Genomic DNA, 57,671 nt, shown 5'->3' with positions numbered 1-57,671 from the left:
CGAGTTACCGGGGAGTGACGGTGCACGCCGACGAGGTCGACATGTTCGAGGGCATGGCGACCGCGGACAAGGACCCGAGGAAGTCGCTGCACCTGGACGAGGTGCCCGTACCCGAGCTGGGCCCCGGTGAGGCCCTCGTGGCGGTGATGGCCAGCTCGATCAACTACAACACGGTCTGGTCCTCGATCTTCGAACCGCTGCCCACGTTCAATTTCCTGCGGCGCTACGGCCGCACCTCACCGCTGGCGGCCCGCCACGACCAGCCCTACCACGTGCTCGGTTCCGACCTCTCCGGCGTCGTCCTGCGCACGGGGCCGGGCGTCAACAACTGGAAGCCCGGCGACAAGGTCGTCGCGCACTGCCTCGACGTAGCGCTGGAGCACCCCGACGGGCACAGCGACACCATGCTCGACCCGGCGCAGCGCATCTGGGGTTTCGAGACGAACTTCGGCGGCCTCGCCGAACTGGCCTTGGTGAAGACCAATCAGCTGATGCCGAAGCCCGCCCATCTCACCTGGGAGGAGGCCGCCGCATCGGGGCTGGTCAACTCGACGGCCTACCGTCAGCTCGTGTCACGCAACGGCGCCGGCATGAAGCAGGGCGACGTGGTGTTGATCTGGGGTGCCACCGGCGGTCTCGGGTCCTACGCCACCCAGCTCGCACTCAACGGCGGAGCCACCCCGGTGTGTGTGGTGTCGAGCCCTGCGAAGGCCGAGCTCTGCCGTCGCATGGGCGCGGAGCTGGTGATCGACCGCAAGGCCGAGGGGTACCGGTTCTGGTCCGACGAGCACACGCAGGACCCGCGCGAGTGGAAGCGCTTCGGCGCCCGGATTCGCGAACTGACCGGTGGTGACGACCCCGACATCGTGTTCGAGCATCCCGGACGCGAGACGTTCGGGGCGAGCGTCTTCGTCGCCAAACGCGGCGGCAGCATCGTCACCTGCGCCTCCACCAGCGGCTACCAGCACACCTACGACAACCGCTACCTCTGGATGAACCTCAAGAACATCATCGGCACGCACTTCGCGAACTACCGCGAGGCGTGGGAGGCCAACCGGCTGATCACGAAGGGCCGCATCCACCCCACCTTGTCCACTGTGTACCCACTCGATCAGGCGGGGCAGGCGACGAGCGACGTCCACGGCAACGTCCATCAGGGCAAGGTCGGCGTGCTCTGCCTCGCGCCGGGGGAAGGCCTCGGGGTGAGCGACCCCGAGCGACGTGAGCGCTTCCTTCCCGAGATCAACCGCTTCCGGGTCGACCCGCAGTGAGCAGCCGTTCCGCGCGAGACGAAGGACGATCGATGACAACACGGACCGCACCCCCCAGAGCCGGCCTGACCTCCCGCATCGTGTCCGTCGGCCACTACGTTCCCTCCCGCGCCGTGACCAACGACGAGCTCGCCGCTCGCGTCGACACGTCCGACGAGTGGATCCGCAGCCGCGTCGGCGTCGCCACCCGGCACATCGCCGCGCCCACCGAGTCGGTGGCCGACATGGCCGTGGCCGCCGCCGGGAAGACCCTCGTCAGGTCGGGACTCGACGCGACCGACATCGACCTCGTCGTCGTGGCGACCGCGACCGCGGTCGACCGGATGCCGAACGTCGCGGCGAGAGTGGCCAGGGCGCTGGACGTCCCGTCGGCGGCAACGTTCGACGTGAACGTCGCGTGTTCCGGCTTCTGCTACGCGCTCGCCACCGCCGACCACGCCATCCGCAACGGCACCAGCCGCAACGCGCTCGTCGTCGGCGTCGACAAGATGTCCGACTTCATCGACTGGGAGGACCGGACCACCTGCGTGATCTTCGGTGACGGCGCGGGTGCCGTCGTGGTCTCCGGCACCGACGCGCCGGGCCCCGCCGGTGTCGGTCCCGTGGTCTGGGGGTCGGAACCACAGAGCGGAGACCGCATCACGATCGAGACCACAGGGCCCACCGGCCCGCCCGCGTTGTTCCGGCAGGACGGGCAGGCGGTGTTCCGCTGGACGACGACCACCCTGGCCCCGGTCGCCCGGGAGGCGTGCGCGCGGGCAGGTGTCGACCCGGCCGACCTGGCCGGGATCGTGACCCACCAGGCGAATCTGCGCATCATCGAACCGATCGCCCGCAAGATCGGAGCGCGCGACGCGATCGTGGCACGCGACGTGGTCGACTCGGGGAACACCTCGGCGGCCAGCGTCCCGCTGGCGCTGTCGAAACTCGTCGAACGGGGCGAGCTGCCCAGTGGAGCTCCGGTGCTGCTGTTGGGTTTCGGCGCGGGACTCGCCTACGCGAGCCAGGTGATCCGCTGCCCGTGACGCCGGAGACGCCCGGCCGGGTCAGTCCTCGGCCGGGCGACGGACCAGGCTGATCGGGACCAACGCGCACAGAGTCGCGCCCACGGCCACCCCCGCGAGCACGGCACTCATCGCGACGTGTTCGAAGAGCACGCCCGCCAACGCGTACGAGAGCGGACTCGCCACGAAGACCGCCGCCCCGAAGAGCGGCACCACGTGCGGACGGATGTGCTCCGGTGGCCGGGTGGTCAGCAACGCCACCGCGGGCGCGGTGACAGCGGGCAGGAACATGCAGCTCATCGCCACGGCCAGCGCCTCGGTGAGGAACGGCTGGTCCCACGGCACGAACCACAACGCCAGGGCGGCGCCCACGCTGCCGGCCGCGGCCAGCTTGATCGGCGGAATCCGCCGGGCGAGCCACGCGACAATCAGCGTGCCCACCGCGGTTCCCCCACCCCAGGCGGCCAACAACCATCCGGCCACCTGCGGATTCGCCTCGTAACGGTCACGGGCCATCACGGGCAACGCGATCATGACGACGGGCATCAGCGCGCCGTAACCGAACGCCGCGAGCGACATGCGCCGCAGCACCTGGTCACGCCACAGGTAGCGGACACCTTCCAGCATCCTGCCCGAGGACGAGGACTCCTGCCGCGGGGCCGCGGTGTCGCGCGGCACCCCCAGCAGGAGCAGGGCCGACACCACGAACGTGCCCGTGTCGATCCACAACACGTTCGTGGCGCCGACCCATCCGACGAGGAACCCCGCGACGGCGGGGCCGATCAGCCTCGCCGTCGAGGTCGCCGTCTCGAACAACGCGTTGCCCGCGGTGACTGCGCCCTCGTCGGACCCGATGACCTCCGACAAGAGCATGCGCTGGGCGGGGAAGTACGTCGAGTTGACCGCACCGATACCCGCGACGATCGTCAACAACACGCCGAACGGCAGCATGTCCAGCAGATACAGCGTGGGCACGGACGCGAGCAGCACGGCGTTGACGAGGTCGCCGACGATCGAGACCCGGCGCGCACCCCACCGGGCCACGAGCAAGCCCGCCGGCATGCTCAACAGCGGCACCGGCAGGATCTCGGCGACGAACACCAGCCCCATCTGTGACGGCGAGCCGCTCGTCATCAGGACGAACCACGGCAGCGCCAACAGCGTCATCTGGGTGCCGATCGCGGAGACGAACTCCGCCGCTATGACTCTGCCGAACCGCCACGTCCGCAAGGGCGAACGCTCCGCCAGCGCGCCAGTCACCACTTCAGTCCCTCTCGTCCGGCCGGTTCACCAGGTGACCGGCAGGCTGTGTACTCCGTAGACCGCCATGTTCGACCGCATCGGCACCTCCTCCGGGTCCACCGCGAGCCGCAGGTCGGGGAAGTACTTCAGCAGGGTGCCGAAGCCGATACGCAGCTCCTGCCGGGCGAGCTGCTGCCCGAGGCACTGGTGGATGCCGTGGCTGAACGTCAGGTGGCCCAGTCCACCGTTGTCGATGTCGAACCGGTCGGGGTCCGGGAACCGCGAGGGGTCCCGGTTGACGCTCGGCAGGTGGACGAGGACGGCCTCGCCGGGGCGCATCGTGACCCCGTCGATCTCGACCTCCTCGGTGGGGCTGCGCTGCACCCCGATGTGCACCACCGTGAGGTAGCGCAGCAGTTCCTCCACCGTGTTCTCGATGAGCGACTCGTCGGCACGCAGCTTGGCGAGCTGGTCGGGATGCTGCAGCAGCGCGAACGTCCCGAGCGCCAACGTGTTCGCCGTCGTCACGTGGCCCGCGACGAGCAGCATGAGGGTGGCCCCGAGGATCTCCGCCTCGGCGATGTCGTCGGCGGTCACCAGCACGCTGAACACGTCGTCGGCGGGTTCGGCCCGCTTGCGCTTGAGGATGTCGTCGACGAGGCCGGTGATGTCGGTCAACGCCGCCCGCGCCTCGTCGGGTTCGATCTCCAGTCGCAGCAGCTTCTCCGAGTCGCTCTCGAACCTGTCACGCAGCGAGAACGGTACACCGAGCAGCTCGCAGATCACCTTCGACGACACCGGAAGGGCGAAGTCGTCCACGAGGTCCGCGGGCGGTCCCTTGCGGACCATCGCCTCCGCGTAGTCGGTGGCGATCTGCTCGATCCTCGGCACGAGCTGGCGCATTCGACGCACCGTGAACTGCCCCATCAGCCGCCGTCGGATGCGCGTGTGCTCCGGCGGGTCCATGTGTTCCATCAGACCGGGAACACCGGCCTCCAGGTCGGCAGGACGATCGGTGGGGAACGCCATGTGCTTGACCGCGATGTCCGAGGAGAATCGTTGGTCGGCGAGGATCTCCCTGGCCTGCTGGTACCCCGTCACCAGCCAGCCGTTGTGCCCGTCGGGGAAGGTCATGCGACAGATCGGCCGATCCGCCTGCAGACTGCGCACCGCGTCCGGCGGGTCGAAGCGACGTTCACGGTGGGTCGGCAGTCCATTAGTGATCGGGCACGAGCTCTGGGTCATCTCGGTCTTCTCACCTTCCGTCATTCGCCTGGGAACGACTGGTCGACGCCCCAGGTCCGAAAAGAATCAGCACCGGGGCGTCGACTGCTACCCCGACAAGGTCGTCACCAGCTCGAACGTCGCGTCGCTCGCCTCACCACCTCACCGGAAGCCGGTGCACTCCGTACACCGCCATGTTCGTTCGCATCGGAGGCTCTTCCGCCTCGGCCAGGCTCAGGTCCGGGAAGCGCTTCAGCAGGGTGCCGAAGCCGATGCGCAGCTCCTGCCGGGCGAGCTGCTGCCCGAGGCACTGGTGGATGCCGTGGCTGAACGTCAGGTGGTGACCCACTCCGCCGCCCGTGACGTCGAGCCGGTCGGGGTCGTCGAACTGCTCGGGGTCGCGGTTGACACTCGGCAGGTGCACGAGCACGGTCTCCCCCGCCCGCACGGGAACGCCCGCGATCTCGACGTCCTCGGTGGGACTGCGCTGCACCCCGACATGCACGACCGTGAGGTAACGCAGCAGTTCCTCGACCGCGCCCTCCAGCAGCGACTCGTCGGCACGCAGCTTGGCGAGCTGGTCCGGGTGCCGCAACAGCGCGTATGTGCCGAGCGAGAGCATGTTGGACGTCGTCTCGTGCCCGGCGACGAGCAGCAGCAGCGTCGCGCCGATGGCCTCGGGCTCGCTGATGTCGTCACCGGCCACCAGGACGCTCAGCACGTCGTCCTCGGGCTCGGCCTTCTTGCGCTGCAACAACTCGCTGACGAGCGCGGTGAGGTCCGCCAGCCCCGCCGACGCCTCCTCCGGCGTGATGTCGAGCCGCAGCAGCTTCTCCGAGTCGCCCTCGAACCGGTCGCGGTCGGCGAGCGGCACCCCGAGCAGTTCACAGATCACCTGCGACGAGAGCGGCACCGAGTAGTCCGTCACGAGGTCCGCGGGCGGTCCCTTGTGGAGCATCGCCTCGGAGCGCTCGGCGGCGATCGCCTCGATCCTCGGCACGAGCTGCCGCATCCGGCGCACCGTGAACTGCCCCATCAACCGCCGCCGGAACCGGGTGTGGTCCGGTGGGTCCATGTGCTCGAACAGCCCGGGGATCCCGGCCTCCATGTCCGAGGGCCGGTCGGACGGGAACGCCAGGTGTTTGTGCGAGGCGGCCGACGAGAATCGCTTGTCGGCGAGGATCTCCCTGGCCTGCTGGTACCCCGTCACCAGCCAACCGCTGTGCCCGTCGGGGAAGGTCATACGGCAGATCGGCCCCTCGGCCCTGGCACTCGCCAGAGCCGAGGGCGGGTCGAACGGGTTCTCCCGCTCCGTCGGCAGCCCGTTGGTGATGGGGCAGCCCGGGCCGGCGTCGGTATCGGTCTTCGACATGGTCTCCTACATTCCGCCGTCGATCTGGAACACGGCTCCGCTGATGTACGCCGCGCGGTCGGAAACCAGGAACGAGATCAGGTCGGCGACCTCGTCCGGGGTGCCGAGCCGACGCAGCGGGATTCGCTGTTTGGCTCGGTCGAGGACCTCGACCGGAAGTGTGCGGACGGGATCGGTGTCGATGAAGCCCGGCGCCACCACGTTCGCCCGGATGCCGTAGCGGCCGACCTCCTTGGCCACCGACTTGGTGAAGGCGACGATGCCCGCCTTCGCCGCCGCGTAGTTGGCCTGCCCCGGATTGCCGTGCAGGCCCGCGATCGACGACAGATTGACGATCACGCCGCCGCGGCGCTTCATCATGCCCTCGACGACGGTACGACAGACGTGGTAGACGCCGTCGAGGTTCGGCCGCAGCACGGCGTTCCAGTCGGCGTCCTCCATCATCGCCAGAGGCATGTCACGCACGACCCCTGCCGAGTTGACCACGGCGGTCAGGGGGCCGAGCGCGTCCTCGGCCCCCTCGACCAGCGCGGCGACCGAGGTCGCGTCCGACACGTCCGTGCGCCGCGCGTACACCCCCGCACCGAGGTCGAGCAGCTCCTTCTCCAACGACCGCGCGGCGTCGGAGTCGGAGACGTAGCAGAAGGCGACGTCGTAGCCGTCCTCGGCGAGCCGGAGCGCGGTGGCGCGACCGATCCCGCGCGATCCTCCGGTGACCAGAGCCACCGGCCTGCGTCCGCCGTTCATCGCGTCCTCCCTTGCGTGCCGTGGAACGTCACCGTCCCGCCTCCGTGTCGTCGACCTCCCGGATGCGGTCACGCAGCTGCGAGACCGTCAGGTGCGGGTTGTGGGCGACGAGGTCGAGCAGCGCGGGCCAGTACCGCACCAGCGCACCCATCACCTCGGGCTCCAGGTAGTCCGGCGAGTACACCCACATGCCCCGCAACGCTCCCTCTCGCTCGCGCGCCACGAGGTAGAGGTCGAGGTTGTGCGGCTCGATCGCGGTGATCAGTTCGGGCAGCGGGCTCTCGTCGCCGACCCGCATGTTCAGCGGCTCGACGTCCAGGTTCTCCAACGTCAGCGAGCTGCCGGGCACCCCGAGCAGGTTCAGCATGAGCCGCAGCGGGAGCTGGTTGCCCTCGCCGATGACCCCGTCGTGCACCAGCGCGCGCAACGGCACGTTCTGGTGCGAGTAGGCGTCGAGTTCCGCCTGGTACACCTGCTGCACCAGCTCGCTGAACGTCGGGTCGTCCTTCATCCGCGAGCGGTTGAGGATCACGTTGATGAACGGGCCGACCATCGACCGGCTCTCCGGACGCTCCCGCCCCGCGAGCGGATGGCTCACCGCGATGTCCGACGCACCCGAGTAGCTGTGCAGGAGCACGTGGAAGGCGGCCATCAGCACCATGAAGAGGGTCACGCCCTCCTTGCGGGCGGCGTCCTTCACCGCGTTCATGACCTCGGCGTCGACCACGAAGCTGTGGCTGTAGCCGTCGACGATCGAGGCCCGCTGGTGCTCGGGCGCCTCGAACGTCAGCGTCCGTGCCGCGCCGTCCAGCTCCTTCCGCCAATGCTCGACGTGCTCGTCGAGCGCCCCCGAGGACAGCAGGTGCTGTTCCCAGGCCGCGTAGTCGAGGTGCTGGACCATCACCTCGGGCAGCGCCGGCGGCCGTTGCGTGGAGTGCGCCGCGTACAGCTCGGTCAGCTCGCTGATGATCACGCTGAAGCCCCAGTGGTCCACCAGGATGTGGTGGGCGACGAGGACGAGAGCGTGTTCGCGTTCGGAGAGTCGGACCAGGTGTCCGCGCACGAGACGACCGTCCTCGATACGCCACGGCGTCTCGGTCTCCGTCTGCAGCAACGCGTGGAGGCGTTCCTGTCGGGTGGCCTCGTCGAGGTCGCTGAAGTCGGCCTTCGCGATCGGCCACACGGGTCGGCCATCGGCGAACTGGATGGTCGCGGACCCCCGGTAGACGTACCGGGTGCGGAGGATGTCGTGGCGGACGACGAGGTCGTCCAGGCTCCGCTCCAGTGCCTCGACGTCGAGGTCGCCGCGCACCCGCCAGGCGACGATGACGCCGTGGTGGGCGTGGTTCGGTCCGACCGGCTGCAGGAGGAACTCCAGCTGGCCGAACGTCAGTCCCACCCCGCCACTGCGGTCGCCGGTGGGAATCGGCGAGTGCAGCGGGTCGTCGGCGACACCGGTCGACGTCGTCTCGGGCTCGTCCGCCTCGATCTCGACGAGCCGCTCGTCGACCGCCTGCGCGCAGCGGGTGATGGCCCGCAGTGCCTCGAACCACGCGTCGGCGAGCTCCCGCACGTCGTCCTCGGTGAGCAGCGAGCTCGCCCAGCTCCAGTTCGCGGTGAGCCGCGGACCGTCCGGGCCGTCCTGCGTGACCGCGTTGACCTCCAGCGGGTGGGTGAGCGGCCGGACGGCCGCCGCACCCGGCGCGGCACCGTCACCCGGCTCGTCCTTCGGCGGCAGCCAGGGCGTCTCCTCCTCGGTCACGGGCACACGGCCGAGGTAGTTGAACAGCACGTCGGGGGTGGGCAACTCGGCGAGTTCCGAGGCGCTCTCGGGGTCGAGATACCGCAGCACGCCGTAGCCGAGCCCCTTGTCGGGAACCTGGCGCAACCGCTTGCCCGTGCCCACGACGGCCTGGGCGAGTTCGCCGCGCGCCTCGGTCACGGCCTCCCACGACAGCGCGCCGGCGTCGAGGCTCACCGGGTAGATGCTGGTGAACCACCCCACCGTGCGGGAGAGGTCCACACCCTCGACGACCTGCTCGTGCCTGCCGTGGCTCTCCACGTCCACCACCACGGAAGCACTCTCGCCGGACCGGCGTTCCCGCCACCGCGCGACCGCGATCCCGAAGGCGGTCAGCAGCACGTCCTGGATGCCGCTGCGGAAGGTCCCCGGCACCCCGGTCACCAGCGGCGAGGTGTCCTCGACCGGCAGGCTGACGCTCAGCCTGCCCTCGGTTCCGGTCACGTCGCGCTCCGGGTCCAGCCGACCGGCCACCACCGGGGTGACGTCGTTCAGGACGCCCCGCCAGTGCGGCAACTCGGCCCGGTACGCGGCGCGCGCGGACTCGGAGGCGACCCGACCGGCCCACCCACGCAGCGACGTCCCGACCTTCGGCAACTCCGGTGTGCGGCCCTCCACGACGGCGTCCCACGCGGCGGCCAGGTCGGCGAGCAGGACGCGCCACGACACACCGTCGACCACGAAGTGGTGGACGGCCAGCAGCAACCTGCCCGGCCGGTCGCCGGTGTCGAACCACACCGCCTGCACCATCACGCCCGCCTCGGGGTCGAGCCGGAGCTTGGCCGCGGCCGACTCCTCGGCGATGCGGGCGGCCGGGTCCGACTCCTCCGCGAGCTCGACACGACGCAGGAGGTCGGAGGCTCGCACGGTGCCGGGCTCGGCCGCGTGCAGCGACCACCCGCCGTCCGCGTCCACCGCCAGGTGCGTCCGCAGGGCGTCGTGGTGGTCGAGCACGGCCTGCAACGCCGTCGTCAGCCGCTCCTCGTCGACGTCCCGGGGCAGGACGACCGTGGCCGACAGGTCGAAGCCGACGACCGAGCCGCCGAGCTGCCGCTGCCGTTCCATGACCGGCAGCAGCGGAATCTCGCCCGTACCGATGTCCTCGACCACCGGAGCGGCCTCGGCCACCGGGGTCGCCACCTCCGCGAGGCCCGCGACGGTCTGATGGGTGAAGACGTCGCGGACCGTGAACACGAAGCCCGCCTCCCGCGCACGGGCCACGAGCTGGGTCGCCTGGATGCTGTCGCCACCGAGGTCGAAGAAGCCCACCTCGGCCCCGACGTCCGGCACACCGAGCACCTCGGTGAACACCTCGCTCAGCGCGCGCTCCACCGGTGTGCTCGCCGCCCGCGACTCCGCGTCGGCGCCGAGTTCGGGGTCCGGCAGCGCTCGACGGTCGATCTTGCCGTTCGGGGTGAGGGGGAACTCGTCGAGCACCATCACCGCGACCGGAACCATGTACTGCGGCAACCGCTCGGCGACGTACGCCCGCAGTGCCGCCGGTTCGGCCTGCTCGCCGTCGGTGAGCACGACGTAGCCGACGAGGTCCTTGCCACCGGTCGGCTTCCGGCGCACCACCACGGTCGCGTTCGCCACGGCCGGGTGCGTCTCCAGCACGCTCTCGATCTCGCCGGGCTCGATCCGGAAGCCACGGATCTTCACCTGGTTGTCGGTGCGGCCCAGGTACTCCAGCTGCCCGTTCGGACGCCAGCGGACGAGGTCACCGGTGCGGTACATCCGCTCGCCCGGAGCGCCGAACCGGGACGCGACGAAGCGCTGTGCCGTCAACCCCGGCTGGCCCAGATACCCCCTGGCCAGGCCCTCACCGGCCAGGTACAGCTCGCCCGGGACCCCGACGGGCACCGGCCGCAGGCCCTCGTCGAGCACGTACGCACGGGTGTCGTCCATGGCCCGACCGATCGGTACCACTCCGTCCACGATGGACTCCAGTGGTTGGAGGACGACGAAGGTGGTCGTCTCCGTCGGACCGTAGATGTTCACCAGCCTCGTGTCCGGGCACGACTCCAGCGCCTTCGTGATGATCGCCGGGGAGTGCGCCTCACCACCGGTGAGGATCTCGCGGATGCCCGCCAGCGCCGTGGGCGCGCGTTCGACCAGCAGGTTGAACAACGCGGTCGTGAAGAAGGCGGCCGTGACGTCGTTCTCGGTGATGGTCCTGACCAACGTGTCGGGATCCAGCTCACCCGCGGGAGCCACGACGACGTGGCCACCGGAGAGCAGCGGAACCCACATCTCGTAGGTCGAGGCGTCGAAGGCCGTCGGCGAGTGCATCAACACCCGCTCGTGGCGACCGCTGCGCCACACGTGGTCGGCGGCGAGGGCCGCCACGTTGCGATGCGTCACGGTGACGCCCTTCGGCCGCCCGGTGGAGCCGGAGGTGTACATGACGTAGACCGCCTTCTCGGGCGAGACCGTCGCGACCTCCAGCGTGGCCGGGTCGCCGGCCTCGTCGTGGTCGGCGGTCACGTCGAGGACGTGGACGCCCTCGGTGTCCGGAAGGTCGTTCTCCGACCCGTCGACGAGCAACACCGTCGCGCCGGTGTCCTCCATGATCATGCGCATGCGCGACCGCGGATAGCGCGCATCGAGGGGGACGTAGACGCCACCGGCCTTGACCACGGCCAGGATCGCCACCACGAGCCGGATCGAACGCTCCATGAGCAGACACACCGCGCTGTCACCGTCGCCGGTGCCCACTCCCAGTGCCCGCAGCCGCAGGGCGAGCCGGTCGGAGGCCTCGGACAGCTCGGCGTAGGTCAACCGCTCGGAGCCGCAGCTGATCGCGACGGCGTCCGGGGTGCGGGCGACCTGCGCCCGGAACAGCTCGGGCAGTCCCTCGTCCGGCACCGTCGACGTGGTGCCGTTCCACTCCTCCAGCACCCGGTGCCGCTCGCCGGAGGTCAGCAGGTCGACCTTGCCGATCGGCTGATCCGGGTCGGCCACCATCGCGAGCAGGACCCGGCGCAGTCGCTGCACCATCGTCCGCACCGTCTCCGCGTCGAAGACGTCCGCGTTGTACTCGATACCGCCGTCGAGGCCACGCGGGCTGCCGTCGGTGTCGAGGTGTTCGTAGAGCAGGAACGACAGGTCCATCCTGGCCGTCTTCGTACCGACGACCATCGGTTCGGCCGTGACGCCCGGCAGGTCCAACGTCTCGTCGGACACGGTCTGCCACGACAGCATGACCTGGATCAGCGGGTGGTGCGCCATCGACCGGGTCGGCCGCAGGCTGTCCACCAGTGCGTCGAACGGGATGTCGCGGTGCGCCAGCGCGTCGAGGGTCCGTTCCCGGACCGCCGCGAGCAGCTCCCGGAACGTCTGCCGGTCCGACAGCCGGTGGCGCAGCACGAGGGTGTTGGTGAAGAAGCCGATGAGGTTCTCGGTGGCCTCGTCGTCGCGTCCGGCGTTCGCCACGCCGAGGGGGATGTCGTCGCCCGCGCCGAGCCGACCGAGCAGCACGGCCAGCGCGGCGTCGAGCACCATGAACATGCTGACGTCGCACTCGCGGGCCACCCGGGCCAGACCTTCGTGCAGCTTGTCGTCCCAGCGGAACGTGAGCGTGTCGCCCTCGTGGGACGCCTCGGCCGGGTAGGGCCGGTCGGTGGGCAGCTCGATGCGCTCCGGCAGTCCGGCCAGCTCGCGACGCCAGTAGTCCAGCTGCCGGGTCCACGTGCTGTCGGGCTCCTCGGCCGAACCGAGGAACTCGCGCTGCCACAACGTGTAGTCCGCGTACTGGACGGGCAGCGGCTCCCAGCCGGGCTGCTCGCCTGCGCAGCGGGCCCGGTAGGCGACGGCGAGCTCGTGCCGCAACGGCGCCAGAGACCAACCGTCGGCCGCGATGTGGTGCACGACCACGGCCAGCACGTGCGTGTCGGGTTCGACGGCGAACAGCTCCGCGTACAGCGGGATCTCCGTGGCGAGGTCGAACGTGTGACGCACCGAGGCGGCCACGGCCTCGTCGACCTCGTCCTCCCCCACCTCCGTCACGGGCAGCGAGGGACGCGCCTGCTCGGGAGCGAGCACGCGCTGGCACGGCGCCCCGGTGGTCTCCGGGAAGACCGTGCGCAGCGACTCGTGCCGGGCGACGACGTCGGCGAGCGCGGCACGGAGACCGTCCACGTCCAACTCGCCGGACAGGCGCAGCACCATCGGCAGGTTGTACGTGGGCGACGGGCCTTCCATCTGGTGGAGGAACCACAGCCGCCGCTGGGCGAAAGACAGCGGCAGTGAGTCGGGCCTCGGCATCGGCCGCAGCGCGGGGCGCGTGTCGGTGTCCTCCTCACGCAGCAGCTCGGCCAGCTCCGCCACGGTCGGCTTCTCGAACAGGCTGCGCACCGGCAGCTCGACGTCGAGCGTCGCCCGGATTCGCGACACGAGTCGCGTCGCGAGCAGCGAATGCCCGCCCAGGGCGAAGAAGCTGTCGTCGATGCCGACCTCGGGCACGCCGAGCACCTGGGAGAACAGCTCGCACAGCGTCTTCTCCTCGGCGGTGCGCGGTGCCACGTAGGTCCGCTCGCCGCCCTGCCTGCTCATCTCGGGTGCGGGCAGTGCGTTGCGGTCGGTCTTGCCGCTCGGCGTCCTCGGCAGCGCGTCCAGCAGGACGAACGCGGACGGGACCATGTAGTCGGGCAGCTTCGCCGCGAGCGCGCTGCGCAACTGCCTGCGCACCTCGTCCTCGGAGCCCGCGGCGGGGTCCGGCACGACGTAGGCGACGAGGCGCTGGTCGCCCGGGACGTCCTCGCGGACGACGACCACTGTGTCCTTCACCTGCTCCTGCCACAGCAGGACGGACTCGATCTCGCCCAGCTCGATGCGGTACCCGCGGAGCTTGACCTGGTGGTCCAGTCGACCGAGGTAGTCGATCCGGCCGTCGGCCCTGCGCCGCACGAGGTCTCCGGTGCCGTACAGCCAGTCGGTGATCTCGGAGTCGAAGGGGTTGTCGACGAAACGTTCGGCGGTCAGCTCGGGCCGGTTGAGGTAACCCCGCGCGAGCCCCGCGCCCCCGATGAACAGCTCACCGGGCACACCCGGCGGGACGGGCCGCCCCTCGGCGTCGAGAATGTGCACCTCGGTGTTGGCGATCGGGCCGCCGATGGTGATGGTGTCGTCGACGATCCGGGTGCCCAGCGAGTAGATCGTGGTCTCGGTGGGGCCGTACATGTTCCACAGGTCCACGCCCTTCGCGCGCAGTCTGCGGGCCAGGTCCGGCGGCAGCGCCTCACCGCAGATCAACCCGCGCAAGCCCGGACGGCCCTGCCAGCCTGCGTCGAGCAGCATCCGCCACGTGGACGGCGTCGCCTGCATCATCGTCGCGCCGGTCACGGCCATCTCGTCGGCCAGCAGCTTGCCGTCGGTGGCCACCTCGCGGGTGGCCAGCACCACGCGCGCCCCCTCGACGAGGGGCAGCAGCAGTTCGAGGGTGGCGATGTCGAACGACAGGGTGGTCACCGCGAGCAGACTGTCGTCGGCGTCGATGCCCGGCCATTCCTTCATCGCGTGGAAGAGGTTGTGCAGGGCGCGGTGCGGAAGCTGGACGCCCTTCGGGCGCCCCGTCGAACCCGACGTGTAGATGACATAGGCGAGGTCGTCGCCGGAGACCTCCACGGCGGGCCGCTCGGCGGACTCCTCGGCCAGCTCCGCGGCGAGCTCGTCGACGCACAGCTTGGTGGCCTTCGACTCCGGCAGGTTCGGCTTCACCGACGACTCCGTGAGCAGCACGGGCAGCTCGGAGTCCTCCAGCATGAACGCCATGCGGTCGGGCGGCAGCTTGGGGTCGAGCGGCACGTAGGCCCCGCCCGCCTTCAACACGGCCAGCACGGCGACGACCATGTCGAGCGACCGTTCGAGGCTGACGCCCACCAGCACGTCGCGCCCCACGCCGTGCCGCCGGAGACGGTGGGCCAACCGGTTCGCGGCGGTGTCGAGCTCGGCGTAGGTCAGCGTCCTGCCCTCGCAGTACACCGCCTCCTTGTCCGGCCTCGTGTCGGCCTGCCCCTCGATGCGCTCGTGGGTGAGCCGCCGGTCGGACCAGTCGCGTCGGGTGTCCTCCCGTTCCTGCCGCTGTTGCCGCTCCTCTTCCTCCGTGAGCAGCGCGATGTCGAGAATCGGCTGGTCGGGGTCGGTGAGCAGGTTGTCGATCAGCACCTTCAGGTGGGCGCCCAGCCGGTCGATGGTGGCGGCGTCGAACAGCTCGCTGTTGTACTCGAAGTAGCCGTCGAGGCCGTCGGCCCGCTCGAACACCTGGAGTTCGAGGTCGAACCGCGCGGTCGTGCTCTCCACGTCCATCAGTTCGAGCCGCAGACCACCCACGTCGAACTCCGGCACCGGGATGTTCTGGAACACGAACGAGACCTGGAAGATCGGCGAGCGGGACAGGTCCCGCTCCGGGCACAGCTCCTCCACGAGACGGTCGAACGGCACCTCCTGGTGCGCGAACCCCTGGAGGCACACCTGGCGCACGCGGCCGAGCAGCTCCGCGAACGACGGGTTGCCGGACACGTCGTTGCGCAGCGCGAGCGTGTTCACGAAGTAGCCGATGAGCGGCTCGACCTCGGCCTGACCCCGGTTCGCGACCGGCACGCCGACCACGATGTCGTCCTCCCGGCTGTACCGGTGGAGCAGCACGACGTAGGCCGCGAGCATGGTCATGAACGGGGTGACACCCATCCGCTGGCTCAGCTCGCGCACCCGGTCCATCTGCGCGGCCGACAAGTGGAACGGCCGCGACCCACCGCGGCTGGACAGCACGGCGGGCCGCGGCCTGTCTGTGGGCAGTTCGAGGATCGGCGGCGCGCCCTCGAGCGACTGCTTCCAGTAGTCCACTTCGGCCGCGAAGGCCGGTCCGGACAACTTCTTGCGCTGCCACGAGGCGTAGTCGGCGTACTGCACGGGCAGCTTCGGCAGTTCGGCCTTCGAGCCGGTGACCTCGGCCTGGTAGAGCGTCACGAGCTCCCCGAACAGCACGGAGGTCGACCACAGGTCGGCGACGATGTGGTGCATCGTCAGCAACAGGACGTGTTCGTCGTCGGCGAGCCGCAGGAACCGCATCCGCATCAACGGGCCCTTGCCCAGGTCGAAGGGCCGAGCGAACTCCTTGCGTGCCAGCTCCTTGATGCCGGCCTCGCCGTCGGGGCCGTGCAGGTGGGCACAGTCGACGACGGTCAGCTCAAGCTCGCCCGTGTCGTGCACCACCTGCACGGGCTCGCCGTCCACCTCGTCGAACGTCGTGCGCAGCGACTCGTGGCGGCGGGTGATCTCGGCGAGGCACCGCCGCCAGAGGTCGATGTCCAGCTTGCCGTGCACGCGCACGGCCGCCGACACGTTGTACGCGGAGCTGCCCGGGTCGAGCTGGTCGAGGAACCACATGCGCTGCTGCGGGAACGAGGCGGGGAACCGGCGCCTGCGCACCGGGGACTTGGTGCCGCGCTTGCGCAGCCGCTCCGCCAGCAACGCGCGCTTCTCGGCGGGTGAGAGACTGCTCAGGTCGATGTCGGTCATGCGCCGTACTCCTGGTCCTCGGTCTCCGCGCCGGCCTCGGCGGCGAGGAGTTCTTGCAGCTGGGCTTCCACTTCCGCGTCCGACAGGTCGTCCACGTCGGCCGGGTCGACGGGCTCCTCACGACGCAACGCCGGGATCCGTTCCTCGGCACCCGCACCGGCGGTGTCGGCGGACAGCAGGGTCACGGTGTTGGCCACCGTCGGCGCCTCGAAGAACCGACGGAGGTCGAGTTCGACACCGAACCGGTTCTGCACCTTCGTGCCGATCTGCACGGCGGCGAGCGAATGTCCGCCGAGAGCGAAGAAGTCGTCGTTCAGACCGACCTCGTCGATGCCCAGCACCTCCTGCCAGATGGCCGCCACGGCGCGTTCCTCCTCCGTCTCCGGGGCGACAAACGGCGTCGGCAGGTCGGGCCGGGGGTGGCTGCCGGACTTCGGGGCGAGGTCGTCGAGTTCCCGCGCGAGCAGCGCGGGCGTGATGGTGCGGGACAACGCGCGCAGGGTGTCGAAGTCGCGATGCGCGACCACGACCTGGTCGGGCACGTCCGCGGCCAGGATTCTGGCGAACGCGGCCTTGCCGTCCGCCTCGCTGATCCCGTGGGCGAGCGCCTGCAGCGTCCCGGACACACCGTCCACCGACGTGCCGGCGTCGCCATCGACCTGCGGGGCCGACACCGACCGCTCGATCTGCTCGCGGAGACCGAGGAGGTCGTTGATCCGCTTGATCGAGAAGCCGGTGATGCGGACGAGCAGCAGACCGTCCGGGTCGTAGATGTCGAGGTCGCAGGTGAGGGTCTCACCCGAGGCGTCCGCCGACTCCAGCATCCGGACCACGCAGTGCACCGTGCTCGTCATCGGGTGCAGCACCCGCAGACTGCGGTAGGTGAACGGCAGGTAGTAGGTCTCCGGAGCGTTCACCCGCGCCGTTCCGCCCGCGACGTCGAGCAGTGCCGGGTGCAGGACGTAGGAGTCGAGGTCGGCGGCGAACTCGTCGTCGAGCCGCAGGGTCGCGAAGACCCCGTTCTCCCCGACCCGGATCTCGCGCATGCATTCCCAGCGCGGACCGAAGGAGAACTCGATCGGCCCGCCCTTCTCGAAGCGGTCGAGCCGCAGGGCCTGCTTCACCTTGCGTTCGGTGTCGAGGATCTCCGTGATCGCGCAGTCGGCCAGCAGTCGGTCGAGGTCCTCGCGGACGTCGTCCTCCCGCTCCCGCAGCACCGCCGAACCGGTGGCGTGTTCCTGCCAGTTGCCGTCCTCGGCGCGGCTGCGCACCGTGAACCGCCAGGACGAGGGGTCGGCCGGGCTCCGCTCGATGGTGGTGTAGACCTCGCGGGTCTGACCGTCCGGCACGACGACCGGCATCGGGTACACGACGTCGCGAATCTCCACGTCCCGGTCGGCGTCCTCGGCACCGACGGCCGCCCGCACGAGCTCCAGGTAGGTGGTACCGGGCACGAGCCCGTGGCCCATGATCCGGTGGTCCGCCACGATCCACGTGTCCGCCGTGCTGAAGACGGTGGAGTAGGTGCGGGCGTCGGCCGACGAGCTGACGAGCCGGGCGAGCAACGGGTGCTCCGGGGCCGGTCCGTCACCGTGGCCGCCCACGTCGGACACGAGCCCGGCCGCCATCCCGACGTCGCGCCAGGTGTCCCACTCGACCGCCGTGACCGGAGCGCCGTGTTCCTGTCGCTTCCACTGCGCGAAGGCGTCGAGGAAGGCGTTGGCGGCGCAGTAGTCGCTCTGTCCCGGACCACCCAACGTGGCGGTCACCGACGAGCAGAGCAGCAGGAAGTCCAGCTCCTCGGAGTTACACACCTGGTCGAGCACCAGGGTGCCGACCGTCTTGGCGGCCATGACCTCCTCGGCCTCGGCCGGGGTCTTGCCCGCCATCATGCCGCGGGAGGGCAGCCCGGCGGTGTGGACGACGCCGTGCAACCCGCCTCCCACACGACGCAGCTCGGCGACGGCGGCCTCCGTCGCTGCCCGGTCGGTGACGTCGGCCCGCAGGACCACGGGACGTGCCCCCTGGTCGCGCAACCCGCGCAGCCGTCGAATGCGGACACTCGTCGGGTCGTTCTCCTCGTGGGCGGCCAGCCACGTGTCCCAGTCCTTCTCGCCGGGGAAGGACGAACGGGACAGCAGTCCGAGCACGGGCCGCTCCGCGTCCCGCGCGATCACCTCGGCCATCGCGAGGCCGAGCCCGCCGAGACCACCGGTGATCAGGTAGACGCCGTCGTCCCGCAGCACCGGGCCGTCGCGCCGCTCGGCCGGCTCCAGGGCGTCGAACTGCCGCGCCCACCAGTGGCGGCCGCGCAACGCGAGCTGATCCTCGTCGCTTCGCCGGGTCAGCACCGACAGCAGGGCGTCCACGGTCCGGTCGCCCGCGTCGGGGACTCCCACGTCGAGCACGCGGCACCGCGTGTCCGGGGTCTCCTGCGGCAACACCGTCGCGGGCCCGAGCACGAGGGCGTTGGCGGGGTCGAGCGTCTCCGTGCCCGTCACCCCGAACACGCCCGTGCACAGCACGTCCACCGACACCTCCACGCCGGGCCGGGCGTCCGTGACGCCCTGCGCGAGCGCGAGCACGGCATCGAAACCCGCGCGCCGGGCCGTGTCGAGGCGGGCGACGTCGAGGTCGTTCGGGGCCGCGACGTCGGCGACGGCTCCGAGGTGCACGATCCGGATCGCCGAGGGGGCGTCGTCGGCGAGCGCGGTCACCAGCCGGGCGAGGTGCTCACGGTCGGTGACGTCGAGGGTCCACGCGCCCTCGCCGCCGTCGAGGCTCGTGCCGGGCGTGACCCGCACGACCGACGCGCCTCGGTCGGCCAGGCGTCGTGCCAGTGCCTCACCGAGGTCGGTGTCGGTGCCCACGACCGCCCAGACGGCGTTCGGGTCGAGCTCGGCCGCCGCGATCGGCGGCAGTCGGCGCCAGCCGGGCGTGTAGAACGACTCGCCGGAACGCTCGACCTCGGCGGGGCGCGCCTGGCGGTTCTCCGTGGCGTCCAACCAGTAGCGCTGCCGCTGGAAGGCGTACGTGGGCAGGGAGAGCAGCCGGTGGGTGTCCGCGTCGTAGCGGGAGGACCAGTCGACGGGCACGCCCGCGCACCACGCCCCGCCGACACCGGCCAGGAAGTACTCGTGGTCGTCCTTCGGCTCGTTCGGGTGCGGCAGCGACCCCAGGACGGTGCGGCCGTCCCGCCACGCCTCGTGTCCGCGCGCGAACCCGCTCAGCGTGGTGCCGGGGCCGACCTCGACGGCGACGAGGTCCGGGTCGGCCAGCAGCTCGTCGAGCGCTGCGGCGAACCGCACGGGCTCCCGCAGGTGCCGTCCCCAGTACTCGGGGTCAGTCGCCTCGGCGTCGGTGATCAGCTCGCCGCTCACGTCCGAGAAGAACGGGATCGTGGGCGCGTTCAGCGTCACGCCTCGCGCCTCGGCCACGAACGGCGCCACCGCACCGTCCATGTCGGCCGAGTGGAACGCGTGCGAAGTGTGCAGTACGCGGCACGAGATGCCGGCGTCCTTCAACCGCCGCTGCAGCGCCTCCACCGCCTCGGTCCGTCCGGCGACGACGCTCAGCCCCGACGAGTTGACCGCGGCGAGGCTCAGTCCGTCGTCCAACCAGTCGACGACCTCACGCTCGGACAGGAACACCGAGAGCATCGACCCGCCGGGCATGGACTGCACCAGCCGTCCGCGCGCCGCGACGAGTCGTGTGGCGTCCTCCAGCGAGAACACCCCGGCCAGACAGGCGGCGACGTACTCACCGATGCTGTGGCCCGCCATGACGTCGGGCCGCACGCCCCAGCTCGCCCACAACATGGCCAGCGCGTACTCCACCGCGAACAGCGCGGGCTGCGCGAACTCCGTGCGGGTCAGCCGGACACTCGCCTCGTCGGCGTCGACGTCCGGGTAGACCAGCGTCCGCAGGTCCTCGCCGAGGTGCGGGGCGAACAGGTCCGCGCACCGGTCGAACTCCTCGCGGAACACGGGTTCGCGGCGGTACAGCGAGCGGGCCATGCCGACGTACTGGGTGCCCTGTCCGGGGAAGAGGAACGCCACCCGGGGCTTGCCCGACGACGCGACCGTCGCGACCTGGCGACCCTCGGCCAGCTCCCGCAGCGCGCGGACCGCGTCCTCGCGGTCCCGGCACACCACGGCGTGGCGCTGCTCGAAACCGAGCCTGCGGCGCGACAAGGTATAGGTCACGTCGCCGAGATCGATCTCGGCGTCACGGTCGAGGTGGTCGGCCAGTCGACCGGCGCCCTCGGCCAGCGCCTTCGGCGACTTCGCCGCCAGCGGCAACAGCCACGCGGACTCCTCCCGGCGGTTCACCGGCACCGAAGGCGCCTCGCCCGCCTCCTCCAACACCACGTGTACGTTCGTGCCGCCGATGCCGAAGGAGCTGACCCCCGCCCTGCGCGGCTCGGGCCCCGAGGGCCACGGACGAAGTTCGGTGTTGACGTAGAACGGGCTCGACTCCAACTCCAGCTCGGGGTTGGCCTCGGAGTGCATGATGCTCGGCGGGATGACACCCTCGCGCAACGCGAGCACGGTCTTGATGAACCCGGTGACGCCCGCCGCGGCGTCGAGGTGACCGACGTTGCTCTTCACCGAGCCGAGCGCGCAGATCCCCTTGTCCTGTGTGCTCTCGCGGAACACCTTGGTCAGCGCGGCGACCTCGATCGGGTCGCCGAGCGGGGTGCCCGTGCCGTGCGTCTCCAGGTAGCCCGCGGTGGCCGGGTCGGCGTCGGCCACGGCCCACGCCTCGGCGACGACCTGCGCCTGTCCCTCCACGCTCGGGGCGGTGTAGCCGGCCTTCAGCGAGCCGTCGTTGTTGACGGCCGTCGCCCGGATGACGGCGTCGACCCGGTCGCCCTCGGCCCGCGCGTCGGCCAGCCTGCGCAGCACCACCACGCCGACACCGTTGCCGGGCACGGTGCCCCCGGCGTCGGCGTCGAAGGCCCGGCAGTGTCCGTCCGGGGAGAGGATGCCGCCCTTCTCGTAACGGTAGCCGTTCTTGAGCGGGGTCGAGACCGACACGCCACCCGCGATGGCGATCTCGCACTCGCCGTTCAACAGGCTCTGCGTCGCCAGGTGGATCGCCGTCAACGACGTCGAGCACGCCGTCTGCACGGTGACGCTCGGACCGGTGAGGCCGAGCTTGTAGGAGACTCGGGTGGCGAGGAAGTCCTTGTCGTTGGCCAGCATCATCTGGTACAGGCCGCTCGACTCCACCGCCGCGTCGTTGCGGGAGGCGTTGAACAGCAGGTACGACCCCACGCCGGACCCCGCGAACAGGCCGATCCGACCCGAGTACGTGTGCGGGTCGATCCCGACCGTCTCCAGGGCCTCCCACACGCACTCCAGGAACACCCGGTGCTGCGGGTCGAGCAGCTCGGCCTCGCGGGGGCTGAAACCGAAGAAGCTCGCGTCGAAGAGGTCGGCGTCGGCGAGCACCCCCTTCGCCGGGACGAAGTCGTCGCGCTCGATCTCCTCGCGGGGAACACCCGCCTCGATCAGCTCGTCCTCGGAGAGCCGGCTGATGCCCTCCTTGCCGTCCTTGAGGTTCTGCCAGAAGGTCTCGACGTCGGGGGCACCGGGGAAACGCCCCGCCATGCCGATGACCGCGACGTGGTCGAGGTCGGCGTTCTCGGCGCCGGCCTCGGTACCGACGCTGTCCGTCCGTGTCATAGTCCTGTCCTCACGTGTCGGTCCGGAAGCTGGTACGCCGATCGGCTGTCCGTCTCCGTCGCGCGCTGCGACGGCGCCGGTCCTCCGCTCGTTGCTCGGCCGCGGCCAGCGAGTCGGTTCGTGCCGTGTCGCGTCCGGCGAGGTACTCCGCCAGCGATCGCACGGTGGGGTACTGGAAGAGCTCGACCATCGACACCGAATGGCCCAGCTCCGCCGCCAAACGGGTCCTGACCTCGGCCATCAGCAGCGAGTGGCCGCCGAGGTCGAAGAAGTTGTCCTGCACGCCGACCTGGTCGACCCCGAGGACTTCCCGCCACAGTTCGGCCAGCGCGGCCTCAAGCTGTCCCTCGGGCGCGACGAAACTGGTCCGCAGCTCGGGGCGGTCGGTCTCGGGTGCGGGCAGGGCCTTGCGGTCGACCTTCCCGCTCGGCGTGAGGGGGAAGGCGGGCAGCACGACGAACGCCGCGGGAACCATGTACTCCGGGAGCCATTCCCGCACGTGCGCCGCGAGTTCGGCCGACTCCGGCGGCTCGCCGGGCGTCGCGACGAGATAGGCCACCAGCCGGTGGTCGCCCGGCGCGTACTCGTGGGTCGCGACCACGGCCTCGCGGACGCGGTCGTGCCGCGCGAGCGCGGCCTCGATCTCGCCCAGCTCGATGCGGAACCCGCGCAACTTGATCTGGTGGTCGAGCCTGCCCAGGAACTCCACCGCACCGTCGTCACGGAACCGGGCGAGGTCTCCCGTGCGGTACAGCCTCGCGCCGGGCCGGAACGGGTGGTCGACGAACTTCTCGGCGGTCAGCTCCGGTCGGTTCAGGTACCCGCGCGCGAGGTTGCGCCCACCGATGTGCAGCTCGCCGGGCACCCCGATCGGCACCGGCCGTCCCGCCGCGTCCAACACGTAGATCTCGGTGTTCGCGATGGGGCGGCCGATGGGAACCGGGCCGTCGGCGGTGTCGGCTCGGCACGCCCACGCCGTGACGTCGATCGCCGCTTCCGTGGGCCCGTACAGGTTGTGCAACTCGGCCCGGGAACGGGAGAGGAAACGATCCTGCAGGTCCCTCGGGAGTTCCTCACCGCTGCACAGCACCCGCCGCAGGCTCGTGCACCGCTCCACCGGCTCGGCCAGGAACGCCTGCAGCATGGCCGGGACGAAGTGGAGGGTCGTGACGCCCTCGGCCTGGATCAGCTCGGCGAGGTACGCGCCGTCACGGTGACCGCCGGGCCGCGCGAGGACGAGGGTGGCGCCGGTCATCAGCGGCCAGAAGAACTCCCACACCGAGACGTCGAAGGAGATGGGGGTCTTCTGCAGCACCCGGTCGGAGCCGTCGAGCCCGTACTCGTCCTGCATCCACAACAGCCGGTTGCGGATTCCGGCGTGCACGTTCTGCACGCCCTTCGGCCTGCCCGTGGAGCCCGAGGTGTAGATGACGTAGGCGAGGTCCTCGCCGTCGACGTCGATCCCGAGGTCGTCGTCGGCCTCGTCGGCCAGGTCGCTTCCCAGCTCGTCGACGCACAGCACCTCGGCCGTGGCCTCGCGCAGGCAGTCGATCTCCTCGACGAGACGCCGCTGTGTCAGCAGCACCCGGACGTCGGAGTCGGCGAGCATGAACTCCAGGCGCGCCCTCGGGTAGTCCGGGTCGAGCGGCACGTAGGCGGCTCCGGCCTTGAGCACCGCGAGCAGGCTCACGACGAGTTCGACGGAGCGCTCCATGGCCACGCCCACGAGCACGTCGCGGCCCGCCCCGAGTGCGCGGAGTCGGCGCGCGAGCCGGTTGGCGCGGCGGTTCAGTTCGTCGTAACTGACGCTGTCGTCGAGGAACCGCACCGCGGTGGCGTCCGGGGTGTGCCTCGCCTGGGCCTCGACGCACTCGTGCACCAGCCCCCGGTCCGGCCAGCTCCGTTCGGTGGCGTTCCAGTCGACGAGCATCCGCTGTCGCTCGGCGTCGTCGAGCAGGTCCACCTCACCGATCCGCTGGTCCGGGTCGGCGACGAGTCGCCGCACGATGTTGCGGAAGTGCCCGGCCATCCGCACGATCGTCGACTCGTCGAACAACGCGCTGTCGTAGTCGAACCAGCCCGTGACCCCGGCACCGTTGTCGAAGGCCTGGAATTCGAGGTCGAATCGCGATCCCGCGCTGCGCACGGTCAGCCGCTCCAGCTCGGCGCCGCCCAGCGCGCTCTCGGGCACCGGCTCGCGGCCGTAGGAGAAGCTCACCTGGTAGACGGGCGGCCTGCTGAGGTCTCGCGTCGTGTTCAGCTCCGCGACCACGAGGTCGAACGGCACGTCCTGGTGCCGATAGGCGCCGAGACAGGCGTCGCGGACCCGCTCGACGACCTCGGTGAAGGTCGGGTCGCCGCCGAGGTCGGCGCGAATCGCCATCGTGTTGACGAAGTAGCCGATGAGCGGCTCGACCTGGACGTTGTCGCGGACCGCCACCGGCACGCCCACGACGACGTCCTCCGACCGGCTGTACCGGGAGAGCAGCACCGTGAAGGCGGCGAGCAGCACCATGTACGGCGTCGCGCCGTGGCGGTGGGCGAGCGTGCTCAGCTCGGCGGTCAGCGACTCGGACAGCTCGATCGGCACGGAGCCGCCGTCGAATCCCTGGACGGCAGGGCGCGGCCGGTCGGTCGGCAGGTCGATCGCGGCGGGAGCACCCGCGAGCCGGTCGCGCCAGTAGGCGAGGTCGTCTGCCCAGTGCTCGCCCGCCAGCCGCTGCTGCTGCCAGACGGCGAAGTCGCCGTACTGCACGGGCAGGTCCGGCAGCGGGGACGGCTCGCCCTTCGAGTACGCCTCGTACAGCGCGGACAGCTCGGTGAGCAGCACCCCGGTCGACCAGCGGTCGGAGATCAGGTGGTGCATGGCCACCACGAGGACCGACTCCTCCTCGGCGAGGCGCAGCAGCGTCAACCGCAGCAGCGGCTTGCGGGTGATGTCGAACGGGCGGGCGAGCTCCTCGGCGACGAGCTTCTCGACCTCGGCATCGGACACCTCGCGGCCACGCAGGTCCGTCTCGGGGATGTCGACGGTGACGTGCGGGTGCACGAGCTGCGCCGGCTTGCCGTCGCGCAACTCGAACGTCGTACGCAGCGCGTCGTGCCGCCGCACGATCTCGGCCACCGCCCTGCGGAGCACCTCGGTGTCCAACGGTCCCTTGATGCGTACCGCGCCGGGCACCACGTGCGCCGGGTTGTCCGGACGCACCTGTTCGAGGAACCACAGTCCACGTTGGAGCACGGCGAGCGGGTAGACGGCGGGCTGGGCCCGCTCGGCCAGCATGCGTTCGAAGAGAGCCCGCTTCTCCGGAGACAGCGCCGCGAGGCGCTCGTCGAGCGACGCCATGTCAGGACTCCCTGTCCAGCAGCGCCCGGGCCTCGTCCTCGGGCAGCTGGTCGAGCTGGGTCAGCAGTTCGGCCGCGAGGTCGTCGGTGTCGCCCGACGTGGGAGCGACGCGTTCGATGACCGGGGCGTCCTTCGCCGCGTCGGCGCCGTCGCCACCGGCCGCCTCCGCGAGGAAACGCTCGGCGAGGGAGGCCGCGACGCTCCGGATCGTGGCGTCACGCAGGAAGTCCGCCACCGACACGGTGACCCCGAGACTGCTGCGGATCTCGTTGCGCAGCTCCACAGCCATGAGCGAGTCGAGACCCAGTTCGATGAGCCGCTGGTCCGGGTCGAGCGCGGAGGACTCCGCCCCGAGCACCGACCGGACGGTGCGCACGGACCACGTGAGCAGCTCGTCCTCCAACGCCTCCCGCGACAGTGTCCGCAACTTCTCGATCTCGGGCAGACCGTTGCCACGCGTGCGCACCGGAGCGGACGTCACGACCGGCGTGCTCACCGGTTCCGGTTCGGGCTGCGACTCGGTGACGGGCGCCGACGGAGCGGCCCCTGCCGCGAAGTGCCGGAGTTCCCGCCAGCACCGGGTCGCGTCGAAGGCGTAGGTCGGCGCCTCGACCTTCGACCGGCGGTAGTCGCGGTCGAACCCGGCCCAGTCGAGGTTCACGCCCCGGGTGTAGAGGCGCGCGACCGTCGACAGCAGCACCGACCAGTCGTCGTGCTTCGGCCGCAGACTCGGCACGAGCAGGTCGTCGTCGCCCGGGGCGAGGTCGTCGCTGATCAGACCGGCCAGCGTCGGCGCGGGTCCGACCTCGAGGAAGATGCGGTACCCGGCTTCGCGCAGCGTGCGCACGCACTTGGCGAACTGCACGGGCCGCCGGGTGTGGCGAGCCCAGTACTCGGCGTCCGGCGCCGAGTCCCACGGCCACAGGTCCCCGGTCACGTTGGAGGCCAACGGAATCTTCGGGGTCGAGAACGAGATGTCGCGCACCGCGTCCTTCAGCGGGCCGAGCACCGGCTGGACGAGCGGCGAGTGACCGGAGGACGCGATGTGCAGCGGCTTGGCCCGCACTCCCCGCTCCGTGAAGGTCGCACAGATCTCCTCGACGAGTTCCCGGTCGCCGGAGATCGTGGTGTTCGCCGCGCCGTTCACCGCCGCGATCGAGATGCGGTCGGGGTAGTCGGCGATCTCGTCGAGCACCTCGGCCTCGGACGCGGACACCGCCGCCATCAGGCCGGGCTTGCCGAGGTCCTGGATGAGCCTGCCTCGACGCACCACGAACGCCAGCGCGTCGGGCAGCGTCATCACACCGGCGACGCAGGCGGCGACGCATTCCCCGAGGCTGTGCCCGAGCACGGCGGCGGGTTCCACACCCCACGACTGCCACAGCCGGGTCATCGCGTACTCGATCGCGAAGGTGGCCGGCTGGGCGTACGCCGTCTCGTTGATCAGCCCCGACTCGGGGTCGTCCGGGTAGAGCAGGTCCAGCAGCGGCACGTCCAACAGCGGGCGCAGGATCTCGGCACACTCGTCGATCGCCGCCCGGAACGTCGGCTGGGTCTCGTACAGCGTGCGCGCGGTGCCCGTGCGCTGCGCGCCCTGTCCCGTGTAGAGGAACACGACGTCCGAGCGGTCGGCGAGTCCGGTGTACAGGCCGTCGCCGAGTTCACCGCGCACGAACTCCCGCAGCAGGGAGGCGACCTCGTCCCGCGTCGAACCGGTGACGGCGAGCCGGTGCGGAAGGTGCGCACGTCCGGCGTTGGCCGTGAAGCACAGGTCCGCGAGAGCGACGTCGTCGTCCGCGGCCAACCGGTCGGCGTAGCGGCGGGCGAGCTTGGCGAGCGCGTTGTCGCTGCGTGCCGAGAGCGCGAGGACGGAGCCGGGCCTGCGGTCGTCGGCCTCCGGCACGGCCCGCTCGGGGGCCTGTTCGAGGATGAGGTGGGCGTTCGTTCCGCTCAGCCCGAAGCTGCTCACCCCGGCAACCCTCGGTCGACCGTCGGTCCGCCAGTCCGTCGTCTCGGTGGGCACGACGAACGTGGTGCCGTCGAAGGAGATCTCCGGGTTCAGCCGGGTGAAGTGGACGTTGCGCGGAACGGCGCCCCGTTGCAGGCAGAGCACGACCTTGATGAGGCCCGCGATGCCCGCCGCCGCCTCCAGGTGACCGAAGTTCGTCTTGACGGCGCCGAGGTAGACCGGCGGCCCGTCCGGCCTGCCGTAGACCTCGGCGAGGGCCTCCACCTCGATGGGGTCGCCGAGGCGGGTGCCAGTGCCGTGGGCCTCGATGTAGCCGACGTCCTCGGCGGCCACGCCGCTGGCCCGGAGTGCCCTGCGCAACACGCTGCGCTGCGCGGCGCCGTTGGGGGCGGTGATGCCGGAGCTGCGGCCGTCCTGGTTGACCGCACCGCCACGCAGCACCGCGAGGATGCGGTCGTCGTCCCGCAGCGCGTCGGACAGTCGCTTGAGGACGACGATGCCGCAGCCCTCACCGCGCACGTAGCCGTCGGCCATGTCGGAGAAGGTCTTCGCCCTCCCCTGCCGGGACACGGACCCGAACTGCGACTGCGAGATCATCAGCAGCGGCGACAGCACGACATTGACCCCGCCCGCGAGCGCGAGGTCCGACTCGCCGGTGCGCAGGCTCAAGCACGCCTGGTGGACGGCCACCAGCGACGACGAGCACGCGGTGTCGATCGTCATGTTCGGCCCGCGTAGGTCGAGCAGGTAGGAGATCCGGCCCGGGATGAAGCTCAGCGCCATGCCGGAGCTGGTGTAGGCGCTGACGTCCTCCGGGTGGTGGACCGTGGCCGAACCGCTCTCGAAGTTGCACGCGCCGAGGAACACGCCGGTCTGGCTGCCCGCCAACGAGGAGGGGTCCAGTCCCGCGTTCTCCAACGCCTCCCACGCCACCTCCAGCGTGAGGCGCTGCTGCGGGTCCATCGCCAGCGCCTCACGACGCGAGATGCCGAAGAACTCGTGGTCGAATCGGTCGATCCGGTCGAGGAACCCGCCCCACCGGGAGTCGGTCTTGCCCGGTTGCCGGGGTTCCTCGGCGTAGTACTCGTCGGCGTCCCACCGGTCGGGCGGAATCTCGCTGACCGCGTCGACCCCGCCGTCGAGCAGCTTCCAGTAGCTGTCCGCGTCGACGACCCCACCGGGGAAGCGGCAGCCGAGTCCGACCACCGCCACGGGCTCGGCGAGGTTGGGTCCGCCCGGTCGTTCCGTCTCCCGGGACACCTCGTGTGCTGCCGTCACTGTTCAACCTCCGACTCGGCTTCGAGCGCGATTCCCATGCGTTCGGCGAGGAACGGCACCAGCGCCGCCACGGTGGGGAAGCGCCACGTGATGGTGGCGGGCAGCGTCACCTGCAGCGACGTCTCCAGCCCTTTTCGCAGTTCGAGCGACAGCAGGGAGTCGAATCCCAGGCTCGACAACGGTGTGTCCGGATCGATGCGCTCCGGTTCCAGCCCGAGCACGCGGGCCGCTTCGGCCTGGCAGTGCCGGACCAGCACCGCGCGGCGCCGTCGCCCGGGTTCGACCGCGAGCAGCTCACGGCGCACCGGGTTGTCGGCGGGGTCGCCCTGCGCGGTGGCCGAGGGCGCGTCGTCGAGCACGGTGACGAGCAGTCCCTGCAGCAGGCCGCCCGCCGCGGCGGCCGACAACTTCTCGCGGTTCACCGGCAGCACGCACACCTGGGTGGCGGTGCCGCGCAGGACCCGGTCGAGCGCCGCGACCCCCTCCTCCGGACTCAGGCTCTCCACACCGCGACCGGCCAGTCGCTGGTTCGCCCCCGTCGCGAGACCCCCGCCGGACCAGGGACCCCAGTTGACGCTCGTCGCGGGGAGTCCCCGGGTGCCGCGGTGCCACGCCAGCGCGTCGAGGAACGCGTTGGCGGCGGCGTAGTTGCCCTGGCTCGCGGAACCCAGCACCGACGCGGCGGACGAGTACAGCACGAAGAAGTCGAGCGTCCGGTCGGCGCAGGCCCGGTGCAGATGCCACGCCCCGGTCGCCTTCGCCGCCCCGACCGTGCGGAAGCGCGTGGCGTCCAGATCACGCACCAGGCCGTCGTCGAGGGTTCCGGCGGCGTGGACGACACCGGCGAGCGGTGGCATCGCCTCGTCGATCTCGGCGAGTATCCGGCGCACCTCGTCGTACCGGGAGACGTCCGCCGCGACGACGGTGACCTCCGCGGTCCGGCGCAGGTCCTCCAGTTGCCGCTCCGCCTCGGCCGACGGCGCACTGCGGCCGACCAGCACCAGGTGCCGCGCGCCCTGCTCGACCAGATAGGACGCCGTGGCGAGACCGAGCGCGCCGAGACCACCGGTCACGAGGTAGGTCGCGTCGCCCCGCACCGGGTCGCCGCCGGGCCGCACCGCGGCCTCGGTCGCCTGCTGCGGGCGCACCACCAACTTCCCGATGTGCTTGGCCTGGGCCATGCACCGGAACGCGTCCTTGGCCTCGTTCTCCGGGTAGCCGGTGACGCGCAGCGGGGTGAAGTCGCCCGCCTCGTACCCGGCGACGAGCTCCCGCAGCAACTCGCCGACGAGTTCCGGTTCCTCCCGGATCGAGCGTTCGAGGTCGACCACGTGCAACGACCGGTTGTGCTTGAAGAAGCCGAGTCCGATGTGGCTGTCGGCGTAGACGTCCTGCTTGCCGATCTCGACGAACCGGCCGCCGGGCGCCAGCAGCGAGAGGCTGCGGGTCAGCGCGGCCCCGGTCAGGGAGTTCAGCACCACGTCGACGCCCCGCCCGTCGGTGGCGGCGGTGACCTCGTCGGCGAACGCCAGCGACCGGGAGTCCATGGCGAGCTCCACGCCGAGGGACCGCAACAACTCGCGCTTCTCCTCAGTGCCCGCGGTGGCGAACACCCGCGCACCGGCTCGCTTGGCGACCTGGAGTGCGGCGAGCCCGACCCCGCCGGTGGCGGAGTGGACGAGCACCGTCTCGCCCTCGCGCAGCCGCGCCAGGTGGTCGAGGGAGTACAGCGCGGTGAGGAAGGCGATCGGTGCCGCCGCGGCCTGCTCGTCGGTCAGTCCGCTCGGCCTCGGGGCCACGAGAGCCGCCGGGGTCGTGACGAACCGGGCCATGCTGTTGGGCGCCACCGCGACGACCGGGTCGCCGACGCTCAGTCCGTCGACGTCCGGGCCGACCGCGCTCACCGTGCCGGCGCACTCCGCGCCGAGCGGAACCGTGCCGGAGGCACCGGGGTAGGTGCCCATCGCCTTGAGCACGTCGCTGAAGTTCAGTCCCGCGGCGGCGACCTCGATCTCCACCTCGCCCGGTCCCGGCGGTCGGCGGTCCGCCCACGTCGGGGTCAGACTGTCGAGGCTGCCCGGGCGCTCGGCCAGCAGCTGGTGGTTGTCGTGGCGGGTGGACTCCGCCGACACCCGCGGCCACGCGGTGTCGGCCTCGGCGACCGGCCGCAGGGTCGGCACGAGCCTCGTTCCACCCCGGAGCGCGACCTGGTCGTGGTCGCGGCACAGCAGCTCGTCCAGCAGCGCCTCGGCCTCGCCGTCGGGCGCCTCGGGGTCCAGGTCCACCAGTCGCGGCTGGAGGTCACCGTGTTCGAGCGGCAGCACCCGGCCGAGTCCCCACAGCGGAGCCTGACGCGCGTTGACGCGGGTCTGGTCCGGCGTGTGTTGGGCTCCCCGCGTGAGGATCACCAGCCTGGGCGGTTCCTTCGCGTCGTCCTCGGCCGACAACTCCTGCACCAGGTGCAGCAGGCCCACGCACGGGTCGTCCTCGGCGAGCGGCCCGTCGGTGCCCGCCTCGGTGTCGTCGACGTCGGCGTCGGTGGTGTCGAGCCCCCAGCCGTAGACGACGGTGGAGGGGGCGAGTCCGTCGGCTCGCAACGCGGCCAGCAACCCGGCGACGTCCTCGCGCCGCGACGGGTCGAGCTCGTAGCGGGTGCGGCTCCGCTTCGTCAGCTTCTCGCCCGCGGTCACGGTGACACACGCACCGCCCTCGGTCACCGCGGCGGTCCGCAGCTCGGTGCAGACACCGCCCTTGTCGGCGAAGACCAGCCACCAGCTCCCGTCGAGCTCGTCGCGCGCGGTGCGCTCGGCCTCGGTCCAGGCGATCTCGTAGCGCGGGTCGCCGCCGTCGGCAGTGTCGTCGAGCGCTTCGAGCTCCAGGCCGTCCACCTCACCGACCACGACGCCCGCATCGTCGTACAGCACGATGCGGGCACCGTCGTCCGTGGCCACGGCGTGTGCCCAGCGCGGAGCGGACGCGCCCTCGGCCATCCGGAACCGGCGCACGCCGACCGGGAGGTGAATGCCCGACAACGTGCCGCCGAGAGCCGCGGCGAACACCTGCAGGCAGCTGTCCAGCAACGCCGGATGCACCACGTAGGCTCCGGGTTCGCGAGTCAGCTCCTTGCGATCGCGCAGGAGGGCCAGCGCCTCACCGGTGCCGCGCCACAGCTCGGCGATGCCTTGGAAGGCGGGCCCGTACCGCAGGCCCGCGTCGGCCAGGGCGGTGTAGTGCTCGCCCGCCGGTGAGGACTCGGTGCACCGGCCCCGAACCACGGCCAGCGGTTCGTCATCGCGTCGGCCCTCCGCCACGGCGTTGCGGTAGCGGCCGTGAGCGATCTCGGCCCAGGGCGCGCTCGCGTCGGTCCGGCTGAAGAACCGGAACGACCCGCCCTCGGCGGTCTCGGGGACGAACGCCAGTTGCAGGGTCGGCGACTCGGCGGCGTCGGGCACCACGGACATCCGGCTGAACCGCACCTCGTCGATGGCGACGTCGGCCTCGCCGAGCGTGTCCCTGGCGGCGGCCAGTGCCGCGTCCAGCATCAGGCTCGCGGGCAACACCGCGTTGCCGCCCACCTGGTGGTCGCGCAGGAAACCGAACGACTCCGTGTCCACGGTGGACACCCAGTACCGCGTCCGCGGGGCCACGGCGGTGTCGACCACCGAGTCGAGGATCGGATGACCGCCGGAGTTGCCTCGGCGCCGCTGCGGCCGGTCGTCGAGCCAGCACCGCTCCCGCTGCCAGGGATAGGTGGGCAGGCCGACCGTGGGGCCGACCTCGCCGTACACCCGCCGCCAGTCGAGGGGGAAGCCCGCGCTGTAGAGGCGGCCGAGCTCGCCCAGCAACGTCGCGCGGGACTCCTCGTCCCGCCGCAACGAGGTGACGACCGCACCGTCGTCGCCGCGCTGCGTCGCGAGCCGCTCGGAGATCGCGTCGGCGAGCATCGGGTGGGGCGAGATCTCGACGAAGACGTCGTGATCGTCCTTCACCAACGCCGCCACGGCGGTGTCGAAGAGCACGGGGTGGGTCAGGTTGTCCGCCCAGTACCCGGCGTCCAATCGGGTGCCGTCGACCGATTCGCCGGTGACGGTCGAGACCATCGGGAGCACGGCCGGGTTCGGTCGCAGCTCGGACAGCAGGTGCCGCAGCTCGGCGGCGACCGGCTCCATGAGCGGACTGTGCGAGGCGAACTCCACCGACTCCAGGACGCGGCAGAAGATGCCCTCCGCCTCCAGCTCACCGGCGAGGCGCCGCACCTGCTCGGCCTCGCCCGAGAACACCGCGGAGTTGGGGCTGTTGTTCGCCGCCACCCAGACCGCGGTCTCGCCGCGCTCGGCCAGGATGGCGCGGGCGCGCTCCAACGGCACGCCGACGAGGGCCATCCGACCGTCGCCCGCAGCCGCGTGCAGGGCCCGGCCCCGCTGCAACGCCACGTACAGGGCGTCGCGCAACGACAGCACACCCGCGACGTGCGCGGCGGCGATCTCGCCGACGCTGTGACCCGTCACGGCGTCGGGTTCGACACCCCACGACCGCCAGAGCTCCGCCAACGCCACCTGCACCGCGCACAGCGCGGGCTGTCCGACCGCGGTGTCCAGCAGCAACGACTCGCCCTTGTCGGCGGTGAGCTGGTCCAGCAACGACCAGTCGACGTGTTCGCGCAGCAGCGCGTCGGAACGTTCCAGGCTCTCGCGGAACACGGGCTCGCTGTCGAGCAGCTCCGCGGTGAGCGGCCACCATCGCGGCCCCTGGCCCGAGAACACGAACACCGTCCTCGGCCGCCTCCCGACCTTCGGGGTGCCGAAGGACAGGCCCGGAACCTCCTCGTCGCGGGCGTAGGCGGACAACGCGGCGTGGAAGTCCGACAGCGACGTCCCCACGCACGCCAGGCGGTATTCGTGGTGGGCCCTGCGCACTGCCGAAGCGAACGTCACCGTCGCCGGCGACAAGTCCTCACCCGGCTCGGCGAGCATCGCCTCGTACCGCGACGCCAGCTCCCGCAGGGCGGCGGCGCTGCGTGCGGACAGCGTGAGCACCCGCGCCACGTCCGGCTCCGCCGATGTCGCCGCGTCCTGCCGGGGCGGCTCCTCGACGATCACGTGCGCGTTGGTCCCGCCGAAGCCGAACGAACTGACGCCCGCGATCGCCGTGCCGTCCGGCCAGGGCGTCGGCTGGTCGACCACCCGCAGCGGCAACTCGTCGAACGGGATGTGCGGGTTCGGGCTCTCGTAGTGCAGGCTCCGAGGAATCTCGCGGTGCCGCACCATCAGCGCGGTCTTGATCAGCCCGCCGATCCCGGCCGCGGCCTCCATGTGCCCGATGTTGGTCTTCACCGACCCGATGAGGCAGTCGTCGCCAGGCTCACGGCCCTCGGCCAGCACCGCACCGAGCGCCTTGGCCTCGATGGGGTCGCCGAGAATCGTGCCGCTGCCGTGGGTCTCGACGTAGCCGACCTCGGAAGGCTCGACTCCGGCGTCGGCGAGCGCAGCGCGCACCACGGCCTGCTGGGCATGCGGGTTCGGTGCCATGATGCCGTTGCTGGCGCCGTCCTGGTTCACCGCGCCGCCCCGGATCACAGCGTAGATCGGGTCCTTGTCCGCCAACGCCGCGCTCAACGGCTTGAGCACCACGGCCCCGGCCCCGTCGGAACGCACGTAACCGTCGGCCCGTGCGTCGAACGACTTGCACCGGCCGTCGGGGGACATGACCCCCGCCTTGCTGAAGTTGATGGCCAACGCGGGAGACAGGACGAGGTTCACCCCGCCCGCGATCGCCGTCGTGCACTCGCCCCTGGCGAGACTGTTGCACGCCTGGATCACCGCGACGAGCGACGACGAGCACGCCGTGTCCACCGCCATGCTCGGGCCCCGCAGGTCGAGCAGGTAGGACAACCGGTTCGCGACGACGCTGAACGCGCTTCCCGTGCCGGTGTAGGCGTCGATGCCTTCGAGGTCCTGGAACTGCCGGTTGGCGTAGTCGAAGGACGAAATGCCGACGAAGATCCCGGTGCGGGAGCCCGCGAGGCGGTCCGTGGGCAGTCCCGCGTCCTCCAACGCCTCCCAAGTGACCTCGGCGAACAGGCGCTGCTGCGGGTCCATCCGGACCGCTTCCTGTTGCGAGATCCCGAAGAACCTGCGGTCGAACTTGTCCACATCGGACAAAAAGCCACCCCACCGGGTGTTGGCCCTGCCGGGAGTCGTGGGGTCGGTGTCGAAGAACTCCTCGACGTCCCACCGGTCGGCGGGCACCTCGGTGATGGCGTCGACCCCGTCCCGCAACAGCCCCCAGAACGCCTCGGGGCTGTTCGCGCCTCCGGGGAAGCGGCAGCCGATGCCGATGATCGCGATCGGCTCGGCAGTGCCGGTGGAGTCGGCCGCCTCGGCGCGGTCCTCGACCTGCGTCGTCGCCGACGTCGGGACCTGCTCGGCGCCGGGCTCCTCACCCGGCCCGGCCACCCGGCCCTCGGCGAGGGCCTCGGCGAGCTTCTCCACCGTCGGGTACGCCCACACCACGGTCGGGGAAAGCACCCGGCCGAGCCATTGCTCGAAGTCACCGATCATCGTGATGAGGTCCGCGGAGCGAAGCCCGTGCGCCGCGAACGGCAACGTCGGGTCGACCTCGGACTCGGGAATTCCGAGCAGCGTGCCCAAGTGGCCGCGGATGCGTTCCTCGATCTCGGCACGATCCCGGGACGGACGCGCGGCAGTGTCCTCGGCGTCCTCGGCGTCCTCGGCGTCCTCGGCGTCCTCGGCGGGCTTCGCCGCGCTCGGCATCCGCCACTCGGCCACCGCCTCGATCCTGCCCTCGACGTAGGCGTTCAGGCAGGCCGAGCGCTGGAGCTTGCCGCTCGACGTCTTCGGCACGATGCCCCGACGCACCAGCACGACGTCGTGCACCTGGAGACCGTGTTCCTCGGCCACCCGCGCCCGGATGGCCGAGATGATCCGGTCGGTGTCCATCTTGGCGGCGTTGCCGTTCAGCTCCTGCACGACGATCAGCCGCTCTTCGCCATCGACCTCGCGCAGACCCGCGATACCGCAGCCACGCCGCAGCTCGGGGCCGACCTCCTCGACGGTGCGCTCGATGTCCTGCGGGTAGTGGTTGCTGCCCGCGACGATGATGACGTCCTTCATGCGGCCCGTGACGTAGAGCTGGGAGCCGTCGAGGAAACCGAGGTCACCGGTGCGGAGGAACGGCCCCTCACCGGTGTCGGCGAGGTGGGCGTCGAACACCTCCCGCGTCTGCTCCGCGTTGCGCCAGTAGCCCTTCGCCACGCTCGGGCCGTCGACCCAGATTTCGCCGACCCGCCCGTCGGGCAGGGCGACGCGGGTCTGCGGATCGACGATGACGACCTTCTGTTCCTCGCCGGGCAGGTCCTCGAAGGGCAGACCACACGCGACGACGGTCCTCGCCTGATCGTCCGGCCCGGCGTCGACGATCTCGCCCGCGGCGAGCGATTCCGCCTTCACCCGACGGGCGATCGGCTCGGCCGGCGCGTCCTCCGCCGACACCATCAGCGTCGCCTCGGCCAGTCCGTACGCGGGCACGTGGGTGGTGGCGCGGAAGCCGTAGGGCTCGAAGGTGCGGGTGAACCGCTCCAACGTCTCGCGCCGCACCGGCTCGGCACCGTTGACCGCCACGACCCACGAGCTGAGGTCCAGACCTTCGCGATCCTCCTCGGTGGTCTTCTGCACGCAGAGGTCGTAGGCGAAGTTCGGGCCGCCGCTGAAGGTCGCCGAGTAGTCCGAAATGGCCCGCAACCAGCGCAGTGGCCGCTTCAGGAACGAGAACGGCGACATGAAGGTCACCGGGAACTGTGCGTACGCCGGCGTGAGCAACCCCAGGATGAGGCCCATGTCGTGGTACGGCGGCAGCCAGCTCACCGAGCAGCTCTCGCGCCCGATGCGGAAGCGCCGCATCATCCGGGTCATGTTGGCGGCGAGGTTGCCGTGGCTGACGATGACGCCCTTCGGCTGTCGCGTGGACCCGGAGGTGTACTGGAGGAAGGCGACGTCGTCGGCTTCCAGGTCGGGACGTCGCCAGTCCTGCGCGACGGCGGGATCGACGTCGTCGACAGCGAACCACGCGAGTTCGCCGAGCCCGGGCGCGTACTCGGTGAAGCGCTCGGACATGTCCACCATGGACTTCTGCGCCAACACCACCGCGGGCTGCGCGTCGTCGATGACCCCGATCAGCCGGGGCAGCGTGCGCTGCAGGAACGCGGGGTCCGGCGGATACACCGGCACCGCGATGAGACCCGCGTAGAGACAGGCGTAGAACGAGACCACGTAGTCGAGCCCGGCGGGACACACGATCAGCGCGCGCTCACCGGCGGGGAACCGCTGCCGGAGCGCTGCGGCCACCGTACGAGCCCGCAGGTCGAGTTCGGCGTTCGTCAGCGTGAACGGCTCGCCCTCACCGTCCTCGAGAAAGCGGTATATCTCGCGGTCGGGAGCATCGAGAAATGCCGCACGGTAATGGTCTACGAGCGTTTTGGACCCATTGTGGAGCAAGTGGGATCATTCCCCTCGATCGCGGTGAAACCCGTGCGAGCCTTCCTGTTCGCGACATCGCTGCCCGCGACGTCAGCTTCCAAGGGAGCGCCCGGAGAGGTCAAGCGATCGACCGTGGATCGAACAGACGTCCACATCGATTCCACGGTTTCTGGGTATTCGATCGTGAGAATTGCACGAGGGTCCGGGAAAAGCGAACGCAGGTACGACTGTTCCGTTCGACCGGAAGTTCCGCCGTACCTGCGTTCGGTGGTGTCTCGGAAGGCCTGTCAGGACACGCGACCGCGCGCCCGACGCATCGGCCGGACGATCAGCCAGATCACGGACGCGACCAGCACGACCAGGCCGCCGAGCAGCAGCGCCGTGCCGAGCAGAGTCGCCGACCCGATCTTGCCCGCCACGGACACGGTGCCGGCGAGGGCACGCGAACCGTCGGCGTTCATGGCCACCGCGACCATCTCGCCGGACTCGACGGTCCAGGTGAGCGTCTGCTCGCCCGCGCCGCTCGCCTTCGCGCTCCACACGTCGGCGTCGGCGGGCGCACCGGCGGGGCTTCCGCCCTGGTGATCGGTCTGGTCGTCCCCGTCCGGCGTGGAGTCGTGGATCACCGTGTGCTCGATGTCGTCGAGGTACTCGCGGACCTTCGACTCCTCGCCGAGGCCGATGAAGACCTCGCTCGACGGGTCGTCGGGCGTGAAGGTGATCCGCAGGTCCTCGTACAGCGCGCCGAGCCCCGCGTCGGCCTGGAAACCGTCCGTGGCCATCGCGTACGTGTCGACGCTGTGGGGGAAGCGGTCCGTGCCGAGATCCATGTAGCCGTCGTCGTTGAGTCCCATCCCGAGGACGGTGCCGCCGAGACCGGCGGCGACCAGGGCCACCAGGGCCAGCACACTGCCGCACACGACGGTCGCGATCCGCCCGCCGGTCCAGCCCGCGGTCGGCTTCCCGGTGCCCTGTCCCTCGTTCGAAGCGATGGTTGCCCTGTCAGTCACATTCCCCTCCTCGTTCGATGATGGCGAGTGTCGGCTCCCGGTGGGCTTGTGTGCTGGGGTGTGTCGCATCGACATAGTGGACGGCCACCGAACTGCCAACTTCGCTCAACGTAGTCAGCGATGAACTCATTGTCATCGGGAACATCCCCTAGGGGCTCGGGGATCGACCCTGAGATGCGGCGGCCTTGACGCTCGTCGCGCCGCAGGTCGTCGTGGGTCACCGAGCCGAGAAGCCTGCCCGTGACCGTCCGGGCTCCCGGATGCGCAACACCGAGAACCTGTTCCGAACAACGGAGTTCTCGTCACACGGATGACGACTCGGCGAGGGCCGCCCGGGCGCGTTCGGCGATGATGTCGATGATCGCGTCCCGGTGGTCGTCCAGATAGAAGTGTCCGCCCGGGAACACGTGCACGTCGCAGGCGCCGTCGGTCGCGTCGCGCCAGCCCTGCGCCTCCGCCTCGGTGACCTCGCTGTCGCTGTCGCCGTAGAGGACGGTGATCGGCGTCCGCAACCGCACCCCCGGCAAGGGCCGGTAGGTCTCGATCAGTTGGTAGTCCCGTCTGATCGTGGGAAGCAGGGCCTCCATCAGCTCGGTGTCGGCCAGCACGACGTCGCTGCTGCCGTCGAGCCGACGCAGCTCCCGCAACACGTCGTCGTTCGTGCCCAGGTGCACCTGCCCGGGCCGCGTCAGCTGCGGCGCGGGGTGGCCCGAGGCGACGAGCGCGGCCGGAGGACTGCCCACGGCCGAAAGCCACCGGGCGACCTCGTACGCCACCACGGACCCCATGCTGTGTCCGAAAAGGATCGTGGGACCGGTCGTGTCGGCGAGGGGCAGGTCGGTGACCAGGTCCTCGACGAGCCGACTCATTCTGGTCGGAGCGTCCTCGGCGTACCTCTCCTCCCTGCCGGGGTACTGCGCGATGAGCAGTTCGAGGTCCTCCGGTGCCTCGATCGCCCACCGTCGGTAGTGGCCGACACCGCCACCCGCGTGGGGAAACAGCAGCACCCTGGCTCGGGCCTGCGGACGAGGGTGCACTCGCCGGAAACGGCCGGACACGTGATCACGCTCCTTCGGTCGATCGGTGCCGTTGTCGAGCTCGCCGCACTCGACGCCCGGGGGGTTCAGGAGTTCTCGTCGGCGTCCAGCCGGTGGGTGCCGAAGCGCTCCCTGGCCGCGTACTTCGCGGTCTCCAGCGTGCTCCGAGCCAGTGCGATGGCCTCCCGCACCAGGTCGAGCCGGGAAGCCCCGGCAGCGACCTCGGCGCCCTGCGTGCGCAGCAGCGCGGCCGCACACGCCAGAGCGTCCGAGGCCGCGCTGACCTCCGCCTCGCCTCGGCGAGGCGACGAGCGGAGGTCCACGGCGAGCTTGTCGAGATACTCCACGACCTCCGCGAGTTCGGCGGCCGATCCGCACCCAACGCTGTCCACCACGCCTTCGTCCGCCTCTGCGGTGCGCCCTTGTCGCGCCTGCCGCGAGGAGGCGTGCGGCCTCGGGCTCATGCGTCCACGTCGACCTTGCTGACGAGGTAGTTGCCGAGCACGAGGTAGTCGATTTCGGTCCCGAGGAAGCACTTCAGCGCGTCCACCGGGGAACACACGATCGGCTCGCCCGCCACGTTGAAGGACGTGTTGATGAGGCACGGGACCTCGGTCAGCGCGGTGAACCGGCGCAGCAGTGCGGTCAGGCGCGGCGTGCCCTCGTCGGTGATGGTCTGGACGCGCGACGTGCCGTCGACGTGGGTGGCGCCGGGGATCACGTCGGTGTACTCGGGTCGCACGGGGAACACGAACGTCATGTACGGCGAACGGGTCTTCTTGCCCATCTCGAAAACCTTGTCGGCGTCCGACTCCAGCACCAGCGGAGCGAACGGCCGGAACGGTTCGCGGTGCTTGACCCGCGTGTTGATGACGTCCTTGATGTCCGGGAACGACGGGTTCGCCAGGATGCTGCGGTGGCCGAGCGCGCGGGGACCGTGTTCGATGCGTCCCTCGAACCAGCCGATGACCACCTTCTCCGTGAGCAGCTTCGACACCTGGTCGACGACCTCGTCGTCGGTCAGCCGCGTGTAGCTCACCCGGTCGTCGAACTCGCGCAGCGCCTGCTCGACGGCCGACTCGTCGTACTCCGGCCCGAGGTACGGGGTGACGGCTGGCCGTTCCTTCACCTTGGCGACGTTGTCGCCGTCCTCACCACCGTGGTTGGCCCACGCGTACACGGCCGCGCCGATGACCACGCCGGTGTCGCTGGCACCGAAGCTGACGTCCATGTCGGTGAAGCGGGAGCCTTCGAGCAGCTTGGTGTTGTTCACGCAGTTCAGCGCGAGCCCGCCCTCGAACACGAGGTGGTTCAGGTCGGTGCGGCTCTCCAGCGTGCGGAGCTGGTGGCTCGTGACGACCGTGACCATCTCCTGCACGGCCGCGGCCACCTTGGCCTTGTACTCCAGCGTGTCCTCGACCGGGCCGAAGTGCTCCTCGAACAACGGCTCGAAGCAGCGCGGGTGCTCCAGGTCGTGCGGTCGGCAGAGCGAGTACCGTCCGCCCTCCTCCAGCCGGACGAAGTGTTCGAGGAACGGGTTGGGCGACGGCGGCTCGGCGAAGCCGGAGAGCCCCATCACCTTGTACTCGTCGTTGTTGGGCACGAAGCCCAGGTAGCGCGTCACGGAGGCGTAGAGGTTGGCGATCGAGTCGTTCGCGCTGATCACCGAGTCCTCGAAGACCGTCACCCGCCCGTTGCGGATCTCACCGGTGAGCGACGAGAACAGCTCGGCGCGACCGTCGCTGATAAGGAACGCGGCGTTCTCCACACCGGCCAGGTAGTAACCGGTCATCGCGTGCGCGATGTGGTGCGGAACGAACACGACCTTGTCCGGGTCGGGGGTGAACCCGGTCCGCGCGGCGAAGTCGGCGAGAATCGCGTCCCGGCCGAGGACGTCGGCGAAGAGCTTGCCGATGTGGCTCAGTCGGTTCAGCTTCTCCAGCGGATGCATCTTCGTGTCGACGAGATCGCGCAACGTCTCGTCGAACACCGTGGCGTCGAAGTTCCACGGAACGGCGATCAGGTCGACGTCGGAGAACTGCAGCCCCGCCTTGTCCAGGCAGTACTGCACCGCGTTGACGGGGAAGTCCGAGGTCTTCTTCTCGCGGTTGAGGCGCTCCTCCTCGACCGCGGCGACCAGTTCGCCGTCCACGAGCAGCGCGGCACCCGCGTCGTGCCCGAGAACGTAGTGCTTCTCGGTGCCGACCGCGCCGTAGACCTCGGCGAACGTCTCAGCACCGCGGCTGAACCCGTTGCACCCCAAGACAATCATGGAAACGTCCTTCCCTGTCGTGCTGCGGCGCGGGTACCGCGGAGTCGGTGACCACGACGCCGCGAGTCACCGGACGGTCTTCGCCGTGGGCATGAGCCGTGACCGATCCGCTCGGATTCGTGACACGAAAGCCGCCGGAATGCGCACGCTCTCCGTTCCGTACGTTTTCGAGTTTCCCGACCTCGCGCATCACGCTACCGGGACCCGGACTTTTGCGGCAATATGCGGAAAACATCGCCGAATACTGCGTTTTTCACGGTTTCCGACGGGCGATCAGCGGAAAACGTTACCCCTTCCGGTCCACTGCGAACATGAAACTGTCGTCGTCCGCGGAAACATCGGTGCACACTGGCGGACGAAAAGTCGCGGGGCGCCGCGATCGGGTCGAGCGAAGGAGCGGCGATGCCGTTGGACCGCATACTCCGGAACCTGCTCCGGTGGCGATCGGTGGACGGGCCGCAGGTGCCCCTTCGGGACCTGACCGTCGAGGAGTCGCGTCGACGCTACCGGGCGGCGGCCATCCGGCCCCGCACGGCGGAACGCGACGGAACCGACCGCGTCACCGTCGCCGACGAGAAGATCGACGCCGACGACTCCACGCCGTTGCGTTGCCGCGTCTACACCCCGGAGACCGATCGGGGCCGGGTGGTCACCTACCTGCACGGCGGCGGGTGGGTGCTCGGCGATCTGGACACGCACGACCGGGCCTGCCGCCTCGTCGCGGAACGGCTCGGCGCGGTCGTCGTGTCGGTCGACTACCGGCGTGCCCCGGAACACCCCCACCCCGTGCCGCTGCGCGACTCGATCGCGGGGGCGCGATGGACGAGCCGGGTGTTCCGCGACCGGGTCCACGTGCTCGCCGGCGACAGTGCGGGAGCCGCCCTGGCCCTGGGTGTGGCACTCCACGCCCGCGACCACGACGACGTGCCGATCGCCGCGCAACTGCTGCTGTACCCACCCGTCGACCCGAGCCTGCACCTCGCGTCCGCCGGCCCACACGCGGAGGGCTACCTGCTCAGCGTGGACGACATGGCCTGGCACTACGACCTCTACGTCCCCGACCACGACCAGCGGCGCGACCCCGCCGTGGACCTGCTGAACGCGGACCTCTCCGGACTTCCCCCCGCCGTGGTCGCCACCGCAGAGTTCGACCCGCTCTGCGCCGAGGGGGACGCGCTGGCGGCGAAGCTGCGCGAGCAGGGCGTGTCCGTGCGTCACGTGCCCGGACCGGGCCTGGTCCACGGCTACTTCCTCATGCACGACCTCGTGCCCGCCGCCGCGGCGCGGGGCGAGCTGGTGCTCGCCGAACTGGACTCGATGCTCGACCACATCTGACCACGCGGCCGCGAGCATGGCCTCCGTGCGTCAGATCCACTGCGCGTCGCGGGCGATGCGCAACGCGTCGATGCGGTTGCGTGCCTTCAGCTTCGCCACGACCGAGGAGAGGTAGTTGCGCACGGTGCCCTCGGAGAGGTGCAGTCGCCTCGCGATCTCCACGACCGTGTCACCCCGCGAGATGTGTTCCAGTACCGAGAGCTCGCGCAGCGTCAGCGGGCAGCCGCCGTTGCCCAGCGCGGCGACGGTCAACTCGGCGTCGAAGACCCGCTCCCCCTCGTGCACCCTGCGGATCGCCTCGAAGAACTGGCGCGGGGGATCGCTGCGCTGCACCATCCCGTTGATGCCGCTGGTGAACGCCTGCCGCACGACCGAACGCGGGAACGTGGTGCCGAGCAACAGGCTCCGACTGTCGGGGAGGCCCGCGATCTTTTCGGCCAACGCGAGTCGGTCACTGTCCTTGCCCTCGACGGTGACGACGACGACGTCCGGCCGGTGTCGTGCCACGAGCTCCAGCGTGCTCGCATTGTCGCCCGCGGCTCCGACCACCCGGATGTCCTCGGGTTCCGCGAGCAGTGCGACGAGCGCGGATCGGGACAGATGCAGGTCGTCCGACACCAAGACATCGATTCCCATGGCGGGCTCCTATGCGCTTTCCTTGGCCGAATCGAAATCGTCGAACTCGGGTGGACAAGAACCCGAATCTCGACTGCCGTTCCCGCGCCCTTCACGCGACTTCCGGGCCAGGGTGTGGCTTTGGGAAATTGCCTCTCTCTGTTCGTGATCGGTCGGTCGAACAATGGCGCCATGACATGGTACGGCTCCCGAATGATGATGTCAGCGACTCGATCGGCGCCCGAACAGGACACGGCACCATTCGGATTCCGGCGTTCCGCCGAACGCGGCATCGGCCGGTAGTGTCGTCGTGATTCGCCCGAGCGAGTACCGGACAGGACGGAGGCAGGCACGCACGAGATGGAGACTCAGGACGTCCTTCCGCTGACAACGACCACGGACGAGCAGCGCCGCGCGGCCGACATCGCCGTGCTCCCGATCGGCAGCTTCGAGCAGCACGGCCCTCACCTACCGCTGTGCACCGACACGGTGATCGCCGGGATCGTCACGAACGCGGTCACCGCCGCGCACCCGGTACTGCGCCTGCCACCCGTCACGATCTCCTGCTCCCACGAACACGAGGCCTGGCCGGGCACCGTGAGCATCGCGGCCACGACCCTGGCCGCGATCGTGACCGACGTGGCGAGCTCGCTGCGCCGATCCGGGGTGCACACCCTGGTGCTGATCAACGCGCACGGCGGCAACTACGGCCTGGCCAACGTGGTCCAGCAGGCCAACGCGGAGGGGCATCGGACAGCGCTGTTCCCCGGTAAGGCCGCCTGGCGGAGGGCACACGCCGCAGCGGGGATCGAGACGCCGTCGGAGGTGGACATGCACGCGGGCGAGGTGGAGACCTCGCTGCTGCTGCACGCACACCCCGAACTCGTGCGACCGGGCTACGAGTCGGCCGACCACCTGACCGGCGACCGGGAACACCTACTGACGTGGGGACTGGCCGCGTACACCGACTCGGGCGTGGTGGGGCGTCCGTCCGCCGCGTCGGCCGACAAGGGCCGCGCGCTGCTCGACAGCCTCGTCGAGTCCTTCACCGACCTGCTGGCCGCACTCGCCGACGGCCCGTCCTGAGCGCTCAGGCCGTTTCGTGCGGCACTTCGTCGAGCTGCGGGAGCAGGTGGTCGAGCCGCTCGCGCTTGGCACGCAGATAACGCACGTTTGAGGAATTCACGGGAACCAGCAACGGGACGCGCTCGGACACCCGAATACCGTGCCGCTCCAGCTCCGACACCTTTTCGGGATTGTTCGACAGCAGCCGCACCGACGTGATCCCGAGATCGCGCAGGATTTCGGCGGCCACCCGGTAGTCGCGGGCGTCGACCGGAAGTCCGAGCGCCAGGTTGGCCTCGACGGTGTCGAGCCCGGTCTCCTGCAGTCGCATGGCCTTGAGCTTCGGGAGCAGACCGATACCGCGGCCCTCGTGTCCCCGCAGGTAGGTCACCACCCCGGCCCCCTCGGCCACGATGGCGCGGAGGGCGCTGTCGAGCTGCTCGCCGCACTCGCAGTGGATGGAGCCGAACGCCTCCCCTGTCAGGCATTCCGAGTGGACCCGGACGAGCACGTCGTCGCCGGACGGATCGCCGTGGACCAACGCGATTTGTTCCGGTGTTCCCGCCCGACCCGCGTAACCGATGGCTCGGAACATGCCGTGGCGCGTGGGCATCGGAGCATCCACCACCGATTCGACCAGCGAATGCCGACGCTGTTCCTGCAGAGTCTCCTGATTCGTCACCAGAGCCACCGTTCCCGTACGCCGTTTCGGTCCGTGATCAAGAATGCCACAGCAATTGGCACCTAGTGCGCATTCGCGCGAGCGATCTCGTACGAACACCTCACCATGGTGATCCGAACGGGTGAAATATCTTGATGACGATTCCTGCCGACACACCACCGATACGGTGTCGGCATGCTCGACGCCGATCACGCCTGGAATCGTCTCCTCGGTGTCCGGAACGCGGCGGACGCCGCGCGCGCCGGTCTCGTCCACGACGAAGACTGGCGTTGGTCCGAACCCGCCACGGCGGAGGCCACGACCCTGGCCCAGCGGTACACCCCGCTCTGCGTCGAGGACACCCCGTGCGCCTTCGCCCAGCTCGGGCAGAGCGCGGACGGCTTCATCGCTCCCCACACCCGACACGCCGTGTACGTCACCGGCGAGGAGGACCGGCTGCACCTGCACCGACTGCGCGCACTCGCCGACGCCGTCGTGGTGGGAGCCCGCACCGCGGTGGTCGACGACCCCCGCCTGACCGTGCGGGCCTGCGCCGGCACCGACCCCGTCCGCGTCGTCATCGATCGCTCAGGGCGCGTTCCCCGGGACCGCACGATGTTCACCGACGGCCGCGCCCCGACCCTCGTGGTCGCCGACCGACGGACTCCGCCACCGACCGACGGCGTGGAGCTCCTGCGCCTGCCCGGCACCGGCGCGCTCGACCCGAGTGCCCTGCTCGCCGCGTTGGCGGAGCGGGGCCTCGCACGGGTCCTGATCGAAGGGGGCGGCGTCACCGTCTCGCGCTTCCTCGAGTCCGGCGCGCTGCACCGGCTGTTCGTCACGACGACCCCCGACCGCCTCGGCGGCGGTGTGCCGGGAGTGTCGACGACGGCGCTCGGCGCACCGACCCGCCAGTTCCCGCTCGGCCGGGACCTCTGCTCCGAGTACGTCCGCCCCGCCTACGCGTCGGCGGGCACCGCCAGCAAATCCTCGTGCCCGACCTCGACGCGCAGCGCGCCCGCGGCGCACTCGTCGAGCCTGCGGGCCAGATAGTCGGTGAACGCCGGGTCGGGCCGCTGCTCGAAGGCGGCCTCGACCCACCCGCGAAGCCACTGCTCGACCAGTGCCCGGTCGTCGGCACCCAGCCGCCACGGGCTCGATCGAACCGTCACGGCGGCGCCACGACGCCGGAAGGCCGCGGCGGTCGTGGCGGAGGCGTCCGGGCCGAGCGCACCCTCCCGGCGTTGGTGGTCGTTGAACGCGGCCCGCACCGCGGCGTCGAGTGGGTGCGCGGGCCACAGCTGGACGTTCCCGGTGACCGACAGCGTGAACAGGGCAGGGCAACCCGCGCCGACACACGCCTCGACGAGGCCGTCGACGGTGGCTCGGTCCAGCAGGTCCAGCAGCGCCGACGCGGTGACGAGGCCGACGCCGTCGAGGTCGTCGGCACGCAGCGACGCCAGGTCTCCGACGTGGGTCCGGCACGTGTGCGGAGCAGGCAGCTCCGCCTCGGCGAGGGCGAGCAGCCGAGCGTCCCGATCGTACAGCACCCAGTGCTGGGGACCGGGAAGCTGCGGCGCGAGCCACCGGGCCGCGGAACCCGTCCCGCAGCCGAGGTCCGCGACCACGACCGGCGCGGTCAGCCGGTGGCGAAGCGACGCGACGAGTTCGGTCGAGCGCGCGGTCGCGTCCGCCCGCTCCCGCAGCCGCAGCCAGTCCGGTTCGAAGGACAGGCTCACCGGCCGCGCTTCAGTCCATGAAGGACCGTCTCCATTCGTCGCGTCGTCCACTCCCATGACGGCAGCATGCCACGCCGTTCTCGCGCTGCCGAGCGCAGCACGGATCGACGCTCGGGGTCGGCGAACCAGTCCCGCAGCGCGTCCGCGAGAGCGACCGGATCGTCGGGCGGCACCAGCAGGCCCGGTCGCGTCCCGTCCTCGGCCCGCCCAAGAGCCTCGGGAATCCCACCGACCCGGGTCGCGAGCACCGGGACACCACGTGCGAGCGCCTCGGTGATCACCATCCCGTACGGCTCCTCACGCGAGGGCAGCACGACGAGGTCGGCGAGGGAGTACAGCGTGGCCAGCGGTGCACCGACCCGAGGCCCGAGGAGGCGGACCCGGCCCGCGAGGCCGTACTCGTCGAGGTCGCACCGGAGTTGCTCCACGTACTCGCTCGACGGCACCGGCCCGACGCAGTCCAGCGTCCACGGCTCGTCGGCCAGCTCGGCGAGCGCCCGCACGAGCACGTCGTGTCCCTTGCGCGGGGTCACCGACGCGACGCACAACAGCCGAGTGGCCCCGTCCGTCCCCGTCGCCAGCGGGGCGGGAGCCGTGCCCGGTGAAACCACGTGGACCAGGCGATCGGCGATCCCGTGGCGGTGCACGACCCTGGCCGCCGTGTGCAGGCCGGTCACCACCACGGCGCGGGCGGCCCGCAGAGTGGCACGTTCCTTCGCGTCGAGCTCGGCCAGCGGCAACTCGTGGCCGCCGACCTCGTCCGCGAGCGGCAGATGCACCAGCACCACGAATCTCAACCGTCGCGCCTCGGGAAGCACGACCTCCGGGACGCCGCAGACGACGAGCCCGTCGGCGAGGACGAGTGCCCCGGTGGGCACGGCGGCCAGTGCCTCGGCCAGCGCAGTTCGGCAACGTGGGCTGGGGTAGGGCCAGTCACCACCGACCAGCACTTCGTGGACCCGCCACCCCAGACCCGCCAGGCCGGTGCACACGCGACGGTCGTAGACGTTGCCGCCGCTCGGCACCCTCGGGTCGTCGACGGTGGCGGGCAACACGGCGTAGAGCTCGGACCCGGTGCTCACGACGCGCCACTCCTCGACGCCGGTGTCGTGTCGGACACGGACTCACACCTCGCGCTCGTAACTCGCCCACGCGACGTCGGACTCCCGCAGGGTCACGGCGATGCCGGTCAGCCCGGGTGCGCCCGGCCCGAGCGCACCCGAGTGGACCCGCTCGACGAGCCGGTCGGCGACGTGCTTCGCGAGGTACTCCGTCGAGGTGTTGACCCCGGCGAAAGCGGGCTCGTCGTCGAGGTTGCGGTAGTTCAGCTCGGCGAGCACCTCGTTGAGGTTCTTCGTCGCGAGTCCGATGTCGACGACGAGTCCGTCGTCGTCCAGCTCCGTGCGCCGGAACGTCGCGTCGACGACGTAGGTCGCGCCGTGGAGTCGTTGCGCCGGACCGAAGATCTCGCCCCGGAAACTGTGAGCGATCATCATGCGGTCGCGGACGGTGATAGCGAACACGTCGCCTCCTGCTCAGTTCGATGTCTCGTAGTCGATTCGTTGGCACAGCGCGGAGACCTCGTTCGCCGCCAACCGCGCCAGGAAGGCTGGCAGCTCGTCGAACGGCGTCGATCCGCTGATCAGCGCGTCGAAGCCGTCGTCGGCGAGCAGGTCGAGCGCGAGTGCGAGCCGCTGCGCGTACCCGTACCGCGCGCGGGCGGGCGACACCGTGCCCACCTGGCTGCTGCGGATGGTCAGTCGCTGCGAGTGGAACCGTTCCCCCAACGGCAGTCTCACCACCCGGTCGCCGTACCAGCTCAGTTCCACCACGACTCCCTCGGGCGCGAGCAGCTCCAGCGACCGCGCCAGCCCCGCCTCCGAGGCGCTCGCGTGAATCACGAGATCGCAGTCGCCCTCCGCGGCCTCCGGTGAGGCGAACCGCACGCCCAGCGAGGCGGCGATCTCCGCCCGCGTCTGGTCGACGTCGACCAGACACACCCGCGTCCCGGGCATCCGGGCGAGCAACCGGGCCACGCAGCAACCCACCATCCCGGCGCCCACCACGGCGATGCGGTCGCCGATCATCGGCGCCGCGTCCCACAACGCATTCACCGCCGTCTCGACCGTGCCCGCGAGCACCGCCCTGGCCGCCGGGACCGACTCGGGAACCGGGACCACCGCGTCGGCCGGCACGACGTAGGCAGTCTGATGTGGATACAGGCAGAAGACGTCTCGCCCCACCAGCTCCGCCGGTCCCTGCTCGACGACCCCGACGTTGAGGTAGCCGTACTTCACGGGCCCCGGGAAGTTCCCCTCCTGGAAGGGAGCCCGCATCACCTCGTGCTGATTGCGGGGAACGCCTCCTCGGAACACGAGTGATTCCGTCCCCGCGCTGACCGCGGAGTACCGGGTTCGTACCAGCACGTCGCCCGGTCCGCGTTCGGGCAGTTCGACGTCGCGAATCTCGCCCCGTCCCGGCTCGGTCAGCCAGAATGCGCGAGTCTCGACCGCCATCCGTTCCGTCCCTTTCCGTCCGCGCACGCCGTTCCACCGTCTTTCGCACGTTCGCCGAGCAGGAGGACTTCGACGTGACGACCACCGAACCGACCGCGTGGACCACACTGCGCGAACCCGCGATCGCCGCCCTCGCCTACGGCGCGTTCCTCGCAGCCCTCGCCGCGGGGGTGGGGATCGAGCCGCTCGGCTGGGCCGTCGGCGTCGGCTGTGGTGCGCTCGGCCTGACCCTGCTCACCCGCGCCTTCCGCCGGTCCCCGCTGCGAGAACTCGGCTGGGCCAACCGCGTGACCCTGACCCGAGCGGCGCTCGCGGGTGGGGTCGCGGTCCTCGTCGCCGACGGCCACGGCGGCTCGGCGCCCACCGCATTGCTGGCCACGTTGGCGTCCGTCGCCCTCGCGCTCGACTGGGTGGACGGCCGCTTGGCCCGCCGGACCGGAACGACGTCCGACCTCGGAGCCCGCTTCGATGTCGAGGCGGACGCGTTCCTCACCCTCGTGCTCTCCGTGTACGTCGCGGGGCTGCTCGACGCCCCGTGGGCACTCGGCATCGGTCTCATGCGGTACGTCTTCGTCGCCGCGGCCGTCGTGGTGCCCTGGCTCGCGGCCCCGTTGCCGCCGAGCCGGCCGCGCAAGGTCGTCGGTTCCGTGCAGGGAGTACTGCTGGTCGTCGTGAGCGCGCAGCTCCTCCCCACCGGCCTCGCGATCGCGCTCACCGGGGTTTCGCTGGTGGCGCTGACCGCGTCGTTCGGCCGAGACGTCCGTTGGCTGTGGTCGCATCGCGCTCCGCTGTCCTGACCGCGTCAGGCCGACGTTCCCGGACCGTCCACCGACCACTCGGCGACGATCGGCAGGGTCCGCTCGGCGAAGGCGTCGAGGCAGGCGCGCCGCTGGAGCTTGCCGCTCGACGTCTTGGGGATGCTGCCCCGGCCGATGAGGGCGACGTCGTGGACCTGGAGGGCGTGGTCCCGCGCGACCTCGTTCCGGATCAGCTCGATCACGCGCCGCGCCTCGTCCTCGGACGGCGTCCGCGTGACCTCCTGCACGACGATCAACCGTTGTTCGCCGTCCCGCTCGCGCGCGCCCGCGATACAGCAACCGGAACGCAGCAGGGAGTCCACCGACTCCACGGTCTTCTCGATGTCCTGCGGGTAGTAGTTCCGGCCGCGGATGATGATGAGGTCCTTGATCCGTCCCGTGACGTACAGTTCGTCCCCGTCGAGGAACCCGAGATCGCCCGTGCGCAGGTACGGCCCCTCACCGGTGCCGGCGAGGCAGGCGCCGAAGGTCTCCTCGGTCTCGGTCGGCCGACGCCAGTACCCCTGCGCGACGCTGGGTCCACGCACCCAGATCTCACCTACGCGACCGTCGGCGAGCCGTTCGGCCGTCTGCGGGTCCACGATCGCGATGTCCTGGTCCCCGATCGAGCTCCCACACCCCACCACATTGCTCACCGCGTCGCCCGGGGCGGCGTCCTCGACGGTGTGCGCCGCGAGCGAGTCGGCGTTCAGGGTGCGGTCGACCGGCGGGGTCGCCGGAGCGGTGGTGGACACGCACAGGGTGGCCTCGGCAAGGCCGTAACACGGGACGAAGACCTCCCGCCGGAACCCGGACGGTGCGAACGCTTCGCTGAAGCGGTCGAGGGTCTCCGTCCGCACCGGTTCGGCCCCGCTGAACGCCACCCGAAGCCTGCTGAGATCCAGCGCCGCGCGATCGGCCTCCGTCGTCTTGGCGATGCACAGCTCGTAGCAGAAGTTCGGTCCACCGAGGAACGTTCCGCCGTGATCGGACGCCGCACGCAGCCACCGCAGCGGACGTTTCAAAAAGGAGAACGGCGACATGAACGTCACCGGGAAACCGCCGAAGGCGGGCGCGAGCAACCCGCCGATGAGCCCCATGTCGTGGTAGGGCGGCAACCAGCTCACCATGTGGTCCTCGCCCTCGACACCGGTGACGTCGAGTACGCGCCGGTTGATCTGTTCGAGGTTGTGCAGCAAGTTGCCGTGTCCCACCAACACGCCCTTGGGCCGGCTCGTCGACCCCGAGGTGTATTGGAGGAAGGCCACGTCGTCCGGCCCCAACGACGGAGCCGCCCACGTGTCGGCGACTGCCGGATCGACCGCGTCGACCGTGACCCACGTGAGCTTGCCCAGCGCCGGGGCGACGTCGACGAACGCGTCGGCCATGTCGGTGATGGCCTTCGGCGCGAGCAGCACGGTCGGCTCCGCGTCCTCCACGATCGCGAGCAGCCGAGGCAGGGTGCGCTGCAACAGCGCCGGGTTCGGCGGATACACCGGCACCGCGATCACACCCGCGTACAGACAGGCGAAGAACGAGACCACGTAGTCCAGGCCTGCGGGACACACGATGAGCGCCCGCTCGCCGCGCTCGGTGTGGGAGCGCAGCGTGGCGGCGAGCGCCCTGGCCGCGGTGTCGAACTCCGTGTTGGTCATCGTGACCGGCGTGCCCTCGCCGTCCACGAGGAACCGGAAGACCCGGTCGTCCGGCCGCTCGGTGAAGCGGGCCCGGAAGTGTTCGACTAACGAACTCGCACGACGGTCTGACAGGTCTGACATCCGCAACCAGCCTCTCTGTTCGGGGACGGCGCACCGCGACGCTCGTGGCCTCGCGGTGCCGCGGTCACGCTCGTCTCATGCGTGCTGTGTCGGCCTTGGCTTCCAGCTGCTGCGCGAACGTCGTCCACGCCTCGGCGCACTCGCGGGACACGCGCGCCACCGCTTCCGCGCAGTGCGCGGGGACGGCGTCGACGATCTGTTCCCACTGGCCGGTTCGCAGCGAGGAGACCTCCAGCATCCTCAGGACGGCCCGGCCCGCCTCGGTGAACCGCAGCGAGGGGTCCGACCGCAACGCCTGCAGTACGGAGCCGGTACGGACGGACTCCTGCTCGGGGACGCGTTGCCGCGGTACCGCCGCGAGCCGTCGGCTCTGAGCTCGGCGCACCCCGGGCGGCACCGGATCGGCCCCACGACGCAGCCGGTCGCGGACGTCCTTCGCCGTGGCCAACCCGATGCCGGCCGCGGCGGCGACCTCGCGCAACTTGGCTCCCGGGTTGTTGATGAACAACTCGGCGGCCCGCTCGCGCCCTTCGGCCGACCGCATCGGCCGCGAGACCCCGTCGACGCCGACGCGGTGTTCGACTTCGGATTTTCCGAGGTCGAACGAACGGTCGCGGATCGCCGCGACGGTCTTGTCGGACAACCCGACCGCGCGCGCCACCGCGACGTCCGACCAGTCGGGGTTCATCAGCAGGATGCGCGCGGCGGCGGCCTTGCGGTCGTCGAGGCTGAGGGGCAGACCGTGACGGGAGTTCAGTTCCACGGCGAGAACGAGGGCCGCGTCCAACGTGCCGTCGAAGAAGGTGGCGACGATGCTCGTCGCTCCACGTCGGAGTGCCGCGTGCACCCGGTGCACTCCGTCGATCACCCTCATGGTCTGCTCGTGCACCACGATGGGCGGGAGTTCGTCGGCCGTCTCCAGCAGCGTCCGGACGTGCCCCTCGTCAACGCCCGCGACGCGCACGGAACCCGCGAGGTCGAGCTGGTCCAGCGGGACCCTCTCCAACCGCACCTCACCCAGTCGACTGCTGGGAAACCGGCGCTGCCCTTCGGCCAGATGTTCGGCCGCGCCGGTGGACGTTACCATTTGTGACAACAATTACTCCCTGTGCACGCCAGTCGGTCCGTTGTGAGACTCGTGGCGCAACTGTCACCCGGACGGCTTCCGCGCCACTATCGAGTCGCTATCGCGCGCGAGCCGCGGCATGGAAGTTCGACGACAGCGAGTCGATAGCACGATCGTGTTCTGTTGAGACACGCAGTGTTCGGACGACTCGACCGGCCGGGTGTGATCCGGCCAGCTACGGAGGAATACGCGATGCGCTCACGCCGGAAGCTCACGCTGTGCACACTCAGCCTGAGTGTCGGCCTGCTGTTCTTCCCGCTTTCGGGGGCCGCGGCAGCGGCTACCGTCAGTCACGATGACGACATGCACTGGAGTAACCCACTCGACGCACCCGGCAACGTGACCGGGTCGTCGCACGTCCTTCCGACCGACATGCACTGGATCCTGCTCGACTTCCCGGACGACATGCACTGGTGAGTCGTTCTGCGTCGGGCACGTCCCGACGGCACCGACGCCCGATCCCGCGGTGCGGTGAGATCACCGCACCGCGCCACCCAGACGACCCTCGCGGCGACTCAGCCGCCCGACCGGCACCGGGTGCCGAGCTGTCCCACCGTGCCGTGGTCCGCACCCGCCGCGTCGCTCTCCGCGACCGTCTTCCCGATTCGGACACGGTCCGGGTCGGGAGTGCGGGTGCCCACCGCGGCCCGGTAGCGCGTGACCGCCGAGAGGTCTCCCCCGGCGAAGGCCAGCTCCGCCAACCCGTAGCCGATCTGTTCCTCCAACTGTTCCGCCCCGACGAGCTTGGCCAGCGACAGCGCTCGGCGCAGCAGCTCCTCCGCGCGGTCCCTCCGCTGCTGTTTGGTGTAGACCATGCCGAGCCCGTACAGCGCGTGCACCTCACCGATGCGGTCGCAGACCTCCCGGACCAGGGCCAACGTGCTGTCGAGGGCGGCCTCGGCTTCGTCCAGGTCGCCCGCCCGCAGGTGCAGCTCGGCGTAGCGGTAGAGCGCCTGCGCCTGCCCGCGCACACAACCGGTCTCCACGCTGATCCCGTACGCCCCGTCGAGCAGCTCCCGAGCACCCCGATGGTCTTCAATGGACAGTCGGTACTTGGCGAGGTTGCACAACACGTGTGCCTCACCCATCAGGTCCCCGGCCTCACGCAGCCTGCCCAGCGCCTCCTCGTACTTCGCCAGCATCGCGGTGGTGTCGCCGCGCAGCCAGTCGAGATGGGCGGCGTTGCGGAGCGCCAGACCCATACCGTGCGAGTCGCCGCATCGCTCGAACAGCGCGAGCGCCTCGGCGAACTGACGTTCGGCCTCGTCGAGCCGCTGCCGGAAGAGATGGAGCGTGCCGAGCGAGTACAGCATTGCCGCGCTGCCACGCGTGTTGCCCGCCTTCCGAGCCACCCGCAGTGCGACCGTCGTGGTCTCCCACCAGTCGTCGAAACACCCGCGCGACTCGAACAACGTGACCGAGCGCAGCGCAAGCTCCCAGCACACCTCGTCGGCGCCGATGGCCGCGGCCTGCCGCACGGCCGCGGTGAGAGCCACCCTGTCTCCCTCCCACCACGCGATCGGGCTGCCGTCCAACGCCAGCAACTCGCCCCCGGGAGCCACCCACCGCTGGCCGTCCCCCCTGACGACGGTGTAGTCACCGCCGTACTCGGCATGGTGGGCCTGATCCGCACGGGTGAGCCACGCCCCGAGGAGCCGTCTCGCCGCAGCGTCACGGTCCTCCGCCGACTCGGTGGCGTGCAGCCGTTCCCTGGCGTAGATGCGGATCAGGTCGTGCATCCGGTACCGGACGAGCCGTTCCTGCGGGTACTCGACGACGTCCAGCACGTTCTCGTCGACCAGCCGCTCCAACACGTCCTCGGCGACGTCCAGTTCGGTGTCCAACAGTGCCGCCGCGACCCAGCCCGGGAACTCGTGCATCTCGACGAGGGAGACGAGGCGGAACAGCCGCTGCGCGGACGGGTCGAGGCTCGCGTAGGTGAGCGCGAGTGGTGACCGCAGTTCGAGGTATCCGTGCGTCAACTCGTCGAGCCGCCGCGCCTCGTCGCTCAACCTGCCGACCAACTTCCGCACCGGCCAGTGCGGTTTGGCCACCAACCGAGCGCCGGCGATACGCAGGGCGAGAGGCAGACCCCCGCACAACCGTGCCAGTCGCAGTGCCCCCGTCCGTTCGGCCTCGATCCGGTCCTCGCCGACGATCCGGCTCAGCAACTCGACCGACTGCGCGTCGTCCAGTTCCTCCACGTGGACGCGGTGCGCGCCGGGAAGCGCACTCAGTTTCGTCCGGCTGGTCACGATCACCGCGCAGGTCGCGCAGCCCGGAAGCAACGGAAGCACCTGCTGCTCGCTGACCGCGTCGTCCAGCACCACCAGCAGGCGTTTGCCGACCAGGCGCGTACGGAACGCCGCAGCGCACTCGTCGGGGTCCTCCGGGATCGCGCTGCCCTCGACGCCGAGCGCTCGAAGGAACCGACCGATCACTCGCGCGGAACTGCCCTCCGGCGCGAGCTCCCGGAGGTTCGCGTACAGGTGGCCGTCCGGGTAGTCGTCGGCGAGCGCGTGCGCGGCGCGGATGGCGAGGCTCGACTTGCCGACCCCGCATCGACCGGAGATCACGACGACCCGGGTGGGCTGGTAACCGGAATTCCCGCGGGCGGAAGCCTCGCCCCCGAGCCACTGCTGGATGCCGGCGAGGTGCGACTCGCGCCCCGTGAAATCGGCCAGCACGGCGGGCAACTGGCCCGGTATCAACGCGGTCTCTGCCGTCCCGGGTTCGGCGTGCTCCGCCGTGCGCGCCCCACTGAACGGAAGGTCGAGAGTCTTGTCGTGATTGAGGATGGCGCGTTCGAGCAGGCGCAGCTCGCTGGACGGCTCCACACCCACCTTCTCGATGAGGATCGTGCGCGCTCGACGAAACGCCTCCAGCGCCTCCGCCTGCCGACCGCACCGGTACAGGGCGAGCATGAGGTAGCCGTGCAGTTCCTCGTGCAGCGGATGCTCCTCGACGAGGAGCTGTAGATCCGCGCACACCTCCGCGTGCCTGCCGAGTTCCAGCTCCATGCGGATGCGCTCGACGTTCGCCCGCATCCGGCTGTCGTCGAGACGGACGGCGTTCCGCTGCACGAGGTCGCTCATCACCCCGCTGAGCGCAGGCCCCCGCCACAGCGCAAGCGCCGCCCGCAACTCACGCACGGCCCGGTCGAGCTCGCCCGCCTTCTCGTGTGCCCGTGCCGACTCCAGTTGTCGCCGGAACAGGAGATGGTCGACCTGTTCCTCGGCTGCTTCCAGCAAATAGCCGTCGGAGCGCGTCCGCAGTCTCCAGGGACAACCGCTGCTGCGGAAGAGCCGCCGCAGCGCGGAGACGCAGATCTGCACCTGGGTGCGTGCGGTCGGCGGAGGTGTCGTGTCCCAGACCGCGTCGATGAGCTGTTCGACCGACACCACGGTGTTCGGCCTCAAGGCGAGCATGGCGAGGATGACTCGCTGTCTCCGTCCGGCGATCTCGAGGACCTCGTTGTCGACGACGATCTGCAACGGACCGAGCGTACGTATCTCCGCTGAGGGCACCACGTCAAGACCTGACGGCGACCGTGTCACGCTTTTCGGGAACCGGATTATTCCGCGATCGGGCCACGCAAGCCCGGGCACTCAAGAACATGGTCTCTCCCCAGTCCCCAACGTAGGGTTGCGGCAGCCGACTTCGTGGACTTCTCAGCCGGCGACATTGCGCCGGTTCCGCCCCCAACTGTCGCCCATGCAGCCAGCTTGCGGCCAACTATATGAGATCTTCTTACGCGAGTGTCAAATGCTTAGACCACCCAGTGGACCACCGGTCCGACCATCGACGCAACGTCGGTTCCATCCCACAACACGCACGACCGTTCATGGCCCCTGACCACACGGTTCGAGCCTGTGAAATGGCCTCCGACCTGCGACAGGTCTCGGGATCTGACGACGGGAGCGTTGGGAACAAGGCCGCCTGCCCCCGAGGAGAAGACACGAGTTCGACACTCCGAGTCACACACCGCCGTCGAGCCGAATTCGACGATTTCGATACAGCGGCGATGCTTTTTTGGAATCATTAAAGTTCACAATCTTCCGTAACGGGAGATTGTGTCCGGCAATAAGCTCGCGACGTAGCAATTTGCTTGCCGACCGCCGCGCATGCCTCTTCCCTGGCGGCATAGAAATCGACCATAACGGGCAGGAATCCGGACACGGCGATGAAAGCCGAGAAGAAGACACGACACTCGCGCGTCGATCGGCGACCCGGCCGAACGTGGGCGCGGGAGGCACTGTGGTGGGCCGCCCGGGGCTCGAACCCGGAACCTATGGATTAAAAGTCCACAGCTCTACCGATTGAGCTAACGGCCCGCCCTGGATTGTAGCGGCGGACGACGACGTCCAGCACAGCAGGCGGGCGACCGTACGCCACGTGCCCCGACCCCGCACACCGTTGTGCGGCGCGGGGCACGCGAGGTGCTCCGAAGGGAGCCGATCAGCACTTCCCGCAGCAGCCGCAGCTCGGACCGCTGCACGATCCACAGCAACCGCAACCCATGGCCATCACCACCCTTTCGGGACATGTTCGTGCCAGCTCCTCACGCTATGGACACCCTGCGTGTCGCGGCACCACTACCAGGGTGAATCGCCCGGTTTCTCTGCGTAACGTCTCGCGCCGGGCAAGGGCCGCGGCAACTCCGCCGAGGCGACACCGCAGACCAGTCGGTCGACAGATGCCTCACCGTCCTCGCTCCCCCTAGCGTCCCCGCCATGACCTCCACCAGTGCCCCCACCGAAGCC

Annotated in this window: 28 protein-coding genes and 1 tRNA gene (1 of these 29 running past the window's edge); 6 read left to right on the top strand and 23 right to left on the bottom strand. The window is 70.4% G+C overall.

Annotated features, from left to right (window positions below):
• Together ccrA and JAV51_RS17885 are read left to right on the top strand one after the other, a co-directional pair.
• Window positions 1-1,271, top strand: the 3' portion of a protein-coding gene (gene ccrA, locus JAV51_RS17890) for a crotonyl-CoA carboxylase/reductase (protein WP_197321897.1). The gene continues 67 nt to the left of window position 1, outside the view; 1,271 of the gene's 1,338 nt are visible here — the last part of the coding sequence; its start codon lies beyond the left edge, outside the window; the stop codon is at window positions 1,269-1,271.
• 32 nt (window positions 1,272-1,303) lie between these two features.
• Window positions 1,304-2,296 carry a beta-ketoacyl-ACP synthase III gene (locus JAV51_RS17885; protein ID WP_197321896.1) on the top strand — a complete coding sequence of 331 codons (993 nt, stop codon included), beginning with the start codon at window positions 1,304-1,306 and terminating at the stop codon, window positions 2,294-2,296.
• Between the two features lie 21 nt (window positions 2,297-2,317).
• Here the strand turns inward: JAV51_RS17885 and JAV51_RS17880 are convergent, their stop codons facing one another.
• The 13 genes from JAV51_RS17880 to JAV51_RS17820 all read right to left on the bottom strand — a co-directional run bounded on the left by JAV51_RS17880 (window position 2,318) and on the right by JAV51_RS17820 (window position 41,276).
• Window positions 2,318-3,535 carry an MFS transporter gene (locus JAV51_RS17880; RefSeq protein WP_197321895.1) on the bottom strand — a complete coding sequence of 406 codons (1,218 nt, stop codon included), beginning with the start codon at window positions 3,533-3,535 and terminating at the stop codon, window positions 2,318-2,320.
• 27 nt (window positions 3,536-3,562) lie between these two features.
• Window positions 3,563-4,762: a cytochrome P450 gene (locus tag JAV51_RS17875; protein WP_197321894.1), complete on the bottom strand. Its 1,200-nt coding sequence runs from the start codon at window positions 4,760-4,762 to the stop codon at window positions 3,563-3,565.
• A gap of 133 nt (window positions 4,763-4,895) precedes the next feature.
• Window positions 4,896-6,113, bottom strand: a complete 1,218-nt coding sequence (locus tag JAV51_RS17870) for a cytochrome P450 (RefSeq protein ID WP_197321893.1) — start codon at window positions 6,111-6,113, stop codon at window positions 4,896-4,898.
• Window positions 6,114-6,119: 6 nt separating this feature from the next.
• Window positions 6,120-6,860 carry a 3-oxoacyl-ACP reductase FabG gene (gene fabG / locus JAV51_RS17865; RefSeq protein ID WP_197321892.1) on the bottom strand — a complete coding sequence of 247 codons (741 nt, stop codon included), beginning with the start codon at window positions 6,858-6,860 and terminating at the stop codon, window positions 6,120-6,122.
• Between the two features lie 28 nt (window positions 6,861-6,888).
• Entirely contained in the window at window positions 6,889-16,179 is a 9,291-nt protein-coding gene (locus JAV51_RS17860; RefSeq protein ID WP_197321891.1) for a non-ribosomal peptide synthetase, read from the bottom strand.
• Window positions 16,176-21,869, bottom strand: a complete 5,694-nt coding sequence (locus JAV51_RS17855) for a type I polyketide synthase (protein WP_197321890.1) — start codon at window positions 21,867-21,869, stop codon at window positions 16,176-16,178. The genes JAV51_RS17860 and JAV51_RS17855 overlap by 4 nt, the downstream gene beginning before the upstream one ends.
• A gap of 10 nt (window positions 21,870-21,879) precedes the next feature.
• Entirely contained in the window at window positions 21,880-25,215 is a 3,336-nt protein-coding gene (locus tag JAV51_RS17850; RefSeq protein ID WP_197321889.1) for a non-ribosomal peptide synthetase, read from the bottom strand.
• Between the two features lies 1 nt (window position 25,216).
• Complete coding sequence (locus JAV51_RS17845) at window positions 25,217-28,462, bottom strand: type I polyketide synthase (protein ID WP_197321888.1); 3,246 nt, start codon at window positions 28,460-28,462, stop codon at window positions 25,217-25,219.
• Window positions 28,459-36,975 (bottom strand): type I polyketide synthase, encoded by an 8,517-nt coding sequence (locus tag JAV51_RS17840; protein ID WP_197321887.1) that lies wholly within the window; start codon window positions 36,973-36,975, stop codon window positions 28,459-28,461. The genes JAV51_RS17845 and JAV51_RS17840 overlap by 4 nt, the downstream gene beginning before the upstream one ends.
• A 269-nt stretch (window positions 36,976-37,244) precedes the next feature.
• A complete protein-coding gene (locus JAV51_RS17835; RefSeq protein WP_197321886.1) occupies window positions 37,245-37,967 on the bottom strand; it encodes a hypothetical protein in 723 nt (240 codons plus the stop codon).
• 302 nt (window positions 37,968-38,269) lie between these two features.
• On the bottom strand, window positions 38,270-39,025 hold the full coding sequence (locus JAV51_RS17830; RefSeq protein ID WP_197321885.1) for a thioesterase II family protein: 756 nt from the start codon (window positions 39,023-39,025) through the stop codon (window positions 38,270-38,272).
• A gap of 65 nt (window positions 39,026-39,090) precedes the next feature.
• A complete protein-coding gene (locus tag JAV51_RS17825; RefSeq protein ID WP_197321884.1) occupies window positions 39,091-39,399 on the bottom strand; it encodes a hypothetical protein in 309 nt (102 codons plus the stop codon).
• Between the two features lie 65 nt (window positions 39,400-39,464).
• On the bottom strand, window positions 39,465-41,276 hold the full coding sequence (locus JAV51_RS17820) for a carbamoyltransferase C-terminal domain-containing protein (protein ID WP_197321883.1): 1,812 nt from the start codon (window positions 41,274-41,276) through the stop codon (window positions 39,465-39,467).
• 402 nt (window positions 41,277-41,678) lie between these two features.
• Here JAV51_RS17820 and JAV51_RS17815 point away from each other — a divergent pair, with 402 nt between their 5' ends.
• Window positions 41,679-42,611: an alpha/beta hydrolase gene (locus JAV51_RS17815; RefSeq protein ID WP_197321882.1), complete on the top strand. Its 933-nt coding sequence runs from the start codon at window positions 41,679-41,681 to the stop codon at window positions 42,609-42,611.
• A 30-nt stretch (window positions 42,612-42,641) separates the two neighbouring features.
• Here the strand turns inward: JAV51_RS17815 and JAV51_RS17810 are convergent, their stop codons facing one another.
• The gene (locus tag JAV51_RS17810; protein ID WP_197321881.1) at window positions 42,642-43,247 is read right to left on the bottom strand and encodes a response regulator transcription factor; all 606 of its coding nucleotides are present in this window, start codon (window positions 43,245-43,247) and stop codon (window positions 42,642-42,644) included.
• A 339-nt stretch (window positions 43,248-43,586) separates the two neighbouring features.
• Between JAV51_RS17810 and JAV51_RS17805 the strand changes: the two genes are divergently transcribed.
• Window positions 43,587-44,312: a creatininase family protein gene (locus JAV51_RS17805; RefSeq protein ID WP_197321880.1), complete on the top strand. Its 726-nt coding sequence runs from the start codon at window positions 43,587-43,589 to the stop codon at window positions 44,310-44,312.
• Between the two features lie 4 nt (window positions 44,313-44,316).
• Here JAV51_RS17805 and ribA read toward each other — a convergent pair whose 3' ends face one another.
• Window positions 44,317-45,165: a GTP cyclohydrolase II gene (gene ribA, locus JAV51_RS17800; protein ID WP_307845922.1), complete on the bottom strand. Its 849-nt coding sequence runs from the start codon at window positions 45,163-45,165 to the stop codon at window positions 44,317-44,319.
• Here ribA and JAV51_RS17795 point away from each other — a divergent pair.
• Window positions 45,148-46,005, top strand: coding sequence for a RibD family protein (locus tag JAV51_RS17795; protein WP_197321879.1), 858 nt, complete (start codon window positions 45,148-45,150; stop codon window positions 46,003-46,005). The two genes, ribA and JAV51_RS17795, sit on opposite strands and share 18 nt — an antisense overlap.
• Here JAV51_RS17795 and JAV51_RS17790 read toward each other — a convergent pair.
• The 4 genes from JAV51_RS17790 to JAV51_RS17775 are packed head-to-tail and all read right to left on the bottom strand — an operon-like array spanning window position 45,912 to window position 49,207.
• Entirely contained in the window at window positions 45,912-46,691 is a 780-nt protein-coding gene (locus tag JAV51_RS17790) for a class I SAM-dependent methyltransferase (protein WP_307845921.1), read from the bottom strand. The genes JAV51_RS17795 and JAV51_RS17790 overlap by 94 nt on opposite strands.
• Window positions 46,688-47,773, bottom strand: coding sequence for a glycosyltransferase family 4 protein (locus JAV51_RS17785; RefSeq protein WP_197321877.1), 1,086 nt, complete (start codon window positions 47,771-47,773; stop codon window positions 46,688-46,690). The genes JAV51_RS17790 and JAV51_RS17785 overlap by 4 nt, the downstream gene beginning before the upstream one ends.
• 42 nt (window positions 47,774-47,815) lie before the next feature.
• Window positions 47,816-48,214, bottom strand: a complete 399-nt coding sequence (locus tag JAV51_RS17780; RefSeq protein WP_197321876.1) for a 6-carboxytetrahydropterin synthase — start codon at window positions 48,212-48,214, stop codon at window positions 47,816-47,818.
• A gap of 12 nt (window positions 48,215-48,226) precedes the next feature.
• Window positions 48,227-49,207: a zinc-binding alcohol dehydrogenase gene (locus JAV51_RS17775; protein WP_197321875.1), complete on the bottom strand. Its 981-nt coding sequence runs from the start codon at window positions 49,205-49,207 to the stop codon at window positions 48,227-48,229.
• Window positions 49,208-49,281: 74 nt separating this feature from the next.
• Between JAV51_RS17775 and JAV51_RS17770 the strand changes: the two genes are divergently transcribed.
• The gene (locus JAV51_RS17770) at window positions 49,282-50,004 is read left to right on the top strand and encodes a CDP-alcohol phosphatidyltransferase family protein (protein WP_307845920.1); all 723 of its coding nucleotides are present in this window, start codon (window positions 49,282-49,284) and stop codon (window positions 50,002-50,004) included.
• A 5-nt stretch (window positions 50,005-50,009) separates the two neighbouring features.
• On the opposite strand, the gene JAV51_RS17765 is transcribed toward JAV51_RS17770, so the two are convergent.
• From JAV51_RS17765 to JAV51_RS17750, 4 genes are all read right to left on the bottom strand, one after another.
• The gene (locus tag JAV51_RS17765; protein ID WP_197321873.1) at window positions 50,010-51,782 is read right to left on the bottom strand and encodes a fatty acyl-AMP ligase; all 1,773 of its coding nucleotides are present in this window, start codon (window positions 51,780-51,782) and stop codon (window positions 50,010-50,012) included.
• Between the two features lie 64 nt (window positions 51,783-51,846).
• Window positions 51,847-52,869 carry a ParB/RepB/Spo0J family partition protein gene (locus tag JAV51_RS17760; protein ID WP_197321872.1) on the bottom strand — a complete coding sequence of 341 codons (1,023 nt, stop codon included), beginning with the start codon at window positions 52,867-52,869 and terminating at the stop codon, window positions 51,847-51,849.
• Window positions 52,870-53,423: 554 nt separating this feature from the next.
• Complete coding sequence (locus JAV51_RS17755; RefSeq protein ID WP_197321871.1) at window positions 53,424-56,402, bottom strand: AfsR/SARP family transcriptional regulator; 2,979 nt, start codon at window positions 56,400-56,402, stop codon at window positions 53,424-53,426.
• Window positions 56,403-57,166: 764 nt separating this feature from the next.
• A tRNA-Lys gene (locus tag JAV51_RS17750) sits at window positions 57,167-57,242 on the bottom strand.
• Between the last annotated feature and the right edge of the window lie 429 nt (window positions 57,243-57,671).

Origin of the sequence: Saccharomonospora sp. NB11 (assembly GCF_015910535.1) — a bacterium.
GTDB lineage: Bacteria > Actinomycetota > Actinomycetes > Mycobacteriales > Pseudonocardiaceae > Saccharomonospora.
This window is presented reverse-complemented; position numbering and strand designations above follow the sequence as displayed.

Excerpts from the sequence above, each read along its gene's own strand:
- JAV51_RS17855 (WP_197321890.1), bottom strand. The coding sequence starts at position 21,869 with ATGACACGGACGGACAGCGTCGGTACCGAGGCCGGCGCCGAGAACGCC.
- JAV51_RS17850 (WP_197321889.1), bottom strand. The coding sequence starts at position 25,215 with ATGGCGTCGCTCGACGAGCGCCTCGCGGCGCTGTCTCCGGAGAAGCGG.
- JAV51_RS17870 (WP_197321893.1), bottom strand. The coding sequence starts at position 6,113 with ATGTCGAAGACCGATACCGACGCCGGCCCGGGCTGCCCCATCACCAAC.
- JAV51_RS17760 (WP_197321872.1), bottom strand. The coding sequence starts at position 52,869 with ATGGTAACGTCCACCGGCGCGGCCGAACATCTGGCCGAAGGGCAGCGC.
- JAV51_RS17815 (WP_197321882.1), top strand. The coding sequence starts at position 41,679 with ATGCCGTTGGACCGCATACTCCGGAACCTGCTCCGGTGGCGATCGGTG.
- JAV51_RS17765 (WP_197321873.1), bottom strand. The coding sequence starts at position 51,782 with ATGTCAGACCTGTCAGACCGTCGTGCGAGTTCGTTAGTCGAACACTTC.
- fabG (WP_197321892.1), bottom strand. The coding sequence starts at position 6,860 with ATGAACGGCGGACGCAGGCCGGTGGCTCTGGTCACCGGAGGATCGCGC.
- JAV51_RS17810 (WP_197321881.1), bottom strand. The coding sequence starts at position 43,247 with ATGGGAATCGATGTCTTGGTGTCGGACGACCTGCATCTGTCCCGATCC.
- JAV51_RS17775 (WP_197321875.1), bottom strand. The coding sequence starts at position 49,207 with ATGGCGGTCGAGACTCGCGCATTCTGGCTGACCGAGCCGGGACGGGGC.
- JAV51_RS17795 (WP_197321879.1), top strand. The coding sequence starts at position 45,148 with ATGCTCGACGCCGATCACGCCTGGAATCGTCTCCTCGGTGTCCGGAAC.
- JAV51_RS17805 (WP_197321880.1), top strand. The coding sequence starts at position 43,587 with ATGGAGACTCAGGACGTCCTTCCGCTGACAACGACCACGGACGAGCAG.
- JAV51_RS17820 (WP_197321883.1), bottom strand. The coding sequence starts at position 41,276 with ATGATTGTCTTGGGGTGCAACGGGTTCAGCCGCGGTGCTGAGACGTTC.
- JAV51_RS17860 (WP_197321891.1), bottom strand. The coding sequence starts at position 16,179 with ATGACCGACATCGACCTGAGCAGTCTCTCACCCGCCGAGAAGCGCGCG.
- JAV51_RS17875 (WP_197321894.1), bottom strand. The coding sequence starts at position 4,762 with ATGACCCAGAGCTCGTGCCCGATCACTAATGGACTGCCGACCCACCGT.
- JAV51_RS17885 (WP_197321896.1), top strand. The coding sequence starts at position 1,304 with ATGACAACACGGACCGCACCCCCCAGAGCCGGCCTGACCTCCCGCATC.